The sequence below is a fragment of the Brevibacterium limosum genome, from assembly GCF_011617705.1.
Lineage (GTDB): Bacteria > Actinomycetota > Actinomycetes > Actinomycetales > Brevibacteriaceae > Brevibacterium > Brevibacterium limosum.
Map to the genome: position 1 here is coordinate 1 of NZ_CP050154.1, position 57671 is coordinate 57671.

Sequence of the window (57671 nt, forward strand, 5' to 3'; positions counted from 1 at the left end):
AGTTCACATCTTTCCACTCGTACAGCGGTTCTGTCCACCGCCCTGTCCCCAGCTGTGAGCAATTGTCCCCAGGGTTATCCACAGATGTGTATGGCGTCTTCTATAGGCGGTGCTGTTGTTTAATGCGGTTTGTGAGTTCGGTGACCTGTGTGTAGACAGCCCGTCGTTCGGCCATCTGAGTTCGAATCTTCTTGTTCGCGTGCATCACAGTGGTGTGATCGCGTCCACCGAATGCTTGGCCGATCTTCGGCAGGGAGAGATCGGTGAGCTCCCGGCACAGGTACATGGCGATCTGCCTGGCCGTGGTCAGCGTCCGTGATCGGGAGGTTCCGCACAGGTCGTCGAGGGTGAGGCTGAAGTAGGCGGCGGTCTGGCCCATGATGTCTGCGGCCGAGACAGCGGGGGTGTCGTCGGGAGTGATGAAGTCCTTGAGGACGGTCTCGGCCAAGGAGACGTCGATCTGCTGATCGTTGAGGTTGGCGAAAGCCGTGACGCGGATGAGGGCGCCTTCGAGCTCCCGGATGTTCGAGGACACACGGGAGGCGATGTATTCGAGGACATCGTCGGGGACATCGAGCTGTTCGGCTGCGGCCTTGCGACGCAGAATCGCGAACCGGGTCTCCATGTCCGGCGGCTGGACGTCGGTGAGCAGACCCCATTCGAACCTGGAGCGCAGTCGCTCCTCGAAGCCCTTGAGCATCTTCGGCGGCTGATCGGAGGTGATGACGACCTGTTTGGCCTCGTTGTGCAGGGCGTTGAAGGTATGGAAGAACTCCTCGACGGTCGCATCCTTGCCCTGCAGGAACTGGATGTCGTCGATCATGAGGATGTCGACTTCACGGTAGCGGCGCTGGAATGCCGGACGCAGCGCGTTCGAGGTCTTCGACGAGCCGATCGTATTGATGAAGTCGTTGACGAACTCTTCGCTGGAGACGTACTTCACGCGGATCTCGGGGAACAGCTGCGTCGCGTAGTAGCCGATCGCATGGAGCAGGTGGGTCTTGCCCAGCCCCGAGTCCCCATAGATGAACAGAGGATTGTAGGCCTTGGCCGGGGCCTCGGCGACGGCGAAGGCCGCGGCGTGGGCGAATCGGTTCGAGGCACCGATGACGAAAGTGTCGAAGGTGTACTTCGGGTTGAGCTGAGCGACACCGGGTGCATCGACGGGAGGGCCCATCGGGGCGGCGGTCGCCTCGGCGATCTTCATCTCACGGTCGGTCATCCCCGATTCGGCCGGAGACTGAGGCTGCTGCGGGGCCGACATCGGCGTCACGGGTGCCTGGGGGGCCGACGTCTGGGCATTCGGCATCTGCGCACTCTGAGGCTGCGCGGCCGGCTGCTGACTCTGATGCGGTTGGGCGAACCCGGGCGCTGAATGATCGGCGGGGCTCGGACGCACGGGTTCGGTCGCCTCGGTGGGGGCGGGATCAGGCGATCCCGTCGCCGAGGTGGACGTGACCGGATCGATGGGAACCTGCGGTCCCGGGGTCGGCTCTCCGATGAGATCTTCGAAGCGGATCGGCACGTCGAGTTCGGGATCGACGACGAAGCCGAAGGTCACCTCGAAACCGAGGACCTTGGAGAATTCTCTGGTCAGCGGTCCGAGCAGTCGGGTCTCAATGGTGCGGCGCGTGTGTTCGTCGCGCACGGCGAGAAGGACGAGGGCATTGTCGACGAGGGCCTTGGGCACGGCGAGGGAGAGGAATCCCCTCTGGTGGGCCGTGAGTTCAGGGTCCTGATCCAGGGTAGAGACCACCGTGCGCCAGCGGCTGATGAGCTCATTCTTGGAATTCGACACCGTCACATTTCCTCAGCTTTCAAAAAGATTCGTTCTGGCGTGATCCACACCTGTGCATGACTTCCACATAGTTTTCCACAGAATGTGGACTCTTGCCGACTCTGCCCAGTGAATCTCCACACTGGTGGATAAGCTTGTGGAAAACTACATGGGTGTGACTTGTGGACGAGCTCTGGTGACGGGGACGCGGACGGGGATGAATTCCGGACGAGCGTGACGTGAAACATGCGGATCCCGTTTGACCGCTCGGATGCCGCCTCGCTAAGATGGAGTGTCCTGTGTACCGGGCTTCATCCGATTATCCTGATTATCTTTTGGCTCTTATGCACAGGAGTGCTCGGCGGTCGAGACTCGCACCGCCGTTTTTTGTGAGAACGCACCGGCGTTCACCCGCAACCTAGAAATCGGAGACTGAAGTGAGCAAGCGTACATTCCAGCCCAATAACCGTAAGCGCGCCAAGAAGCACGGCTTCCGTCTGCGTATGCGCACCCGCGCGGGCCGCTCGATCCTGGCTGCACGTCGTCGCAAGGGACGTTCCGACATTTCGGCCTGAGCATGCTTGACGCGGCACATCGGATCCGCAGCGGCGAAGACTTCAGACGAATCTTCAGGGCCGGGGTCCGGGTGCGCTCAGAGCATCTCATGGCGCACAGCCTGAGAGACACCGATGATACCCACGCTGCGCGCGTGGGTTTCATCGTATCCAAGGCCGTCGGAAACGCAGTGGTGCGCAACCGCACCAAACGTCGCCTGCGAGAGATCATGCGGGCCCGCCTCGGTGACCTGAGAGCAGGAGACATGTTCGTCATCCGAGCGCTGCCGCATGCCGGGCAGGCCGACTTCGCTGTTCTGTCGGCCGAGGTCGATGAACTGCTGGCCAAGGCAGAGAAGAAGCTGGAACGTCGTGGACGCCGAGCATGATCTGAGACATGTCTCCGAGGTGCCCGGCCGGCCCGTCGGATTCTGGCCCACACTGGGCTGGATCGCCCTGGTCGGACCGAGGATGCCGTTCGTCTGGTTCATCCGGGCCTACCGAATCGTGATCTCACCCCTCTACGGCCAAGTCTGCCGCTACTATCCCAGCTGCTCCATGTACGGTCTCGAGGCATTCGAGATACACGGAGTTCTCAAGGGCGTGGTGTTAACTGGGTGGCGCATACTGCGCTGCAATCCGTGGTCGCACGGCGGTGTCGACCATGTGCCGGGCTCAGCGCGGGAGGCCAGGTCCAAGACCATCCACCGCGGTCAGGCACACAGCTGAACAGAACGAACTCGCGGCCCGCTTGCGGGCGCGAACAAGGGGACTGCCTCGGGGCACACGTCGTGTCGCGCAGACCTGTGAACAATGGCAAAATGAACTTCGCGCAAGAATCGGTGTAACGAGGAGAACTGAATGGACTGGATGGACAAGCTGCTCTATCCGCTGCAGTGGGTAGTTGCTTGGATCCTCGCGATCTTCCACGAGATCTTCACCGCGATCGGCCTGCCTGCCGACAGCGGTTGGACCTGGGTGCTCTCGATCGCCGGACTGACCGTGGTCATCCGCGCACTCCTCATCCCTCTCTTCGTCTACCAGATCAAGTCGCAGCGCAAGATGCAGCTGCTGCAGCCGGAGATCCAGCGCCTGCAGGCGAAGTACAAGGGCAAGAAGGACCAGTACTCGCGCCAGGCGATGGCCGAAGAGCAGATGTCGCTGTTCCGCGACAACAAGACCAGCCCCTGGGCCTCGTGTCTGCCGTTGCTCGTGCAGATGCCGATCTTCTTCTCGCTCTTCCGCGTCATCCACAATATGCCGAAGGTCGCCGATGGCTCTGTCGGCGCGATCGGCGGTTTCACGCAGCAGCTTGCTATCCAGGCCGAAAGCTCCTCGATCTTCGGCATCAGCCTTTCGGCGGTCTTCACCGATGATGGTTTCGGCGTCAAGCTGCTGACCGGCGTCCTCATCGTCGTCATGGCCGCCACCATGTTCATCACGCAGAAGCAGATGATGGCGAAGAACATGTCGGAGTCGGCGATGGCCAACCCGATGATGCAGTCGCAGAAGATGCTGCTCTACGTGATGCCGCTCGTCTTCGGCATCGGCGGCATCTACTTCCCGCTCGGCGTCCTCATTTACTGGCTGGTCTCGAACACCTGGACGATGGCCCAGCAGCACATGGTCATCCGCAATATGCCCGCTCCCGGCTCGAAGGCCGAGAAGGAGATGCTTGAGCGCAAGGCTCGCAAGGGCAAGACCGTGAAGCAGGATGAGCTCAAGGGATCGACCGTCACCGAGGAGGCCCCGAAGAAGAGCGGCCAGCGGCAGCAGCCTGTGAGCAAGAACCGTAAGAAGAACAAGAAGCGCTGAGGACAGACATGACCGAAGAGAAGATCGACGAGACCTCCGAACAGACTTCGGAGGAGACCTCGACGAAGCCGAGCCGTGCCGAACTCCTCGAAGAAGAGGGCGAGATCGCCGCAGACTACCTCGAAGAGCTGCTGGATCTGGCCGATATCGACGGCGACATCGACATCGACGTCGCCGATGGCCGTGCCCAGCTGTCCATCGTCTGCGAAGACGACGAGGACTCGAACCTGGCCACTCTGGTCGGCCGTGAGGGACGCACCCTCGGGGCGCTGCAGGAACTCAGCCGTCTGGCTGTGCAGACGCAGACCGGTCAGCGTTCCTGGCTGATGCTCGATATCGACGGCTTCCGAAACAGCCGTCGCGAAGAGCTCATCAGAACGGCCAAGCGTGCCATCGACGAAGTCAAGGACGGCGGCGACGAGTTCGCCTTCAAGCCGATGAACAGCTTCGAGCGCAAGATCATCCACGACCAGGCGGCCCGCGCCGGTCTGGTGTCGGAGTCCGACGGTGAGGGCGACGGTCGTCATGTCGTCATCCGGCTCGCCGATGACTGACCAGCCCGAGACCGATGCCGAGCTCTCGAACGAGTCGACGACGGCGGAGATCGAAACGCCTCCGACCGGCACCGAAGAGTACTTCGGTGCGGCGTATCCTGCCGCACAGCGGTATGCCGAGCACCTGGCCACGACCGGAATCGAGTGGGGCCTCATCGGTCCACGCGAAGTCGATCGTCTGTGGACCCGGCATATCCTCAACTGCGCCGTCGTCGCCGAGCACATCGATGAGAACGATGTCGTCGGGGATGTCGGCAGCGGGGCCGGCCTGCCGGGCATCCCGATCGCACTGATGCGCCCCGAGGCGAAGGTCGTGCTCATCGAGCCGATGGAGCGCCGCGTCGAATGGCTGAGCATGGTGGTCGACGATCTGGGACTGAGCAATGTGCGCATCGTCCGGGCACGCGTCGAGGAACTCGTCGACGAGGAGATGTTCACGGTCGTCACCGCACGGGCGGTCAAAGCGATGACGACTCTCATCGAATGGACCCGCGAGGTCATCAGCCCCGGAGGCCGGATCCTCGCGGTCAAGGGAGCCTCGGTCGAAGGTGAGCTGATCAAGGCGAAGAAGCTGATCAAGCGATACCGACTGTCACAGCCGAAGGTCCATGTCGTCGATGGCGGCGGCCTCCTCGAAGTCCCGAGTCGTGTCGTCGAGATCGTCAAGAAATAGTACGAAGTAGAGTGGGTCTAGGCTGGACCAGAGCCTTGTGAAACCGATGGATGATGGAGTGCGCCCTATGCCGATCATGGATGAGTCGTCTCCCATTGGTGCCGCGATTGCACGGGACAACCGGCGTGCGGATCGACTGTCGCAGACAACCTTTCCACGGCCGGACTCGACCCGTATCTTCACGATCGCGAACCAGAAGGGTGGCGTCGGAAAGACCACGACGGCGGTGAACATCGCAGCGGCCCTGGCCAACCAGGGGCTCAATGTCCTGCTCGTTGACATCGATCCGCAGGGCAATGCGAGCACCGCCCTGGGCATCGACCACTATTCCGAGGTCACGAGCATCTACGACGTCCTCATCGACGATGTGCCGATGCGGGAGGCAGTGGCTCAGTGTCCTGACTTCGAAACGCTGAAGTGTGTGCCGGCCACCATCGATCTGGCCGGTGCGGAGATCGAGCTCGTATCGCTCGTTGCGCGGGAACAGCGACTCCAGCGTGCCTTGGGCATCTACCTCAGAGAAGAGGAGGCAGCCGGAGACCGCGTCGACTACATCATCATCGACTGTCCGCCGAGCCTGGGCCTGCTGACCGTCAACGCGTTTGTGGCCGCTCGCGAAGTCCTCATCCCGATCCAGTGCGAATACTATGCTCTCGAGGGCCTCAGTCAGCTGCTGAAGAACATTCAGCTCATTCAGAAGCATCTCAATCCCGAACTGGCGATTTCGACGATTCTGCTGACGATGTATGACGGACGCACGAATCTCAGCGCTCAGGTCGCAGAGGATGTGCGCACTCATTTCCCGGAACAGGTGCTGGGCACGGCGATTCCTCGATCGGTGAGGATCTCCGAAGCCCCGAGCTACGGGCAGACCGTGATCTCATATGACCCACACTCAAGCGGCGCCCTGTCGTATCGGGAAGCAGCTGAAGAAATTGCGAATCGAGGAGTAAGTCGTGGTTGAACGAAAGAAGAGAGGCCTGGGCCGCGGGCTCGGAGCATTGATCCCCGACGCGAACTCCAATGATCGTCCGGTTGATGTCTTCTTCTCCGGTGGCAACACGGAAGAGGGCAAGAGTGAGGGCGAGGCGAAGACCTCGCGTACCGCCCGTACCGACCCGGCTGCATCGATGCAGTCATCTCGGCGCCGGAAGCCGAAGGCGGCAGGTACGACGAAGTCGACGACTACGGCATCCGAGACGGCTGCAGAGACGAAGACCACCGGTTCGAAGACTGCTGCGAAGACGACCCCATCGAGGTCGGCAACATCGAAGGCAGGAACTTCCAACGCAAAGCAGTCCAAGGCGGCCGAGTCGAACTCGACATCCTCCGAGTCGGCAGCTTCCAAGTCCTCGGCTGCCCAGACGTCTGCATCAGACTCCTCGCGGCCGAAGACGACCGCGTCCAAGTCCACGACCACTAAGCCGGCGGCATCCAAGACGACGACTTCCAAGACGTCGACGTCGTCAAAGTCGTCTCCGGCGAAGTCGGGAGCATCGAAGACGAAGGCCGGCTCTTCCACCGCCTCGTCCACTGCTGAGCAGGCAGAGAAGGCCTCTGCAGCGCCGAAGACCCCTACCCGGAAGGCCCCCTCGGCTCCAGCTTCAGACTCGGCTGTAAGCGGATCCGATGACAAGACCACTGCTTCTGCCTCATCTGCAGAATCCAAGGGTGCTCAAGCCGCCGCCGATGAGTCGGCTGAGGTCACTGCAGGTCAAGATACAGATACGCAGGCGGCGGAGTCAGCATCGACCGCTTCGTCGACGAGATCGGCGGACGAAGATGTTCGTGAAACTCATCCGGGTGTGTACACCTCCTCCGATCGTCACGAGGACCACGACAAGGCGGAAGAACTCCGGGCCAAGGAAGAGGATAGCACTACTGATGTAGTGACTTCAGCCTCAGGGGCCGGGGACGACGATGTCCAGACGGCGGCAACGTCGGATGCTGCAAGTCAGACCTCCGCCGTTGCCGATTCCGAGGAAGAAGGCGGGTCGTCCACCGCAACTGACGACGCAAGCGACAATCACAAGTCGCAGAGCTCCGGCGATGGCGAACTCGAGGACTACGACGGTGTCGAGTCGATCCCAGACACAGAATTCGGGGAGATCGACGTCGAGCTGATCGACGCGAACCCCAGGCAGCCTCGTACTGTATTCGACGAAGATCTGCTCGCCGAATTGGTCCACAGTATCCGTGAGATCGGAGTCCTTCAGCCTGTCGTAGTCAGGCAGAAACCGAGTGACCGCTCGCGCTTCGAACTCATTATGGGTGAACGTCGTCTCCGTGCGACGAAGGATGCCGGGCTATCCACGATTCCGGCGATCATTCGGTATGTCGAAGATACCGATCTTCTGCGGGATGCACTGTTGGAAAATCTCCACCGTGCGGAGCTCAATCCTCTTGAAGAGGCAGCGGCATATGGGCAGCTGCTCGAGGATTTCGGGTGCACGCAGGAAGAACTGTCAGAGCGTATCGGCCGTTCTCGTCCCCAGATCTCCAACACCTTGCGGCTGCTTCGCCTTCCCCCTCTGGTTCAGCGCCGGGTGGCAGCCGGCGTCATCTCGGCCGGCCACGCTCGGGCCATTCTGGGATTGCGGGATCCTGAACATATGGAAGTGCTTGCACAGCGAATCGTGGCAGAAGGACTGTCTGTACGCGCTTCCGAAGAGGCCGTCGTCCTCCTCAATCGTGGGGATTCGATCAACGTTTCACGTGCAACAACGAAGGTGGCCCCGGAGTTCCTGGCTGTGGCGGAGCGATTGGGCGACCGGCTCGATACTAAAGTGAATATCTCCGTCGGTAAGAAGAAAGGTAAGCTCAGCGTGGAGTTCGCCAACCACGAGGATCTTGACCGCATCCTCAGCTTGCTGGGGATCTCGAATCAGGATGCACTCTGAGCAGCCAGCAATAGAACACGAAGGGCCCTGCGATTCATAGCGCGGGGCCCAGCTTCATTCAGGGCGGCTGGAATCAGCCGTGTTCGGGGCAAGGACTGGAAATAGGTCCGTAGGCATGTCAGCACCCCACATGTCACCGGTAGAGACTCCTTTGGTTTCGGCCGTTCAGTCGGCGTTTCACGTGAAACGCGCTCGTGGGCTTCGGCCAGTCCTCTCGAAAGAAGGCAGCGACTGGTTCCCACCGCGAATGGGTCTAAGACGACCCCTCCGTGTGAGTGGCGGGTACAAATTGCTGAACATAGCCCTTTCCCTTCTTTGAATTGAGGATTCCGTTCAATTAGGTCCTTGGTGAGACTTACAGATTGGTAGTCATTAGTGCCAATAGTACGCAGAGGTGAAGCGGACTGCCCTCGCGCGGAAAAGTGACTATCGTAATTGCGTTTCACGTGAAACCAACGTGACTCTTCGCCCGACAGGTTCCACCGGGTTGCCGCTCTTCAGTACGGGTTCCTTGGCGTACTCGTGATTAGATGGTGTTTCACGTGAAACCTTACGGGGAAGTACAAATGTGCTTAGACCTCTGGCCTTGCATTCGACGGTTCAATCACGGATACGGGCCTTGCCCCTAGTATGGTTTAAACAATCCACTGTTGTTGGATTGGTACTTTGGACCAACGTGAACTCGTACAAACCCAGGGATCCTATTTCAAGCCGGTGTTCGGAATCAGAGACTTCTGGATGGCCAGTGTCTTGAGTGCTACGCAGACGACAGCGTTCCCGGATGCTTGTGGCCTCCTCGTACTGGGGTAAGGGTTGGCACCGAGACGATTGCATCAACCGGAATGACCGGCACACCGACGGTTGCGGACGCCTTAGCGCTGCAGACCCTCGTATACCGGCTAAGTTCATTAGGACGGTAGAGGCCCCGTTTCACGTGAAACAATAGGGAATTGGCCGTGAGATTCTAGCTCGCTGCTTTGAGCTCTGAACTCTGCGACGGTGGCAGAGTCGACCCGACCGGCACTGGGCGATTCTCCTTTGGGCCTCATAGGCGAACAGACCATTGCTGACCTCGGTCGATGTTCTGGGGGTGTGTCTGAGCCACTCTTTACAACTTCCATAACTGGCAGATGGTGATTGAGGTCCACGCCCTTCAGAAACACCCAGACTTCAGAAACACCCAGGCTATTGTTTGTTTCACGTGAAACGCGTCCAATCGTACGTTGTTCAAGAGATAAACCCCTGGGCGGCCCCGCGGAAGCTGGTCTATTCGGCTTAACGCCCGCTATCCTCGGCCCACCCTGTTCGATGATCTATGAGGTTCTTTCGGATGACCCCAGTTGTGCCTAGATAAGTTCCTGTCACGGAACTCGGCCGACCAGGGGCTCTGCCCAGTTGTGGGGCGGTCATTTGGTCCGGATCGGTCGGGTCCCCGTGAACGTTAATGTCTGGAGGCGGCTGACACTCTGCTGGTCCTCGGCTGTGCTGTACAGAACTCGTAGCCGCACCAATTCCCGTATCGATATCTATTGGGGCATCTCTATCTGAGGGGAACTATCGACGTCGGTTATGTTAGCGGGATCTGATACTTGAACCTGAGTACGCTCGCCTAGCGTGACCATCCGGAGCTGCAGGTACGGACATGTGAACTGGCGTTTCACGTGAAACGACGGTGTCATCGCTGTGCAGAGCGCTTGTCTGCCTTTGGATCCTTGGCCGCCGGTGAAGGTCGAACACCGTGTGAAGAGTACTCAGAAGACCGCTTCTAGCGTGCAATCTGTTTTCATTTGACGCCGGGTCTGTTCCACGTGAAACGTACCGCTGACGGATCAGAATTCGTCGATTCTATGCCACGGTCGGAGCAGCTTCTGGTTCGCAGACTGTGTAGTACCGATCTGCTGTGGTGTGCGCTCGTGGATCACTATGAAGGATTATGCATTCGCGAGCATTCCTCGACTGAAGGTAGCGAATCGGCGTCTCTTAGCGCGTCCTACTAGGCATGAAGGAGCACCATCAGCCGGTCGCTGTGGCGGGATTGTAGAATTCTACCCTGAAGCCGTCCTCTAGTTTGACGTGAAACGCCATTTTGCGGTCGCAGACGACTTCAGGATGGTCGTATGCGAGAGAGCACCATTTCTCGCCGTTACTCACGGTTTGAGAAGCGCCATTTAGGCGGGAGAACAGTGCTCGGTCATTCCGGGGGTTCTTAGAGTTCGTCAATTGGGCCGTTAATTGCCTAGAGCTCGGTAGGCCGGTACAAAACGCTATCAGGATAACGTTTCACGTGAAACGCCAATGTTTACCGCCGCGGGGGCTGAGTATTCTACCGATCTAGGGACTCGAAACCCCAGCCACTCGGGGTTTCACGTGAAACAGTGTGCCTGCGGGCAAAATACTGCACGTGCATTCAGGCCGACAAGTAGAAGCTATTGTTCGTGGATGCTGGATCGAAATATGTTGCTTATAAGAAGTCAACTCCATAAGAGCCGAGCCTCGTTGGAAGATGACAGTGGGCGGATAACGTTTCACATGAAACTTCAGGACTCGTTACATGCTATCGGTCGCAATGCATCTTCCATCTTCTAGTCGGTTTGGATCTGCGCGCCTCTGTTTCACCCGCTCTACGACGAGGGAAAGGAATGACCACCGAGCTCAATAGTCGTAGCTGTGGATTCGGCGAGCGTCCTTCAGGCTGTCCTAGTCGATATTCAGAGGGAATCGGGTCGTTGCCAAAGCGAATCAAGACAACAATGCCGTGCTCCACTGGGGAAGCACGGCATTGAGGCGCTATTTCTGACTAGTGGGGAAATCAGCTCAGAGCTTTGATGGCATCGAGACTGAGCGTGCCGGTCTGCGGATCTTTGTCTTCCAGGATGTAGACACGCTGCAAGGCGGCCGCGATGCCATCGGCAATTGCATCACGGACATGCGGATCTTGCAGGCTTTCAAGATCCTCTGGATTCGTCAGGTATCCGCTGACGACATGGACCTTAGGAGTCTTGAGACGTTTGAGCGACGACCACGTGCGAGCGTGTGTGCGACAGTCCAGCATTCCAGTGCGAGCGACGACTTCACCTTGAATGAGCTCCGCGAGCTTCTGTCCTGTCGGCGAGTTCAGGTCTGACTGACGTTCATGCCCGAAGAAGAAGGTTGCAATGCCGTTGGCGTCTTTGGACTTGCTCACGTCAGCGGTCACCGTTATGACAGCTGATGCTCCTAGCGAATCCGCCCGATTGACCTCAACCGCGTCGCCTTCCAAGAGCAGCGCTCCCGCACCGATCGCTTCCAACCGGCCTACAAGGCGGCTTGATATATCGAGAGTGATCTGACGTTCGAGAGCTGACTGCTCATCAGTCATCGGCAGCGTCTGGAAATCTACAACTGTAGTTGCTGCCTCGATGACAAACGTCCGACCGACCAACGAGGTTCCCGATGCCGCCACCCGTGCTCGCTCTTGGAGCGCAAAGAGATTGCCGGTGTCCTGATTGCGGTCGATCGCGTCGAGCCCGCGGAGAGTCTGAGGTCCTGTCACGCCATCGACCTTCGTACCCAGACTCATCTGCAGTTCCTTGACAGCTGCCTCGGTGCGAGCAGCATACTCGGAATCGATGCGTCCAGGATAGAAGCCCAGACCCGCGAGCTTGGTCTGGAGGTTGACAACATCGTCGCCTGTAAGGACTCTGACGGGGTCGAATCGGAGCACTCGGTCGCCCAGTTGATACCGGGCCTGTTCGAGTTCTGAAAACGTCTCGGGGCCGAGCACACCGTCGCACAGGATTCCACGGTCTTGTTGGAACTGCCTGACACCCAGCTCGAAGGCGCGATCGAAGTCCGCGGTCTCGGTATCGCCGACATTGAGTCCCAGCCGGGCCATCTGAGCCTTGATATTGGGCAGCATCTCAGAAATGTCGCCACGCGAATAGCGCGGTAGGTTCGTGTTCGTCAATGCGGTGCCAATCTTCGGTGATGCGGTTCGAGGGTCAGTGTCCAATGGCGCTCAGATATGCCTAAGGCGCCCGTTGATAGTACAACAGGCGCCTTGGAACTCGATCAGATGAAGTCGGAGAGCTCATCCTCGAGAGCAGGCTTCGGACGCGCGCCGATGATGGTCTTTGCGACCTCGCCGTCCTTGAAGACGTAGAGCGCGGGAATCGAGGTGATTCCGTAGGTGCTCGCGGTCTCGAGGTTCTCGTCGGTGTTGACCTTGACCACGTTGAGCTTGTCTCCGTGCTCTTCTGCGATCTGGTCAACGATCGGGCTGACCATCCGGCAGGGGCCGCACCAAGGAGCCCAGAAATCGACGAGCACGGGCTTGTCGGACTTCAAGACGTTCTCTTCGAATGTTGCGTCAGTGACTTCTGTCGACATGAGTAACCTTCCTTCACAACGAATGTCTCTAGCAGAACAGTGGAGCTGGGTCTTTCATTCCCTGACCGGTCCGCGGCTCCCGTGCGATGCGGGAGAACGGAGCCGGACACAGCAGGGTGGTGATCAGGAAGCGACGGTTGCTTCCGCCACGGTTGCTTCCACCAGGGCGGGCTTGGAAGCAGCCTCGAGATCACCGAGGTAATGTTCGGCGTCGAGTGCCGCCGAACATCCCGAACCGGCTGCAGTGATCGCCTGCCGGTATACGGAGTCGATGACATCGCCGGCAGCGAAAACGCCTTCGACAGACGTCTTCGAGGTGCGACCATCGACGCTGAGATATCCATCGGTGCGCATCTCGAGCTGATCGGCGAAGAGGCTGGTTCGTGGGTCGGAACCGATGGCCACGAACATTCCGGTCACGGGCAGCTCTGAGGTCTCCCCGGTGACGGTGTTGCGGATGGTCAGGCCGGTGAGCGAGTCCTCACCATGGACTTCGGCGACTTCGGAGTCGAGGAGGAACTCGAGCTTCTCATCGGCGTTCGCACGATCCTGCAGGGCCTGCGAAGCACGCAGCTCCTGCCGACGGTGAACCAAGGTGACGTTGGACGCGAAACGGGTGAGGAAGGTCGCTTCCTCGAGGGCGGAGTCGCCTCCGCCGATGACAGCGATGTGCTGGTCGCGGAAGAAGAATCCGTCACAGGTGGCACACCAGCTGACTCCGTGACCGGAGAGCTTCTTCTCATTGGGCAGTCCCAGCTCGCGGTAGGCCGAACCGGTTGCGAGGATCACAGCCTTGGCCGTGTAGCGCGCGCCCAGAGCGGTCTCGATCTCGTGGGCGCCGGGATTGAGCTTGAGAGTCTCGACATCGTCGTAGATGACCTCGGCACCGAACTTCTCAGCCTGCTCACGCATGCTCTCCATGAGCTCGGGTCCCTGAACGCCGGCGGGGAATCCGGGGAAGTTCTCGACATCGGTGGTGTTCATGAGCTCACCTCCGGCGGTCACCGAACCTGCGATGACGACCGGTGAGAGGTTCGCACGGGCCGCATAGACGGCTGCGGTGTAGCCGGCTGGACCCGATCCGATGATCACCAGTTGAGTATCAGTCATGTGAAAAGTTCCCTGCTTCTATCTGCTCTGCTCCTCGCGCCACGGAGTGCCGCGCGAAATGACGTTCGTATCTATAACGGTACGGTGCCGAGGACTATTCCGCACCTGCATCTGGGCAGGCATCCTGCCCAGGTCGCTGCGGTGAGGCACCAGATGATGCCGGACGAGGGTGTGAAACCTGTCTGTGCGCTCAGGAGAACTTCACGGAGCTGATGGTGGCCTTATAGCCGCCGTCGGTCTGCGGCAGTTCAGTGATCCAGAGGATGAGCTTGTCGGTCTCGACCTTCTCGTCGAACTCCACGGTGACCGCGCCATCGGCATCGAAGACGCCTTCGCCGATCACCTTCGCATCTTCGGGATCGTCGCCGTCGCGGATTTCGAACTTGCCGCCAGAGTTCCCCGACGCCACCTTCACCTCGCTGATGGTGGTCTCATCCTCGAACTCGAAGAGCAGACCGACACCCGATTTGAGATTGCCGAAGCTCGCGGAGTTGTACCGGTCGGTGTTCCATGACCCCTCGGTCTTGGGAATCACGTTCTCGGTTTCACTGTCGTGTTCCTCTCCATCGCCCTCGGGGTCGAGAGATTCGACGGTATCGATCTTCGGCGGATCGGCCTTCGGAGTCTTCTTCTCTTCTTTCGTCGGCTGTTCGCTCGGCGCCGAGGTCTCTGTGACCGGGGTGGACTCCTCGTCCCCAGCGTTGAAGCCGATGATGACGATTCCGAGCACTATGGCGGCAACGACTGCGAGGCCGAGAACCAGCCATAGGAAGGGCTTCCGAGTGGCCGCAGGATCACGCTCGTCGGAACCGGAGCCACCTGAACCGCTGCCTGCGCCGCCCGAAGCAGCGCTGGCCCCACCGGCGCCGGTACCTGAACCAGCATTCCCTGCTCCGGCCGAGGCACCAGACGCTCCGGAGCTCGCGCCCGTTGAGCCGCCGGATCTGTTGGAACCGGTGTCTGCCCCGGCCGAGCCGCCGGATCTGTTCGCACCGGCTTTCGTTCCGGCTCCCGCTGCTGCGGCAGCACCGGCAACGCCCGCTGTCCCAGCGACGCCGGCAGCCCCAGCGACGCCGGCAGCTGTTGATCGGTTCTGCGCAGACGATGCCTGAGCCGCACCGGTCGAATCGCTGTGCTGCTGGCGTGGTTTCCCGGCCTTGCGCTCGGCCGGACGGACAGATGATGAGCCCGCGGTCGCCTCGGCGCTGCGCTCACCAGCGGCGCTCTGATCATCAACGTCGTTGCGATCATCAACGGTGTCCGGTGACAGCCGACGCATCTCCTTCGGAGGTGCGGCAGCGTTGGCTTCCTGCTGACGGGCAGCCGAGCTCGCTTCGAAGGCGGCAAGACGCCTGCGCGCCTCGTCCTCCTTGGCCTTCGCGATCCGACGTTCGCGCTCATACTCACGTCGCTGATGCTCGCGTTGCTGTTCATGGGTTTCGAACATGCCGCCGAGGAACCAGGAACCGTCGTCCTCATCCTCGTCGTTGTCCATGATCACGCGAGTATCGTTCTCATCGCCTTCGTCCTCGGGGACGATCTCGAGTGCCTGAGTATCGGGATCCGAATCGTCTTCCCGGCTCATGATCGGGGTCGTGAGGTTCTCGTCGTATTCGTGCTCTGCGTACTCCGAGTACTCCGAGTACGTCTGCTCCGGCTGCCATTCCTCCCAGTCCTGGGCGGCGCTGTCGAGCTGTTCCTTGGCAATGGGGAAGCTCGAGGCCTCCCGCATCTGCATCCGGTCGGCATATCGGCCCGTGGTATGTCCGACCACTCCGGCAGCCAGTCCCCGCGTCCCCGGGCGCGTGATGCCGATGCGCACGAGTGCTGCCTGCACCTGATCTTCACTGGCACTGGCCGAACCGCCGGGGCCGGGTCCGATGGTCTTCGAACGGGATGCGGGAAGACTGGTGGCTTCGTCAAAGCTGCGGGGCGACTGCTCGAACAGGTGCTCGTTCTCCGCCACAGGAGCACGATTGACGTAGCGCAGCAGTTCGGGATCCCAGGTGTCGATGTAGCCGAGGACCTCGGCGACCGAACCCGGACCGGGATCCGAGCCCGTGATGATTCCGCTGACGAAATCATCGAGTCTGTCCGGGACGTCGGGGTTGAGAGCCTGGGCCCGGGCGATCCGGGCATTCTCCTTCTCCGCAGGCGGAATGCCGTCGAAGGTCTCTGCTCCCGGCCAGAACCCGGTCAGAGCCGTGTAGAAGAGCTGGACGAGAGCCAGGGCGTCTCGGCGTGAAGCCTTCGTCGGCGTGTAGTCCTTCTGCTCGACGAGCCCGGTATCCAGCGCCAATGCCGCATCGATGCCGATGCCTGCGATGACCACCCCACCCTTCGAGGTCAGACCGACCACGCTCGGACGCAGGAACATGTGGAACAGTCCCCGCCTGGCCGAGGTCACGAGCGCTGAACCGACCTCGCCGATGAGGGCGCACGCGGCGTCGACGGGCAGCGGCGAACGCGGCAGGATCTGGTTGAACGGCGTCACCGCGATACGCTTGATGACGATGTAGTCCAGTCCGTTGGAATGTCCGACGTCGAGCGTAGGGGCGATACGCGGGTCACCGAGGATCGATACGCGACGGGCGGCTTCGAGAACGTCGTTGGAACCATCGGCATCAGCGACGAGGATGAGCACGGGTTCGTCGAGGATCGCATCGAGGCCCGTGCAGACGGCACCTACTTCAGGCTTCTCGGGCAGCCACCGACGGTCGACGGTCGATACGACATAACGGCCGGCCACCACCATGCCGGGTTCGATATCGATCAGGGCGACCACCTCCGGTGGGGATTGACAGGGCTCAGGCTGTTTTTCTTAGTTTTCCAGCTACTACGCCAATTATCGAATGCAACTCTCTGACTCTGAGCAAATAACAAGCTCCGATGAAGAACAGCAGCATGACGGTGCCGACGATGGCCGTGGAGGCGAAGGCCTGCCAGCGTCCTGCCAAGGAGAAGTCCGGGAAGAAGTAGAGCAGACCGAACCCTGCCCCACCGGCGACGATCGCTGCGAGGAGGAACTTGAAGTGAGATGTGAGGATCTCACGCAGATCGATGGCGCCGAGGCGCTTCTTCAGGACCGCGAACGAGATGATCATCGCCATCAGGTAGCCGAGGCTCATGATCAGACCGATGATCGCCACCGTCACCGACTTCGGGAAGATCGTCGCCGATACCACCGCCAGGGACTGGAAGACGATCTGCGGCAGCTGGATGAGGAACGGAGTCTTCGCGTCCTCGTAGGCATAGAAGACCCGCTGCGCCAGATAGTTCGCGCTGAAGGGAATGAGACCGAAGACCATCGTGATGATGACCAGACCGATGGCTGTGGCCTGCTCCCGTCCCTCACCGGCGATGATCATCGCAACCGGTGTGGCGAGGACGATGAATGCGATGGTGGCGAAGGAATTGATGAAGCCGACCATCCGCACGCCCATGGAGAAATCGCTGACGACGGCCTCGGTGTCATTGTTCGCCGCATCCTTGGCCAAGGAGGTGAACAGGGCCGTGGCCAGAGAGACTGCGATGAGCGAATGCGGAAGCATGAACACGAGGTAGGCGGTCGTATATGCGGCGTTCGATGCGTTCCCGTCGCCGGGGATCGATGCACCCGAGGCGACACGGGAGATGACGAGGAAGCCGATCTGACCGATGAGCATCGCGGAGAACGTCCAGAAAGCGACCTTGCCGGCCGAGCTGAGTCCGACCCCGCGGAACCCGAAGGTCGGCTTATATTTGAAGCCGATCCGCTTGAGCGGCCAGATGAGGATGAGTGCCTGAGCCACGACTCCGAGGGTTGCCGACCCGGCGATGAGAGCGATCTTGTCCGGAGTCCACGTGTCGAGTCCGTGCGGTGAGGCGTTGTTCGTGCCGAAGATGAGGATGAAGGCGGCGAGCCCGGCGATCGCGACGACGTTGTTGAGCACAGGCGCCCACATGTAGGGACCGAATGATGATTTCGCATTGAGCACTTGGCCCAGCAGCGTGTAGAGGCCGTAGAAGAACAGCTGCGGCAGACACCAGAAGGCGAAGGCGGTGGCCAGCGCCATCTGCTCATCGCTCCACCCCGATGAGTAGAGCCAGACGAGCAGCGGGGCCGCGGCGGTCGCGATGATGCTCACGCCTGCAAGGAGCAGGAATGACAGCGTCAGCAGCCGGTTCGTGAAGTCGGCACCGCCGTCCTCTCGTTTGGAGGCACGCACGATCTGCGGGACGAGCACGGCATTGACCACACCTCCTGCCAGCAGCATGTAGAGGGTGTTGGGCACCTTGTTCGCGATGTCGAAGGCATCGGCCTGGACTGCAGTGACACCGATCGCGGTGGCCAGCATCGAGGCCTTGACGAAGCCGAGCACACGCGAGGTCATGGTGCCTGCGGTCATGATCGCCGAGGACCGGGCCAGGGATGAGAAGCTGGACAAGCGCTACCTCTTTTCGGGGTCGTCGGTCTTGGCGCGGGCCATCGCATCGGCCAGCTGCTGTTCGGGGATCTTCGGGCGTCCGCGTGCGATCGTCTTGACCAAGCCGATCACGAAAACTGCGGCCAGAGCCAATCCGACCACAGCGGTACCGATGTTCTCCCAATCAGCACGGACCCGGACCATGAGCGATTCGTGCTTGGGCAGGGTCACCTCGTCGGCGGTGACCATTTCGATCGTCGTCGGCACATCGGCGTTGGCGAGGCCCTCGACGGGCACGTCCACGCGCATCGTCTCCGCGGCGGGCACCTTCACGGTCTCCGTCTCCTGCGCCCGCAGCTGCGGAGTCGCCGGTCTCATCCGGATCCGCAGAGTCGCCTCGGCGGGGGAATCGTTGACGATCGTGACCGGAATCGTCGTCTTCTCGCCGGTGACGAGGAGGACGGACGATCCCTTGCGCAGGTGCAGGCTGTCCATGAGCTTCTCGCTCTGTGTGCGGGCCTGGTCGGCGCAGATGTTCGCGTTACGGCCCAGAGTCCAGGCCGCCGAGGTGCAGGTGAGCAACTCGCGGTCGAGCCGGATATCGGCGCTGTCCGGGTCGCTGAAGACGCTGTTGAAGTCCTCTTGGTTCGCCCGGGTCTCGGCCAGGGATTCCACGGCCTTCTTCCGGATGTGCGGGGCGTCGGAATCCGTGCGCAGCAGTCCACGCGCCTCGGAGGGTGAGTCGAGGATCTCGTCGGTCCCGGTGGGGGCGATCCACGGTGCCGAGCTCAGCTCCTCGACGGTCTGTTCCCAATTCGCCGAGGCGGCCGCCCGCGGGAGCGGAACGAACAGGCTGCGGGTGCGATAGGGAGCCTCGGATTGGATCACCGCGGACTCTGCGACGAGTTCGGACAGCGGCCCGGCCGGGTTCTCCTCAGCGATCACCTCGGCGCTCATATCCGTGAGCTTCGAATCCGAGATGAGAGTGTCGATCGTCGACTCCCCGTCATCGGTGATCGTCGTGTGCGAATGTGCGTCATCGTGGATGCCGGTGATCGAGGGCTGCTGGCCATCGCTGACGATCGCGGTGGAATTGCCGGACTTCTTCAGCGCACGCAGCCCGTTCTTCGTCGCACTTCCGGCCACCGGCCAAGCGATATCCGTCCGAGCATCAGGGAAGACGTCCTTGACCACCTCGCGCTGCTTCTGAGCGAAGGTGCTCAACCGGTCGATCTTCGTTCCGCGCAGAGCACTGAGGTCGGGATCGCCGTATGGCAGAGCGACGATCGTATGCTTCTGCGCCGCTCCCACGAAGTCCTGATACCAGGAGTCGAGGCGTCTGCGCTGGTCTTCGGCGGCTTCGAGCTCGGCGGCACTGGAATCGGCCTCATCGTTCTCGGGCGCCCCGACCGGCGGTGACTGAGTCTCTTCACCCTTCTCATCGCCGGGCTCTTCGGTCTCCTCCGGCGCGTCGGCGGGGGGCGGTTCGGCGATCGCGGCTTCGAAGGAGGCGATGATTCGCGGGTCGATCGCCAGAGCGAGCTCTTTGTGTCGAAGCAGCTTCGCGATCGTATCCAGCGAGCCGCCTTCGGCGATGGCTGCATCGAGCCAGTCGGAAGGGATGAGCCCGCCTTCGGAATGACCGGGCAGGGTGACGGGAGCGAGCAGACTGATCTTCGTCTGATCGAACTCCGGGTCCGGGTACCACGTGGTGAAGCCGAGAGCAGAGGCCCGCAGACCGGTGTCATCGCCGATCTGGACCGCCAATCCCCGTGGGCCCCAGGAACTCACGGGTGAGGACGTGCTCAGGTCGAGGTCGTCGGCAGGCACACGGAACGTGAACTCCGCGGTGGCCCCGGGATCGATGGTGTCATCGAAGGAGGTGTCGAGGGCGGTTCCCGAGGAGTCGTCGGAATCGTCGTCCTTGTCCTTCTTCGCCTTCTCTCTGGCTTCGGTCCCATCGTGTTCGAGGTCGGCGACGGTGCGGTGCTGGGCCTGTCCCTGCTTCCAGGAACTCAGGCGGGATTCGGAATCGAGTTTGCGGGTCGACATCTGCAGACTCAGGCTCGGCTTCTCGATCGCCTTCTTCGTCGTGTTCGAGATCTTTCCGCGCACGGTCAGTGTGCCTTTGTCATCGATCCAGGGAGTCACCTCGTCGAGGGTGATCGAGACCTCGTCCTTGTCCGCATCGGTGCTGGCGGCGGCGGGGGCGGCCGTCAGCAGCGGGTATGCGAAAACCGGCCCTGCGAGCAGCAGGAGCGTGCTCAGCAGGGCGGTGAGGAATCGCAGTCGGCGGATGGGAATGGGTTTCACTGCTCCAGTCGGGACACCATCGGTCGGGCGGCGGCGACGATTCGGCGCTCATTGGCGAACGAGAGTCGCGAACGCAGGTCATTGAAGGGCACCCACGCCGCATCGATCGCTTCTTGGTCAGGATCATTATCCACGGTCAGAGTCCCCGCCTGTGCACGCAGCAGGAAATGGTGGACGAGTTTGTGGATCCGGATTCCGGTCACGGTGAACCAGTAGTCGACGGTTCCCAGCGGGCAGATGATCTGCCCCGCGATCCCGGTCTCCTCTTCGACCTCACGGCGGGCCGCCTCGGCGGGGGTCTCCGTTCCTTCGAGATGCCCCTTGGGAAGGCACCACTCGATCCGACCGGCGCGATTGATGCGGGCGATGACGGCCACAGCCAGCAACGGATGGGAGAAGTCGACAACGATGCCACCGGCGGAGATCTCCTCCACTGTGGTGCGGCGGGACGTGCGGGGTCCCGGCTTGGGCATCGGTGTGGTCATTCTCCTACCTTAGTAGGCGAAGCTTGGAAGTTTCGTGTCATCGGCTCCCGGTAGGCTTATGGAGACCGGAACTCGCGCCCGGACGCGGGAGGCGAGTTCCCCTGGGCAAGAGCAGAAATCACAGAATCGAAGGAGCTCGGTGGATCCGCAGACCGCGCACAACCGACTGCACGACAAGCTCGATGAGCTCGAGCATATCCTCGGCCCGCTGGGTCAGAGGTTCTCCTCAGCCGGTTTCGAACTCGCCCTCGTCGGCGGTTCCGTCCGTGATGCGCTGCTCGGCCGCCCCATGCCCGACCTCGACTTCACCACCGATGCCCACCCCGACGCCATCCTCGGACTGATCGCCGGCTGGGTCGACACGCACTGGGACATCGGACGCGAATTCGGCACCATCGGGGCCGTGAAGTCCGGCGTGCAGATCGAGATCACGACCTACCGAGCCGAAGCCTATGAAGAGGACTCGCGCAAACCGATGGTGGCCTTCGGCACGGACCTCGACGCCGACCTCGTCCGCCGTGACTTCACGATCGGGGCGATGGCGATCCGTCTGCCCTCGAAGACCTTCGTCGATCCGCATCAGGGTTTCGACGACCTCATCGCCGGACGCATCCGCACCCCAGGTAGGGCCGCGGACTCGTTCTCCGATGATCCGCTGCGGATGATGCGCGCAGCTCGGTTCACTTCCCAGCTCGGACTCGATCCCGTCGCCGAGGTGGAAGAGGCGATGACGGCGATGGCCGATCGGATCGAGATCATCTCCGCCGAACGCGTCCAGGTCGAACTCCTCAAACTCATCACCGGTAGCGATCCCGTCGCCGGAATCGACCTGCTGGTGCGCACCGGCATCGCCGACCATGTTCTGCCCGAGGTGTCCGGACTCCAGCTCGAGACGGACGAGCATCATCGGCACAAGGACGTCTACCAGCATTCTCTGACCGTGCTGCGTCAGGCCGTCGAACTCGAGAGCCGGTACGCCGCGGCTCAGGAGGAAGCCGGAATGGCCGACGACGACCCGCAGCGCCTGCGCGTGCCGGACTTCGTCGTCCGCTTCGCGGCGCTGATGCATGATGTCGGCAAACCCGCCACTCGCCGTTTCCAGCCCGGTGGCGCAGTGACCTTCTACCACCACGATGCGGTGGGTGCGAAGCTCACCGCCAAGCGGATGAAGGCGCTGCGCTTCGACAAGGACACGACGAAGGCGGTCGGCCGCCTCGTCGAACTGCATCTGCGCTTCTACGGCTACGGCGATGCCGGGTGGACGGATTCTGCGGTGCGTCGCTATGTCACGGACGCCGGACGGCTGCTCTCGCGCCTGCACATCCTCACCCGCGCAGATGTGACCACCCGCAACAGACGCAAAGCCGACCGGCTGGCGTTCGCCTATGACGACCTGGAAGCGCGCATCGAGGCCCTGGCGAAGCAGGAGGAACTCGATTCGATCCGTCCGGATCTCGACGGTCGGCAGATCATGGGGATCCTCGATATCGAACCATCGCCGCTGGTGGGCAAGGCGTACAAACATCTGCTCGAGCTGCGGATGGAGCACGGGCCTCTTGGTCCGCAGCGCGCCGAAGCGGAACTGCGCTCCTGGTGGGAGACCCACGGTCAGTGACCGACCCCCACTTACTCACCGAACGATCAGTGCTGATAGCTTCGTAATCGTTTAGATTTGTGTTTGACGTCACAGGCTGTGGCGGAGGCGAGAGGTGAGGAGACCACAATGACAGTGACCGAGGAATTCCGCGCGGCCCGCGACAAGCTGATCGAACTCCGCAGCGACTACGAGGCCGCCCGCGAACAGTTCGGATGGCCGCGGCTCACACACTTCAACTTCGCACTCGACTGGTTCGACGAGATCGCCGAGAACAACGACAAGCCGGCTCTGTGGATCGTCGAACAGGACGGTTCCGAGGGCAAGTGGAGCTTCGCGGAACTCTCCGCCCGTTCGAACCAGGTGGCGAATCATTTCCGCCGGGCCGGGATCAAGCGCGGGGACCATGTCATGGTCATGCTCAACAACCAGGTCGAGCTGTGGGAGACGATGCTCGCCGGGATCAAGCTCGGTGCCGTGCTCATGCCCGCAACCACGCAGCTGGGCCCCATCGACCTCACCGACCGTGCCGAGCGTGGGCACGCCGAGTTCGTCGTCGCCGGCGTCGAGGATGCCGCGAAGTTCGATGACGTCGAAGTCGATGTCGTCCGCATCGTCGTCGGCGGGGAGCCCACCCGCCAGCAGGACTACAGCTACTCCGACGTCGATGATGAGAGCACCGAATTCGACCCGCAGGGCACGTCGCGCGCCGATGATCTGATGCTGCTCTACTTCACTTCGGGCACCACCTCGAAGGCGAAGATGGTCGCCCACACCCATGTCTCCTACCCTGTCGGCCATCTCTCGACGATGTACTGGATGGGGCTGACACCCGGCGACGTCCACCTCAACGTCGCCTCGCCCGGTTGGGCCAAGCACGCTTGGTCGAATATCTTCGCCCCGTGGATCGCCGAAGCCTGTGTCTTCCTCTACAACTACTCGCGCTTCGACGCCAACGCCCTGATGGAGACCATGGATCGAGTGGGAGTGACGAGCTTCTGCGCCCCGCCGACCGTATGGCGCATGCTCATCCAGGCCGACCTGGGCCACCTGAAGAATCCCCCGACGAAGGCCCTCGGCGCCGGTGAACCGCTCAATCCCGAGATCATCGACCGCGTTCACAGCGAATGGGGTGTGCTCATCCGCGATGGCTTCGGCCAGACCGAATCGACCCTCCAGATCGGCAACTCACCTGATCAGGAGCTCAAGTACGGTTCGATGGGCAAGGCGCTGCCCGGATTCGACGTCGTTCTCATCGACCCGGCGACCGGTGAGGAGGGCAACGAGGGCGAGATCTGCCTGCGCCTCGATCCTCGTCCCATCGGCCTGACCACCGGCTACTGGAGCAACGCGGAGAAGACCGCAGAGGCTTTCGAAGGCGGCGTCTACCACACCGGTGACGTGGCCTCTCGCGATGAGGACGGATACATCACCTATGTCGGTCGCGCCGACGATGTGTTCAAGGCCAGCGACTACCGACTCTCCCCCTTCGAGCTCGAAAGCGTGCTGATCGAACACGAGGCCGTCGCCGAGGCGGCCGTTGTGCCCTCGCCGGATCCGGTGCGACTGGCTGTGCCCAAGGCCTATGTCGTCGTGTCGAGCAGGTTCGAGGCCGACGCCGAGACCGCGCGTTCGATCCTCGCCTACTGCCGTGAGCACCTGGCACCGTACAAGCGCATCCGCCGGCTCGAGTTCGCCGAGCTGCCGAAGACGATCTCCGGAAAGATCCGTCGTGTCGAGCTGCGGGCGCGTGAAGACCAGCTGCACCCATTCAGCGGTGAACCCGCCGTCGAGGGCAACGAGTACGCCGATACGGACTTCGAGCTCAAGAGCTGAGGGTGCAGCGGCGCTCGGTCAAGCGGGCCCCCGCTTTTCGACCGTTACCCGGACCGAAGAGCGGGCCCGCGCTTGATCGGGGCGCGGAGTGTCGGTGGGAGCCGTAAAGCGGGTCCGCGCTTGGACGGGGCGCGGACTTGCGTTGCGTGGGGTCGGCAGCTGAATGTGAGCAAACACGCATCCGTCATGGTTGATTCTTCGCCCGTGAATTAAAATGCCTGGTGAGACGCCGAGTTCCAGGTTACTCACAGAACTGTTCGGTAACCCCGTGCCTCTGCAGCGTGTCAGGCTCAGCACTTTTTCACCCTCTACTAAAGAAGGCGTGCGAGACTGATTGGCGTCTTTGACCTTTTTCGGACCTCGTCGCCACGCATCGCGGCAGGCTGACTGACCTGGAGGACCTTGGGTGGCTAAGGGACAACACACAGCCAAAAATATCGGCAGGAGTACGAAGAACCTGCTCAACTACCCCAGAGCGGGTGTGAGCGGATGGACTCGTTTCCTGCCGAGCATCCGCGTGCTCGTCGTCGGCGGGCTCAGCCTCGTCATCGCCCTGTGCGTGGCTTTCGCCGTCGGGTATGCCGCCACCGACATCCCTGAGCCGAACCTCGAGGCGACCGGTCAGACCTCGACGATCTACTACAGCGACGGCAAGACGCCCATCGGTCAGTACAAGGTCGAGGACCGCAAGTCCGTGGAGATCGATGAGATCTCCGAACCCATGCAGAAGGCCGCGATCGCCGCAGAGGACACCTCCTTCTACGAGAACCGCGGCATCTCGATCAAGGGTCTCTCCCGAGCCGTCGTCGGCGTGGCCACGAACAAATACGCGGGCGGCGGTTCGACGATCACCCAGCAGTACGTGAAGAACTTCTACCTCACGAACGAGCACTCGCTTGATCGCAAGGTCAAGGAGATGTTCATCTCGCTCAAGATCGACCAGCAGCAGTCGAAGGACGAGATCCTCGCGAACTACCTCAACACCATCTACCTCGGCCGTCGCTCCTACGGCGTCGAGGTGGCAGCACAGAACTACTTCGACAAGCCGGCCTCGGAACTCAACGTCAGCGAGTCCGCTCTGCTGGCCGCGATGATCCAGCGCCCCGGTGCCGCCGACCCCTCGGACAACCCCGAGGCCTATGAAGACCGCTTCAACTATGTGGTCAAGAACATGGTCGACGAGGGCTTCCTCACCGAAGAGCAGGCCGCAAAGGTCGAGCTGCCGGACGTGAGGAAGCAGAACAAGGAGTCCTCACTGTCGGGTCAGAAGGGCTACATGTGGGACTTCGTCCGCCGTGAGGCGTTGAAGAAGCTCGACATCGACGAAGCACAGCTCGATCGCGGCGGATACAACATCGTCACCACCTTCGACAAGGATCGGATGAAGGCCGCCGAGCAGGCCATCAAGACGCTCCCGCAGGACCAGCCCGAAGGCATGCAGGCCGGACTCGTCTCGATCGACCCGGACGACGGCGGTATCGAAGCCTTCTACGGCGGCAAGAACTATCTCGACCAGGCGTTCAACGCCTCGACACAGAGCCATGTGCAGGCCGGTTCGACGTTCAAGCCCTTCGCGCTCGTCGCAGGGCTCGAGAACGGTGTGCGGCTGACTGACACGTATCCTGGATCCAGCCCGACCTCGATCGACAACAACGGCAAGCCGTGGCTGGTGAACAACTTCGGCGGCTCGAGCTACGGACCGGTGAGCCTGCTCAAGGCGACGCAGTCCTCGATCAACACCGCCTATGCCGCGCTCAATGTGCAGGTGGGTACGGACAAGACGATCGACGCTGCCACTCGAGCGGGAGTCGGTCCTGCTTGCACCGAAAAGGAGGTGAAGGCAGGCAACACCGGCGGCTGCACACTAGACATGGATGCGGCGAATCCGTCCACCGTGCTCGGTACCCCGAGTGTCAAGCCCCTCGATATGGCCTCGGCATATGCGACCTTCGCAGCCAATGGCGTTCACCACGAGACCCACTCGATCAAGAAGGTCACGAAGGGCGCCGAGGACAAGGAAGTGTACAAGGGCGAGACCAAGGGCAAGCGCGTCTTCGACAAGGCTGTTGGTGCCGAGACCTCGTACGCTCTGAGTCAGGTGGTCAACGGCGGTTCGGGCAGCTACGCCCAGAACCTCGGCCGGCCAGCTGCCGGCAAGACCGGTACGACGACGGGCAATACTGCGGCCTGGTTCTCCGGCTACACCCCGAATCTCGCGACCTCGGTCGTGCTCTACCGTGAGGTCGACGGTAAGCAGATGTCGATAGGTGCCTACGGCGGACGTGGCGAAGTCACCGGTGGATCGTTCCCGGTCCAGGTGTGGACCGACTACATGCAGAAGGCTCTCCAGGGTGAGAAGGTCGAACAGTTCCCGGCCCGCGGTGAACTGCCTGATAAGCCCAAGCCGAAGAATACGAATGAGCCGGCCGCTCCGAAGCCCGAACCCAAGGCACCGTCGGGCAGCAACGACGGCAGCGACGGGGGCAATGACGAGGAAGAGCCCAAGGCTCCGATCGAGACGCCGAAGGACGACGAGGACAAGGACAAGGACTCCGAGGGAGACGAGAAGGGCAAGGAAGAAGGCTCGAAGGACGGCTCCGACGAAGATTCGAGGGACTCCGACGGTAAGGACGGCGGGTCCGAAGACGGAGGCGGTGGCGACACCGGCGGCGACGGACCTGGCAACGGCTCTGACAACGGAAACGGCAGCGACTCCGGCGGCGGAGGCGACTCCCCTGGCGGTGGCGACAGCAAGAACGGTGGCGGCGAAATCACCGGTGGTGATGGAGGCGGCAGCACAGATGGTGATGATGGACCTCTTGGTGTCGGTGGCTGACCGGTAACCTCGAGTCATGCCCTCGAAGTCCAGCACCCGGATCGCCGAGCCTCTGCTCGGCGGTCCGGTCGGCATTCACCTCGGTGTTGCCGGTCGCCGGTTCCGCAGTAGCCAGGCCTATGCGCTGGCGGCGGTCCTCGGCGTCACCACCTTCCTCGGCCTGGCTCTGCAGGGCCCATGCCTGAGCTCGGGATACGAACAGCCGGCCGCCTCGGCGAGGATGTGTGCAGGGCCCCTGTCCACGGCCTTCGTCGGTGAGGTCAACCCCGAGGTGCTCGGACGCGCCCACGGCGGGGCGGCGGCACTGGCGCCTCTCGAAGCCCGCCTGGCCGGCCTGTTCCACCTGTTCACGAACGACGTCTCCCTGTTCATGGTCGTCGTGCTCCTGCTCAACACCGCAGGGATCGCGGCCCTCGGTGTGGGACTCCTCGTCCTTGCCCGCCACAGGGGGTGGCTGGTCGCGGTCTTCGCCTCCCCGCTCATCCTCTTCACTCTCGGATCGACTCTCGATCCGCTCGCCTTGGCGTTGGCCGTGTGGGCGACGGCCCTCTTCTTCGGGCCCCCACCGCTGCGCCCGCGCGGCTGGCTGGCCGGAGTGCTGCTGGGCATCGCAGCGTTCATCAACCCGCTCGCCCTCCTCGTCCTCCTGGCCCTGACTCTGGGCGGGCCGAATCCGGCGCGGGGACTGAGGCCGCGGAATCCGCGGATGATGCTCGCCGCGGCCACGATCACCTCGGCGGTGCTGCTCGTCCTCGACCCGACCGCGATCGACCGGATCATCCACTGGTATTCCGATGCCGTCGACGGCGGATCCTTCGCCTCGATCCTGCTCATGGCCGAACTCGGCGACGTCTCCGTCTGGGCGCCGCTGTGGATCATCGCCAGCGGCGGAGTCATCCTCGCCGTCGCCATCAGCCTCTACATGGTCCGACGCACAGGACTCGACCCGGCAGCGGCCGCCTGCCTGCTCATCGGAGGCTGTCTGCTGCTGGCACCGGGATTCATGCCCTGGGACAGCCTGTGGCTGCTGCCCTTCATCGCGCTGTCCATCCGCCGCTGGTGGGTGCTCATCGTCTGGACCCTCGCCGAGGCGGTCTTCGCCATCGCCGTCCAACTCGGCGATGTCTCCGGCTTCGAAGCGGACAAGGGACTCGACTCCACCTTCGTCGCCCTGTTCACCCTGCTGCGGCTCCTCGCGCTCGTCCTCGTCGTGATCATGGCCGGGGAGAATCTCTACCGACGACGGATCCGCGGTGGCACGGTCACGGCAGGGCCGCCTCGGCGAGGGGAAGAACCCGGGGGCACGCCTGCGGACGGTTCCGATGCAGCGGAGGGGGATCATCACGATGGGAAGCGTAAGGAAGAGCACGAATCCGGACATGACAGCCTGCGCACCGGTCGACTAGACTAGTGAGGTCTGTTCCCATTTCGTGACGATCACGGGATCGGGAGCGGGCGTGCATATACCCTCCTGCCATGGACCGACCATGGCCGCAAAGACCAGAGGAGGTGGGTGACATATGCGTAAGTACGAGCTCATGCTCATTCTTGATAACGACCTCGAAGAGCGGACGCTGGCTGACACCGTGAACAACCTGATCAAGGTTGTCCCGGCTGAGAACGGCACCGTCGACAACGTGGATATCTGGGGACGTCGTCGCTTCGCGTACGAGATCCAGAAGAAGTCCGAAGGCTACTACGTCGTGGTTGATTTCCACGCCGAGCCTGCAACGACCAAGGAACTCGATCGTCAGCTCGGACTCAACGAGTCCGTTCTGCGTACGAAGATCCTCCGCCCGGACGCCAAGTAAGGCATCTTAAGCTACCTCGCTTCTAGGAGATTCAATGGCAGGCGAAACAGTCATCACGGTCGTCGGGAACCTCACCAGCGATCCCGAACTGCGCTTCACACCGAACGGTGCGGCAGTCGCAAACTTCACCGTGGCCTCGACGCCGCGTATCTTCGACCGTCAGGCCAACGAGTTCAAGGACGGGGAGACTCTCTTCCTCCGCTGCTCGGTGTGGCGTGAAATGGGAGAGAACGTCGCCGAATCTCTGCAGCGCGGTACACGGGTCGTCGTGCAGGGCCGACTGAAGTCCCGGTCCTTCGAAACCAAGGAAGGCGAGAAGCGCACGGTCATGGAGCTGGATGTCGACGAAGTCGGCCCCAGCCTGCGACGCGCCACCGCCCAGGTGACGAAGAACAACCCCAGCGGCGGAGGAAACTTCGGCGGCGGCGGTGGCGGCTTCGGTGGAGGCGGCCAGGGCGGAGGCGGCCAGCAGGGCGGCTTCGGCAACCAGCAGTCCTCCGGATGGGGAAACAACCCCCAGCAGGGCGGCCAGCAGGGTGGTCAGCGCCAGGGCTACGGCCAGGGCAGCAACGGTCCCGCCAACGACCCGTGGGCATCATCGAACCCGCAGAGCGGCAACGGCGGCTGGGGCAACCCGGGCGCCGACGAACCCCCGTTCTGATCCACGTCTGAAGACATTTCGAGACATTCGTTAACAGGAGATACTCATGGCAAAGCCAGAGATCCGGAAGCCTATCAAGAAGAAGGCTAATCCGCTCAAGAAGGGCGAAGCGGCGAACATCCACTACAAGGACACCGCTACGCTCCGTAAGTTCATTTCCGACCGCGGCAAGATCCGTGCACGTCGCGTCACCGGTGTGACCGTGCAGGAACAGCGCGTCATCGCAAAGGCTGTCAAGAACGCCCGCGAGATGGCACTTCTGCCCTACTCGAGCTCAGCTCGCTGATCGGAGGGAGACAGACATGCCTAACCGCAAAGTGATTCTGAACCAGGAAGTCGACGGCCTCGGTGCCGCCGGCGATGTCGTCGAGGTTCGTGCCGGATACGCACGCAACCTGCTTCTGCCTCGTGGCTGGGCTTCGGCCTGGTCCGCCGGCGCTGAGAAGCACATCGAGTCTCTGCGCAAGGCCCGCCGGGCCAAGCAGATCGCCGATCACGACGAAGCCATCAAGGTCAAGGGCGAACTCGAGTCGACCACGGCTCGCATCGACATGAAGGCCGGCAAGAACGGTCGCCTCTTCGGCGCCGTCACCCCTGCCCTCGTGGCCGAGGCCCTGCAGACCGCGACCGGACGCGACTTCGATCGCCGTCAGATCGCGCTGACCGGTCACGTCAAGACCCCCGGCAGCTACAACGCTGTTGTGCGCATCGGCGACGAGATCACCGCGAAGATCAAGTTCGAGGTCATCGGCAAGGCCTGATCCAGGCCCTGTCCGGATGATCCGGACGTGGTGAGTCGATCTCGGGTCCTGCCCCGATCCTTCGGGATCGCTGATCGACACCACCACACCACCGCCGAGGCGGCACTTGAGTCCAGGTGCCGCCTCGGCGTCTTTCGCGGGTGGGGCTGGGCTGGGCGCGCAACCGATCGTGCCTGGCGTCGAAGGCGCCTGGAGCGGACGGTGGAGGATCCCTACGCGTTTCCGACACGACGTTGTGATGCTCTAAAAACATCTCGTGGCCGACATCTCCTCTCGTTCCATCGGTGGAGTGTGCCGGTACCGGTGAGGGATGCCCAGGAGTCCGGGCGATTCGGACCAGTCAGCTGTCGGCTGGGTAGGTGAGGATGCCGACCGCCGAGCTGGCGGCACTGGGGACTCGTTCGGTGTCGAGGCGGGCTCCTTCGCTCAGCTTTGCCGCATCGACATGCCCTTCGCCGAGGATGTGTGCGACGGGGAGGTCCCGGGCGAGCAGCTGATCGGCGATGATCCTGCGATGGCAGCGCCACCACACGGCTTCTGAGCACATGAGCGCACAACGCGTGCCTTCGCTCCAGCCGATGAGGGTCTCGAGGTCCGTGCGGAACTCCTCGGAGAGGCAGTGGTCGGCGTAGTTGTGGAAGCTTCTGTTCTGCCACCAAGCGTTGACGTCGAACGGCACCGTGCGGCTGACCGGTCGCCGGCCTGTCAGTCCCTCGAGGCGCCGCAGCTCGATCCCCACCTCGGCGAGGTCGGTCTCAAGGGTGTCCGCGTTGAATTGGGGATTCCGGTTCGATCCCGGGAGTTTGCGGACATCGACGACCACCTCGGTGCCGGTGTTCGTGAGGAGTCCGATGAACTCGTTCAGTTCCCGATTCGAATGCCCGACGGTCAGCAGGTGCGGCAGGTTCTTCGTGTCTTCCGATTCCGTGTCGATCCAGGCATGCGGTGCGGTGTCCGTCTTCCGCGTCGACGAACTGATCTGTTCCGTCATTCGTCGTCGACGAGGTGGAGGGCGCTGCCTTTGTGAGCGGCGATGTGATCGGTCTTGTCGCTCTTGATCTCGTACTGCGGTTCATCGGCCGAGGCGCGGCGGTTGTGGCCCTTGTACTCGAAGTCCGAGGTGTGGACTTTGGTGATCGTCCCGGAGACTTCTCCGGCCTCTGAGTTCCACGCCACGTGATCGCCGACGGAGAATTCGGATCCCATGGGTGCCCCTCCTTGCTGCTGATGATCGCTGTCGACTCCATCCAAGCACGAACCGCCGTGGAGGGGAACCCGGTGCAGATCCGGGAGGCCGCTGCACTTTCGGGCCCCGAACAGCCCGGAGGCACGGAAGCGCCGGAGGCTGTCCTAGGAGCGGTCCGAGAGATCGGAGATGAGGGCGTCGACGAAGGACTCACAGGCTGCGATCTGGTCGAGTTCGATGAACTCGTCCGGTGCGTGGGCCTGGGCGATGTCCCCGGGGCCGCAGACGACGGTGGGGATGCCGGCTTCGGAGAACAGTCCCGCCTCGGTGCCGTAGGTGACCTTGTCGTCGGTGGCGATGCCGCCCCAGTTCGCGGCGAGCGAGACGATGTCCGCATCGGCAGGGGTCTCGCAGCCAGGTGCCTCGGCCTCGATCATGAAGTCGACGCCCGCGGTCTCGTTCTCGGCGGCCATGGCCCGGCCCAAGCGTTCGGCCTCGGCGCGGAACCGCGCGATGAGTCCTTCGCGATCGACAGCCCCGAGCGAGCGGAATTCGAACTGCACGGTCGCCTCGGCGGGGATCGTGTTGATGGCGATGCCGCCGTTGAACGTGTTCGCGGTGACCGAGGTGAAGGGCACGACATAGGCGTCGTCGAAGGGACCTTCGGTGCGGAATTCGGCAGCGACGGCGTGGACGAAGGCGACGAACTCGGAGGCGTAGGCGATGGCGTTGACGCCTTCGGGAGTGAGTGACGAGTGGGCGGCGATGCCGTGGAAGTCGACGCGGAAGACGTTCATCGATTTGTGGCCGCGGATGACGCGCATGCTCGAGGGCTCGCCGACGACGCAGCCGCGGGGAGCGAGTCCCGCCTCGGTGATGGCCTCGACGAGGGAGATGGCACCCACGCAGCCGATCTCCTCGTCATAGGAGAAGGCGAGGTGGACCGGTTCGCGCAGCTTCGCGGCCTTGAGCGCTTCGAGGCGGGAGAGGATGACACCGACGAAGGACTTCATGTCCGCGCTGCCCCGGGCGAAGTACTTTCCGTCGCGGATCTCAGGCGTGAACGGGTCCGAGGACCAGTCCTGGCCGTCGACGGGGACGACATCGGTGTGCCCGGAGAGGACGATGCCGCCGGTGGTGGTGCCGTCGGCTGCGGGAATGGTCGCGAGCAGGTTCGCTTTCGTGCCCTCCGGGTTCGGGATCCGACGGGATTCGATGCCGACGGACGCGAGACGGGCTTCGACGTGCTCGATGAGCGGCAGGTTCGTGTCCCGGCTCGTCGTATCGAAGGTGATGAGGTTCGTGATCTCGGTGATGGTGGCGTCGGCGGGTGTCGCTGGCACGACTGCTCCTGACTCTCGGATGCTGTTGGCGTCGATGTGGTCGTCTCGCGTCGGCTGCGGCGACGGGGCCGTGGTGGGCCCCAGAGGGCCGTGATCCCGTGCAGCCCTGCGTGACCGGACACTCCTCACTCTACGGGTCAGGTTCATGCCGCGCGGAACCGGCCCGGTCAGTGGGCGCAGGTGCGGTGCGAAGCGGTGTGGTGGTCGCAGCTTCGGTTCGGCGTCGGCTGCGGACGGAGGCTCTTCAGGCGTGCGCGAGCACGAGAAGAGCTTCATTTCGTGCCTTGAGGCCGTTGTTCGGGATGACTTTCGACATCTCTTCGCGCATGACCGCCCTCTTCACCGGGTCCATTGTCAGCTGAGCCGAGTAGGTGAAGACCATCGAGAGCCAATCGTGCCTCGAAAAGCGGAGGTCTTCGGTGAAAGTGGCCTCGTCCGGGGTGAATCCGGCACCGCGAAGCTGTGTGAGAGCCGGATGTTCGACATGTGCGAAGTTGTCCTCGGCTCCCGCAGTGCCCAGACTCGCAGCTGATCCCTCGGCGTGGAAGCGTGCCGTGATCGCATCGAGCCGGGTCTTCAGTTCACCCCTCGGTTCGATGTCGTTCCAGGCAAGAGCCAGACTGCCACCGGCCTTGAGCACGGAGCGGATTTTCGGCAGAGCAATAATCGGGTCGACCCAATGGAAGGACTGTCCGAAGCAGACGAGGTCGAAGATGCGCCCCTGCGGGTCCCAATCCTCGAACACCGAGACTTCCACTTTGAGGTCCTTGGCTCGCGCGATGGCGGCCATCTCTGAGTCGGGTTCGACCGCGAGGACCTCGGCACCCGCATCCTTCAGCTGGGAAGCGAGGAGACCGGTGCCGGAACCGACGTCGAGGATGCGCGGGGCGCCTGAGCCAGAGCCAGAGCCGGCCCCCGCCTCGGCGGCCTGCATCACGGTCGAGATGAGCGCGGCAGGGTATTTCGGACGGTAGGCGTCGTAGTCCGCGGCCACCTCGCCGAAGGATTCCGCCCGCTCACGATTCTCGAAATACTCCATCCACCGAGCCTATCGCCCACGAAGGATCTCGCGGCACTTCCGCAGGCGACCATCCCCTGTCACACGATGATCGACGCGGGCTCGGGGAACGCCGTGAATTCGACAGGCTCAGGGTCCGCCCTGCCGGCGTCGGGGCAGGAGGTCTTCTCCTACGGGCAGCCGCATAACCAACCGATGCACCGGGGCGTTAAGTCCGGGGCGTTAAGTCGCGACCGGTGCGCCGCGCCGCTAGCGGGTAGGTGTGATGCCAACGATGTTGGATGCCTGATCGCGGTTCCGCTGATCTCGCGCTCGGGCTGCACGCCGAATTCTCAGCTGTGAACCCGGCTGAGGATGCGGGTCGAGGGCGCTGGTTTCGCTAAAGTCGTGGAGCAGGGGGTAACGATGTCGATCGAGAAGACACCATCCGTGCCGCGCTTCGGCGCCGGAAACGGAACCGGCGGGCCGGCAGAGCTCACGCCGGAGGATCAAGAGCGCGCTCGCGGGCTGAAGAAGATGCGCACACTCGCGCTCTCGCTGCTCATCCTCGCCACGCTCATCTTCCTCTCCACCCATATCTTCACCGACAACACGGGCGTCTGGGGATTCGTCTCCCGAGCCTCGGAGGCGGCTATGATCGGCGCGATCGCCGACTGGTTCGCCGTCACCGCGCTCTTCCGTCATCCCCTCGGACTGCCGATCCCGCACACCGCGATCATCCCGCGCAAGAAAGACACCCTCGGTGCGAGTCTGTCGGCCTTCGTCGCCGCGAATTTCCTCCACGCCGAAGCGGTGTCCACGAAGATCCGATCCGCCGAGATCTCCCATCGGGCCGGACAATGGCTGGCCAAGCCCGGCAACCGCGACATCGTCGTCGACCGTGCCGCGGGGGGCCTCGAATATGTGCTCGCGCGCATCGATGACGACTCCATCAAGGCGCTGACCCGGAATGTCATCATCCCCCGGCTCGTGGCCACGAGGAAGACTCCAGTGCTGGCGCAGCTGCTGCGCCAGATCGTGCTCGACGGCGCCCACCACAAACTCGTTGATCTCATCGTCGCCGAGGCCTACTCCTGGCTGCGTGACAATCCGCAGGTCATCGACGAGATCGTCCACAATCGGGCACCGTCCTGGGTGCCCGATTTCGTCAATGACCAGCTCGCGAACCGGCTGCAGCGCGAAGTGCTCGGCTGGGTCGCCGACGTCCGCGACAACGAATACCACAAGGCTCGCCAGGCGCTTGATGCATGGCTCGTCGACCTCTCCGACGACCTCGAATCCGATTCATCGCTGTCCCAGCGGGCCGAGGAGATCATCGACGACCTGCTCAGCCAGGACGGAGTCGTCGACTCCGTGCTCGAGATCTGGACGTCGCTCAAGCAGCTGCTGCGCGAGGCGATCATCGACGAAAGCGGAGAAGTCCGTGCCCGCATCTGGCAGCTCATCGGCGAACTCGCCGAGCGTCTGCAGACCGACTCGGAATTCTCCCGCCGCATCGACGACCGGATCGCCACGACCGCCGGGGACCTGGCAGAGAGCTTCGGACCCGAGATCGCCAGCGTCATCTCCGACACCATCGAACGGTGGGACGCGAAGGAAGCCGCCGAGCGCATCGAACTCTACGTCGGCCGCGACCTCCAGTACATCCGCATCAACGGCACCGTCATCGGCGCCCTCGTCGGACTCGCGATCCACACCGTCATCGTGCTCCTGCCCGGCTGAGTCGCAGTCCGCACGGATGCAACACCGTCCGGGCGGCCATTGATCAGCAGCACTCACGATGGCTCAGACTGATCGCCATCATTGTCCGCATCATACGGTGATAGAATTGATGCTTTAGGAGGTTGCTATGAGGACAACGGTGACAGTTGATGATGAGCTCGTTGCCAAGGCCATCGAGCTCAGCGGAATCACTGAACGTTCAGCTCTGGTCCGTGAAGCACTGAAGACGCTGGTCAGGCTCGAGAGTGCTCGGCGTCTGGCTGCGCTGGGGGGAACCGATCCTGGAAGTTCAGCTGCGCCAAGACGTCGTGACGACGTGGCATGATTCTCGTCGACACCTCGGTCTGGATCGACCACCTGCACAGTCGGGACGAATCGCTTGTTCGCAAGCTGGAAGATGGTGAGGTCGGCAGCCACTCGGCGGTGATCGAAGAGCTTGCCCTCGGCTCGATCCGTTCTCGCACTGAGGTGCTCTCAAGCCTCGAAGATCTCTTCCACTTCCCCGATCTCACTCACGAGGAACTCATGATGCTGATCTCGTCACATTCGCTGTGGGGACGGGGCCTGAGCGCTGTAGACACGCACCTCTTGGGTTCGGTGATTCTCGTCGACGGTGCACTCTTGTGGACGTGTGACAAGCGATTGCGTCGGGCGGCCGAAGAACTCGGACGGGCATACTGATGCACGGTCATTCGGCCTGATGGACGAGTTGGATGAGGTTGCCGACCGTATCGTCGAGGACGGCCGTGGTGATCGGCCCCATCGTCGTGGGCTCCTGAGTGAAGGTGACTCCGAGATCCTTCAACCGCTCGTACTCGGCCTGAACATCATCGACGGCGAACTGATTCATCGGGATCCCATCGGCCACGAGCGCCTCGGTGAATGGAACCACCGCGGGATGAGAATTGGGTTCGAGGACGATCTCGACGCCCTCGGGGTCCTCCGGTGAGACGACCGTCAGCCAGCGTGGGCCTCCCATGTCGATATCGTGCTTGGGCAGGAATCCGAGTTTGTCCGTCTAGAAGTCCAGGGCCTTCTGCTGATCATTGACGAAGATGGAAGTCCAGTTGATCTTCATGGTGGCTCCTTGGGACGAGTGGTGTGTCTGCACGGTCGAACAGATGGTGTCAGGAGACTGTCAAGCCCGGTGCCCGTACTCGGGTTTCCGTCAACGGAGGTTGGGAAATCCCGCACCGGCTGACGGGCTGACTGCATAGTGCCAAGGCCCGTTGGACGAAAACATGGAGACATGATTTCTTCACCGAACTCCGCACAACAGCCTGCACAGCACACTGCTCACCAGAACCCCATCATCACCGCCGGCAACGTCACGAAGCACTTCAATCAGACCTACGCTCTCGCCGGAGTCGACCTCACGATCGGCCTCGGCGAATCGCTGGCCATCATGGGACCGTCCGGTTCCGGTAAGACCACCCTCCTACACTGCCTGGCCGGGATCATCAGCCCCGACGGCGGCCGGATCCGCCTCTCGCCGACCGACCGCAGCGCCGCCGCCGAGATCACCTCACTCAAAGAATCCGGTCGCACCGCTCTGCGACGCGAAGTCTTCGGTTTCGTCTTCCAACAGGGACTGCTCCTGCCCGAGCTCACGGCCGTGGACAATGTCGCGCTCGCCGCCATGCTCGCGGGAATGAACCGCTCGGACGCCACCGCGCACGCCCGGGCCTGGCTCGACCGCCTCGGCCTGAGCGAACATGTGAACAAGCGGATCGGGCAGCTCTCCGGAGGCCAGGCCCAGAGAGTGGCGATCGCCCGTGCTCAGGTCACCCAGCCGGTCGTCACCTTCGCCGACGAACCGACCGGCGCCCTCGACTCGCGCACCTCCTCCGAAGTCCTCACCGAGCTGCTGGGCTCCACTGTCGGCCGTGGCTCCACCCTCGTCGTCGTCACCCATGACGAGAACGTCGCCGCCCGCTGCTCCCGTGTCGTGAGACTCGCCGACGGCCGCATCGTCGCCGACTCGGCGATGCAGGAAGCCGCACAGTGATGAATATCCTTCCCATCCTCCTGTCCCAACAGTCCCTGACCTCGACAACGGCGCGGCTCGTCGGGATCGCCTTCTTCTCCTGCTCGACGATCTTCCTGACCGTCGCCGCCGGCGCCTGGGCATTCACCGACCGCCCCGAGGTCACCGGGTACGCCGAGGTGGCCGGGCTCTACCAGCTCCTCGCGGTCCTCGCCACGGTCTTCCTCGTCGTTCCCGCGACCAGCCTCGGAGTCGCCTCGGCGAAGCTCAGCGCCCGTCGCCAGGACGAACGTCTCTCGACGCTGTCCCTGCTCGGCGCGAAACGCAGCACGATCCGCCTCGTCGCCGTCGCCGAACCCTTCATCCCCGCCTCACTGGGCATCCTCGTCGGAATCGGCGGCTACCTGCTGGTCGCCTGGCCGCTCAGCTTCATCACGTTCGTCGGCGAACCGCTGGGCTACCAGGCCCTGCTGATGCCGGTCTGGCTGCTCGCCGCGGTCGTCGCGGGTCTCCTGGCCGTCTGCCTGCTCGCCTCGCTCATCGGCCTGCGCAAGATCACGATCTCCCCGCTGGGCGTGCGCACCCGGTCCATGGCACGGAAGTTCCCCTTGGCCCGCGTCATCGCGACCATCCTGCTCGTCCTCCTCGTGGCCATCGCCACCTACGTCTCCACTCAGATGCAGCTGTCGACGACGGCCACCATCATCTACAGCATCGCCACGATCGGCATCGCGCTCCTGCTCATCAGCGTCCTCGGCGTCCTGTGCATCCGCATCCACGCCGGCATCTCGGCGCGGATCGCCCGCGGTCCCGCCTCGGTGATGGCGGCCGGAATGATCGCCGACGCCCCCGGACAGTACTGGCGTCGGGTCGCCGGACTGGCGATGATCACCTTCATCGCCGTCGTCGGCGGGGCGGGAACGTCGATGATGCGCGGCGGCCAGGAGGACTTCACCGCCGAGGATCGGGCCGTCATGGGCCCGTACCAACACCTCGGCGACGACATCTTCATTGGGCTCATCCTCACCCTGGTCATCGCATTCGTCCTCGTCATCATCTCGGCCACGATCAACCAGGCCGCTGACATCCTCGACCGCGCCACGACCTACCGCGAGCTCCACGCCGCGGGAATGACCCAGCAGATGATGCACCGGGTGACCGTCAACGCCGTGATGTCGCCGATCCTCCTCGTCACCGTCGTCTCCCTGTTCCTCGGTGGGATCCTCGCCTGGCTCATGGCCTCGGTGAGCGACCTCGGCGATCCGTTCACCATCGGAGTCGTCACCGCCGTCCTCATGGCCGGGGTGGCGATGGTGTGGCTGGGACTGCAGGCCACCCGCCCGCTCGTCCGCCGGGTCACCGAGATCGACCCCGAGAACTGCACCCTCGCCGAGGCGGCCCCCGAGAACCGGGCGAACGCCGTGGCGGCGGTGGCTTGAGAGGAGACACGATGTCCACATCCTTCGCAGCAGTTCCCCTCGTCCTCGGACGGAGATCGCTGACCTCGGCGAGCTCCGTGCTCGTGGCCGCGGCGTTCTTCGCCTGCGCCACGCTGTTCCTCACCGTGGCGGCCGGAGCCTGGATGTTCTTCCAGATTCCGCCGAGCTCCAATCCCGCGGACCAGGGGCTCGACATCATGTACAAGACCCTGGCCGGACTGGCCACGGCGCTGCTGATCATCCCCGCCTCCACGCTGGCCTCGGCCTCGGCGACCCTGTCGGCCCGCAGGCAGGACGAACGGCTATCGACGATGTCGCTGCTCGGGGCCAGGCGCTCACAGATCACCGCGCTCGCCGTGGCCGAACCGCTGATTCCGGCTCTGGCCGGGATCGTCCTCGGCGTTGTGGGCTATCTGGGGCTCGCGCTGCCGGTCAGCCTCATCCACTTCATGGGCCGACCCATCGGGTACCAGAATCTGCTCATGCCGGCCTGGCTGCTCGTCATCGTGGTCGTCCTCCTGGTCCTCGTCTGCGCGGGTTCGGCGCTGCTCGGTCTGCGCAAGGTCGCGGTCTCCCCGCTGGGGGTGCGCACGAAGAGCATGGAGCGGAAGTTCCCCGTGGCCAAGGTCATCGTCACGGTGCTCGTGATCTGCCTGCTGCCGATCGTGTATGCGCTCACGCAGGCCGGCGGGCTGGGCATGGGAGTCGTCCTGGCCGCGATGGTCGGATTCTTCGTCCTCGGCCTCGTCGTCGTCGACCTCGTCGGCGGGCTCCTCGTCCGCTGGTTCGCCCACCTCAGCGGACGTCGGGCGGCCACCGCCGACCGACTCATCGCCGCCCGTCTGGTCTCCGATGAGCCGAAGCGGTTCTGGCGTCGGGTCTCCGGTCTGGCGATGGCGTCCTTCACCGCGGCCGTGTGCGGGTCCGGGGTGGCGCTCATGCAGCTCGGACTCGACGCCGCCGAGGACGACCCGCAGTCGATGAGCGCCTCCGAGGTCCATCTCTTCCATGACCTGTTCACCGGGGTGCTGCTCGTCATGGGTATCGCGATCGTGCTCATCGCCGTCTCGGCGCTGATCAACCAGGTCGCCGACATCCACGACCGAGCCGACACGTTCGCCGACCTCTATGCCGCCGGCGCCGATCCCCAGCTCATGCATCGGGCGCTCGTGCGAGCGGTCATGGCACCGGCGATCTGGGTGTCGCTGCTGGCCGGAGGGCTCGGGCTCATGCTCGTCCTGCCCCTGGCCGGGGCCGCCCTCGTGTTCGAACCTGTCACGTTCCTCACGATCCTCCTCACCATCGTCGTGGGCATCGGAATCATCCGTGCCGGGCTGCAGCTGACGAAGCCGATCCTGCGCTCGGTGGCCACCGCCGGGCGGGCGCGGGACTGAGGATCCCCCACCATCACCGAGGCGGCTCACCCATTCACGGGGGGCCGCCTCGGTGACGTGCTGCGACGGAGTCGGCGGGGTCACTGCGATGTCAGTGCCGCGTCCTACGATGGCAGGTGTCGGGTCGATGGGACCCTCCACGGGTCTCCGGGTACAGTTGGAGCGCACCACATGAGGGTGGGCGATCCGAGGCTGTGAGGAAGAGGAACTTAAGTGAGCAACGACCAGGGCTATGACGGTCTGAGGACCCCGCCGCAGGACGTCGAGGCCGAGCAGAGCGTGCTCGGTGCGATGCTTCTGTCGAAGGACGCCATCGCCGACTGCGTCGAGACGATGAATGGTGACGACTTCTACAAGCCCGCTCACGAGACCATCTACGAGGCGGTCCTCGACCTCTACTCCCGCGGTGAGCCCGCGGACTCGGTGACGGTGGCGAACTATCTGACGAAGACCGGCGACCTCGCCCGCATCGGCGGTGCCGCCTACCTCCACACGCTCATCTCGTCGGTCCCGACCGCTGCCAACGCCGGCTACTACGCCGCGATCGTCAGCGAACAGGCCGTGCTGCGTCGCCTCGTCGAGGCAGGCACCCGCATCGTGCAGATGGGCTACGACGCCGAAGGCGACACCGATGACGTCGTCAACTCCGCGCAGGCGGAGATCTACAAGGTCACCGAACGCCATACGACAGAGGATTACGTCATCCTCTCCGACATCCTCGGCGAGGTGGCCCAGGAGATCGAACGCAACGGCAACACCGACGGTCAGACCGCGGGTGTGCCCACCGGCTTCACCGAGTTCGACAACCTCACCAACGGTCTGCATCCGGGCACGATGATCGTCATCGCCGCCCGTCCCGGTGTCGGCAAGTCCACGCTTGCTCTCGACATCATCCGCTCGGCCGCGATCCACAACGATGCCGCCGCCGTGTTCTTCTCACTCGAGATGGGCAAGAACGAACTCGTCATGCGTCTGCTTTCGGCCGAGTCGGAGATCCCGCTGCAGAACCTCCGCCGCGGCGAGCTCAGCCCGCACGATTGGACGACCCTGGCCGCGACCGAGGCGCGCATCAACAGTGCGCCGCTGTTCGTCGACGATTCGCCGAACATGGCGCTGACCGAGATCCGCGCGAAATGCCGGCGGCTAAAGCAGCAGCACAATCTGCAGATGGTCTGCGTCGACTACCTGCAGCTGATGTCCTCGGGCAAACGGGTCGAATCCCGACAGCAGGAGGTCTCGGAGTTCTCCCGTTCGCTCAAGCTGCTGGCCAAGGAACTCGAGGTGCCGGTCATCGCTTTGTCCCAGCTCAACCGCGGCAGCGAGCAGCGCACGGACAAGCGGCCGATGATCTCCGACCTGCGTGAGTCCGGGTCGATCGAGCAGGACGCGGACATGGTCCTCCTCATCCACCGTGAGGACATGTACGACAAGGAACACGAACGCGCCGGTGAGGCCGACATTATCGTCGCCAAGCACCGTGCCGGTCCGACGATGGACATCCCCGTGGCGTTCCAGGGCGCGAAGTCCCGGTTCGTCAACATGCCGCAGTGATGGGCGGTGCCGGGATGTACGAGGGCGGGAGGGACGGCCGTTGGAGCCAGGGCAGCCGGAACCCGCTGAGTATTCTCATCACCGGTGTCGTCTTCCTCATCGGCATCGGCGTGGTATTCGCCGTCGGGTGCCTGTTCCCGTCCGTGCTGCTGGTGACCATCATCCTCGGATGCTTGGTGTTCGTCGGCGTCACCCTGGCGATACGCCGATTCATGGGGACGGCGTGGGCGTATTGGTACACCGGTCCGTTCGTCGCCATTGCGCTCATCGGCACGGTGATGCTCGCCGAAGATGTGGCGCTGTCCCAGGCGGGCGAACTCACCGAAGTGGTCGTCGTCGACCATGAGGTCGACGTGAAGGTCGAGCACGACTCCGACAACCCTCGCGGACGGAAGGTCTACACGCACACCTACTCTCTCGAACGCACGGATGGGACTCCGGTCGCCGAGCCGATGATCTACCGCGGCAAGGACGGATTCGACGACTTCGACGAAGGCGATGCGGTCTCCGTCCTCATCGACCCGGAGGGGAATGCGCCGACCGAACCGGCCGATGACGTCGACTTACCGGCAGACATCGGTGTCCTCGTCACCGGGCTGGTCACCTCGGGGATCGTGTTCTTCATCTGCGGAGTCGTCGTTCTGCTGCGATGGACGCGCTCGCCCTCACCGCGCAGGGTCCGCTGAGCCGGATCGTCCCCGCGCGGTCGTTCGATGATGTTTCGATCTGAAGAACGGGCGTAGGGTGAATGGCTGTGAGTGAGACTCCAGCCGACCCGCCAGCGACCAAGCCTCCGTCGTCGATAGCCGCGGCGGCCTTCGTCTCGAGCTTCGACCGGTTCGCGGTCAGCCCGCTGCTCGTCCTCATCGCCACCGACCTCGGCGCCTCACTCACCCAGAGCCTCGCCGTCGCCAGCCTCTATTACCTCGCGTACGGTCTCAGCCAACCGGTCTGGGGTGTACTGTCCGACCGGTTCGGCCGCGTTCGTCTCATGCGTCTGACCCTCGTCGCCGCAGCGATCGCCGGACTCGCCTCGGCGCTGGCTCCGGGGCTGATCACACTCATCATCGCGCGTGCCTTCGCCGGGGCCTTCTACGGGGCGATCGTTCCGACCTCGCTGACCTATGTCGGCGACACGGTCGCCGAGAAGCATCGCCAACCGGCTCTGGCCGATCTCATGGCCGCCATCGCCATCGGCACCGCCCTGGCCACGGCGGCCTCGGGGCTCATCGCCGACTGGCTCGACTGGCGGATCGTCTTCGCGGTCCCTGCCGTGCTCGCCGTCGTCTGCTGCTTCGGACTCAACGGACTGCGTGAGATCCGCAGCGACGGCGGAGGCGGGATGCTTCGCACTCTGTGGTCGGCCATCAGCCACCGCTGGGTTCTGCTCGTCGCGGGCCTGGCCTTCGTCGAGGGCGCAGCAGTGCTCGGTGTGCTCACACTCATGGCACCGGCGCTGCAGGCACAGGGCGTCGGCGCCGGACCAGCAGGTCTGGCGACGGCCGCCTATGGTCTCGGGGTCATCGTCACCAGCCGCATGATCAGGTTCCTGTCCGCACGACTGACGATGCCGCGCCTCATGGCTCTCGGCGGGTCGACGACCGTCATCGGCTACGCAGTGGTCGCCGTCCACGTTTCGATTCCGACGATCTTCATTGCCGCCGCGCTGCTCGGAGCCACCTGGTCGTTTCTGCATTCCTCCCTGCAGACGTGGTCGACCTCGGTGCTGCCGGAGGCCAGAGGAACAGTGGTCTCGCTCTTCGCCGGGTGCCTCTTCGGCGGCAGCGCACTGGGTGCCGCCGCAGGTGGTGCTATCGGCGCGGCAGCCCAGTGGACTGTGCTCTTCGCCTCGACCGCCGCGGTCATGCTCGTCCTCACGGTCGTCACCGTTCTCAGCCGACGCGCCTACGAACGCCGGTCCGGCTGAGATCTGGGCGGTCGCGCTCCGGGGCGATCAGGCACCCGGCTGAGCGCTGAGAACAGGACCAGCCGTGACGGTATGCCTACTATGGCAGACATGGACACCATGCCCAACGACCTCCTCGTGTTGTTGGCCGTCTCTCGCACTGCGAAGTTCACGACGGCGGCACACAACCTCGGGCTCACCCATTCGACGGTCTCCCGACGCATCAGCGCCTTGAAGAAGTCCCTGGGCGGACGTGTGCTGGCCCGGTCCGATGACGGGTGGGAGCTGACCGACCTCGGGGAGCGAGCCGTCGCGGTGGCCGAACAGATGGAGACCGCGGTTGCCGAACTCGGGAACACGAGGCAGGGCCCTGACACGGTCACAGGAGTCGTTCGCATGACGGCGACCGACGGATTCAGCGCCTATATCGCCTCCCCGGCGGTGGCGAAGCTGCGGCGCCGACACCCGGGGCTGAGCGTCGAAATCGTCACCGTCACCCGCCAAGCCCTGCAGCAGCGCTCGGGGCTCGACATCGAGGTCGTCGTCGGCGAGCCGCGCGTGCATCGAGCCGAGGCGATGAAGCTCGGTGACTACGAACTCGGCCTCTATGCCTCGAGCGACTATCTGGCCGCCCGAGGAACTCCCGCCTCGGTGGACGAACTGAGCGACCACCGACTCGTCTACTTCGTCGATTCCATGCTCCAGGTCGACGATCTCGACGCGCCGAGGCGACTCTTCCCTTCCATGAAAGATGCCCTCACCTCGACGAACGTCTTCGTTCACGTCGAAGCCACGCGAGCGGGTGCGGGTATCGGCTTCCTGCCGTGTTTCATGGCCGATCGTCACCCGGACCTCGTGCGCCTCTTCCCCGACACGGCGGCCGAACGTCTGCCCTACTGGCTGGTGCTGCGGCCCGATTCGATGCGTCGTCCGGCCATCGCCGCACTTGTGCAGGCGCTCAAGGATCAGATGCTCGCCTACCGCGGCGCCCTGGAGGGCCGGGGCGGAACCAATCGGCATAACTGAGCTGCGCCCGGCGACGGACTCACTGGCGGAAGAAGCGCGTTGCTGTTCCTCTCAGGAGTTGCCCCGCTGGAATTGGGAGATGAGGATATGAGTATGATCCAGCCCCGTACCGATGTCGGCAATGAACTGTCCGGACGTCGCATCGTGCTCACAGCTCAGCGGCGCGCAGAACAGCTCGCATCCGCCCTCGGAAGGCACGGCGCGAAGATCGTGCATGCACCCACCTTGTCCGTCATCCCGCACAGCGACGACCCCGAACTCGTCGCGCGCACCCGTGAGCTCATCGAACTCCGACCCGACACCGTCGTGGTCACGACCGGCATCGGATTCACCGGCTGGGGTGAAGTGGCCGAGACCGCGGGACTGCACGAGGAGTGGCAGGCGATGCTCACAGGAGCCCGGATCGTCGCCCGCGGCCCCAAAGCGCGCGGGGCGATTCAGGCTGCCGGACTGACTGCTGACTGGGTCGCCGAGTCCGAGACCAGCGCAGAGATCGAGGAGGTGCTTCTCGGTGAGGGCGTGGATGGTCTGCGGATCGCCGTGCAGCATCACGGCGCCGGCGCCGACGGGCTCGACGAGGCCTTCGCCGCAGCAGGAGCCGACGTCCGCTCACTCATCATCTACCGCTGGGGTCCGGCCCCCGATGCGGACGCCGTGATCGACGCGGTTCGCGAGGTTGCGCAGCGCGGATGCGACGCCGTGGCCTTCACATCGGCACCCGGTGCCGCAGCGTTCCTTGCGGTGGCTGAAGAACAGGGCCTGCTGCCCGCTGTGATCGAAGCATTCAACGATGCACACGGTGTGGTGGCGGCTGCGGTCGGCGATGTCACCGCGGCTCCGCTGCATGAACAGGGGATCAGAACCGTGATCCCGGAACGATTCAGGCTCGGAGCTCTGGTCCGCACTCTGGTCAGTGAACTCGCCGACTGATTCAGTCCGAGGAGAACGCGATGTCGAGGTCGTTCGCTGCGCGCAGCGTGCTGATCGCCTCTGCCTCAGTGTTGATCGCCTTCTTCACCTGCGACGAGGCGGTGGCGAATGTCGCAACGTCGACCTTGAGTCGCTGTCCGCTCTTCTTCGCTCGCCAGGTCCCTGCGATGCTCCCGTCGACGAGGACGGCACCCGGTTCCCCGACCGTCTTCCACACCTCGGAGTGGTGATCCTTCGACACGATCGTCTCGCGATCACGAATCTGCGTGTACGGATCTCGGGGAGGGAGGAGACGGACACCGCGGGGCATCGTGGCCGCACGGAGGGACTCCACGTCCTCGGCGAGCATCCAGGCCCGTCGGCCCCGATCGACTTCGGTGATCTCCGCGTCGAGCAGGTCCCACCAGGGCTGAGCCTCGGTGGATCGGATGCCCAGCCAGGCTGCGAAATCGGCGCGGGTCGACGGCCCACAGCAGTGGAGGTAGCGCCGCAGCAGTTCGGCACGGTGACGATCCCGGTCAGCGTCGGACACCGGACCCGCGTTCGGACCGACCACGATGCCCTCGGACGCATTCTCCAGCCATTCGTCGAGGAGGACGAACGGTGCGGTGTTGTGCTCGCGTGGGGCGAAGCAGATCACGCGCTGGAGTGTGAGGATCCGCAGGCCGAAATGCACGACGCCCTCGCCGAGGCTCTGCCCCTTGGCATACGGTCCTTCGCTTCTCCAGGTCCTTCGCTGCGCCTTCGTCAGCGAGGACTCAACACGGTCGGCGAGTTCACGGCCGAGCTCGCCGACCGGAAGTCTCCGCCCGCCGAGAACAGCGTGGATCTCTTCTCGGGCCGCGTCGAGGAGGTCGGTGAGATCAATGCCGAGGTCGTCGAGGGATCGCTCGACCCCGAGCACGAAGTGTCGCTTCGATGCTTCCGTCGTCGGCAGCACGCCAGTGGTGAAAGTCGGAAGGTCCGCCGTCGGGAAGAAGAACGGCGCCCCGCGCATGGACCAGCTCTGGACCAAGTTCTTCTCCTCGCCCACCGCCGACTCGAACCGGTCCCGATCGAGATCCTTCACCCGTGCGTGCACCGCAGTGAGGGCCGAACCGGGCGGGCTGTTCTGAATCCCGCAGGCCCCGGCAGCCGTCATCAGCTCGTCACTGCTCAACCGCTCGTCGAGGTGGTGAGCGGCGAGGCGGAAGGCAATGACCTCGTCATCGGAGACCCGGACCGTCATTCGTCCCCGCCCGCTTCGGTCGGCGACGGCGATGACAGGTCCAGCGAGTACACATCGTGGATCGGTGAGGTGTCCCGCAGTGACGGATCTCGTCGCATGCCGAGCTTCTCGGCGACCCGCTGAGACGCTCGGTTCGCCTGGTGGATGATTGCGACGAGGTGCTGAGCGACCCCGAGGTCGCGTGCATGGTCACGGCAGGCCAGGGCCGCCTCGGTGGCAAAGCCCTTCCTCTGAGCCGTGGCCCTCACGTGAAACCCGACCTCAAGATGAGGGGCCCCGTTCACCGTCTGCCAGGAGAGACCGCAGTCGCCGATGAACTCGCCGTCATGGGTCTCCGCAATCCACAGGCCGAAACCGTGCTCCGCGTAGTTGCGCATATTCCAGCTGATCCATGCCGCCGCCTCGTCGCGATTCTTGGGGGCCGGATAGAACTCCATGACCGTGGAATCGCCGAGCAGTGCGGCCATGTCGTCGAGGTCGGCCATCGACATCTCGCGCAGTCTCAGATGAGACGTCCGGGGCGGGTGCATAGACGTCAGGCTACCCCGTGCCCCTAGGGTGGGACGAGAGACGAAGGGACAGTGATGGCACGAATAATGCAGGTCAGCGACAGCGTGATGATCAAAGCAGACCCCGCCGAGCTCTGGGAGGAGATCGCCGATCCGACGCAGATGCCCCGATGGAGTCCGGAGAACACCGGTGCGACCACACCCTCATCCTCCGGTCCTCTGCAGGCAGGCGATGTGTTCGACGGGACGAACCGTCGCGGGCCGGCGACGTGGGTGACCGAATGCGTCGTCACCGACTCTGTTCCCGGCAAGCGGTTCGCCTTCACCGTGCGCCGGATCGGCCGCCGCACTCCGAGCATCGAAGGGGCGAACGCGAGCTGGGCATACGAATTCGAGGACCTCGGAGAGGTGACACGAGTGACGGAGTCGTGGACGGATGATCGCCGTGGTTGGCCAGACTGGCTGGCTTGGGCCTTCGACCACATCGTCACTCGCGGCAGGAGCTTCGCCGACTTCCAGCGTCTGAATATCCGGCGGACGCTGACGGCTCTGAAGGATGATTTCGAACAGCGGTGAGGCACGCGGCACAGGAAGCGTTGATCAGCAAGCGAGGGGCATGAACCTCTCTGCCCGCAGACCGGTGAGGCTCTGAGGTGCCCTGACAGGGTATCCCTCACAGGCGAGAACGCGTCTAGCCTGGAGACCATGGACAACCGAGCCGAAGTACGCGAATTCCTCATGTCGCGGCGGGCGAAGATCACCCCAGACCGTGTGGGCCTTCCCTCGCACGGCACGAGGCGGGTTCCGGGCCTGCGTCGCAGCGAGGTCGCGGCTCTCGCGGGACTGAGCGTCGAGTACTATTCGAAGCTCGAGCGGGGTGCGATCGGCGGGGCCTCGGCAGCTGTCCTCGAAGCCCTCGCCGAGGCGCTGCTGCTCAACGACACCGAGCGGGGCCACCTCGTCGATCTCGCTCGTGCCGCCGACGGCGTCCCGACGTCGGGCCGCAGACGTCGTCCCGCGACCGCCCAACGTCCACCGCACGAGACGCTGTTCTGGATGCTCCATTCGATCAAGGACTCGATTGCCTTCGTCCGCAACGATATGCAGGACATGGTCGCCGTCAACGAACTCGGTCGGAACTTCTACTCGCCGGTGATCGGAGATGGCGGGCGGACTCCGAATCTGGCGCGATTCCAGTTCCTCGATCCCTCCTCGAAGGACTTCTATCCGGACTGGGATCTCTTCGCACAGATGTGCGTGGCGATCATCCGCAGCGCGGCAGGCAGGGATCCGCACAACCGCGGGATCCAAGACCTCGTCGGCGAACTGTCGACCCAGAGTGAGACGTTCAGAGCTCTGTGGGCCCAGCACGACGTTCGCACGCATGGGACGGGGATGAAGCGCTTCAATCATCCGATCGTCGGAGAACTCGTCCTCGCCTTCGAGGAGCTGCGGATCACCGCCGAAGAGGGACTCGCTCTGATCATCTACACCCCGGAACCGGGGTCGGATTCGGAGCAGAGACTCCGGCTGCTCGCTTCCTGGACGGCACCGACATCCGACACCGAACGACTGCCCGAGAACAGGGGAAACCGATCATGACTCACCGTATGCTTCCTAAGACGCCGACTGCGAAGAACCCGCCCGAGCAATTCAGCGGCGATGTGTGGGTCGACCCCATCGCTTCCCCGCAGGAAGACGGTCAGACGACGGTCGTCGCTCGGGTCCGCTTCGCTCCCGGAGCACACACCGCCTGGCACTCACACGCCAAGGGTCAGACTCTGCATGTGACGAGCGGAATCGCACTGTTCGGCACCCGAGACGGGGAGATCATCGAAGCACATCCGGGCCAGACGGTGTACTGCCCCAGCGATGAAGAGCACTGGCACGGGGCGACCCCGGAGAACTTCATGGAGCACATCGCGATCCTCGAGAACGCGGACGACCCGTCGATGACCACCACCTGGCTGGAGCACGTCGCCGACGAGGACTACCACCGCCCGCGGGGCTGACACCGCCCCGACACTGAGGGTGCCGCACGACGGCACCTGAACGAAACGACCCCAAATCCACAACTGAGGAGACAGCCATGCGCGGAGTGATCATGCACGGACCCGGCGACGTCCGGGTCGAGGAGCGCGACAATCCCGAAATCCAGGAACCCACCGATGCGGTCATCCGTATTGTGGCCGCTTGTGTCTGCGGGTCCGATCTGTGGCCCTATCGCGGTGCGGATGCACCGGATCAGCAGCTGATGGGCCACGAATACGTCGGCATCGTCGAGGAGGTCGGCGACGAGGTGCGCACCGTCGCGTCCGGCGACTTCGTCGTCGGATCGTTCGTCATCTCGGACAACACCTGCCCGATCTGCACCGCCGGGTACCAGTCACGGTGCGTCAACGGCATCTTCGTCGACGGTGGGATCGGCACTCAGGCCGAATTCGCCCGCATTCCTCATGCCGACGGCACGCTGGTCCCCACACCGGGACAACCCGCTGAGGACCTCATCCCGTCCCTGCTGGCCGCTTCCGATGTACTGGGCACCGGGTGGTTCGCCGCAGACGCCGCCGAGGTCGGCCCCGGTAAGTCGGCCGCCGTCATCGGCGACGGCGCGGTCGGCCTGATGGGCGTGCTTGCCGCACAGCAGATGGGAGCGGAGACGATCATCGCCATGAGCCGTCATGCCGACAGGCAGAACCTCGCCCGAGAATTCGGTGCCACCCACATCGTCGAAGAGCGCGGCGACGATGGTGTGGAGAAGATCAGAGAACTCACCGACGGACTCGGCGTCGACAGCGCCATCGAGGCGGTCGGCTCACAGGAATCGATGATGCAGGCGATCCGGTCGACACGACCCGGCGGACACGTCGGCTATGTCGGAGTCTCACACGACGTCGAGCTGCCCGGAGGAGAGCTGTTCTTCGGCCTTGTTCATCTGCACGGCGGGCCCGCACCGGTCCGCCGCTTCCTGCCGGATCTCATCGAACTCATCTGGAACAGAACGATCGATCCGGGCAAGGTCTTCGACCGGACCATGAGTCTCGAGGATGCCGCGGACGCCTATGCGGCGATGGACCGTCGCGAAGCCGTCAAGGTTCTGCTGAGACCATGACACCGTCGTCAGACATCCAAGCGGAAAGGGCGACACAGTGGAACTGAACGATCTGCTCACAGCGCTCAACGACGGAGAGACGATCACGGGCGCTTCGCCCCTGCACGAGGTCATGCATCGCAGCAGCCAGGAAGCCCTGCGCATCACGGCCGAGATCAACGGCAGCTATCACGAACCCGATGAGGTTCGAGCCCTGCTGGCCGAACTGACCGGTCGCCCCGTCGACCCGACCGTGACCCTGTTCCCGCCGTTCCACACCGACTTCGGGAAGAACATCACGCTGGGACAGCGGATCTTCATCAACTCCGGGTGCAGCTTCCAGGATCAGGGCGGCATCACGATCGGCGACGACTCCCTCATCGGGCACAATACGGTCCTCGCCACCCTCAACCATGAGATGGAACCGGACCGTCGTGCGGATATGCATCCGGCCCCGATTGACATCGGACGCAACGTCTGGATCGGGTCCAACGTGACGGTTCTGCCGGGCATCACCATCGGTGATGACGCCGTCGTGGCAGCGGCCTCTGTGGTCACCAGGGATGTTCCCGCCCGCGCTGTCGTCGTCGGATCACCGGCGCACGTTGTGCGCACGATCGATGAGTGAGGCACCGGTGTCCGCGCGACCGATCGCAGGTCGAGCAGAGACCACGCGAGATCAGCCGAGGTAGGCCAAAGCTCCGACCACCTGCGCCTTCGTCGCGATCTCGAGGGTCGGCTCGAGTTCGGGGGCGAAGAATGGCGAATGATTGGCCGGAACATCCGTGAGCACCGTTCCCGCCTCCTCGGCCGCCTTGTACTTCTCGGCGTCGAAGGATCCGACGAACCAGTAGGCATAAGGGATGCCGAAAGCATTCGGCAGTTCGCTGAAGTCCTCCGACGCGGTCGCCGGGTCGGCCTCCTGCACCGCCTCGGCGCCGAAGAACTCGGTGAGCGCCTCGGTGACGGTGTCGTTGACGATCTCACTGTTGTCCGTCAGCGGAAACTGGTCGAAGTACTCGAACGTCGGTTCCTTCGGGGTCCCGGCGGCCTCGCATTCGCCGCGGACGATCCGCTCGATCGACGCGATGACCCTCTTCCGCACCGCGGTGTCGTAGGTGCGGACATTGAGCAGCAGCTCGGCCCGGTCAGGGATGATGTTCGACTTCGATCCGGCGTTCGAGGCCCCCACGGTGACGACAGCGAACTCACCCGGCTCGGTTTCCCGGGACACGATCGTCTGCAGGCGCAGCACGATCGAGGCGGCAATCACCACGGGGTCGACGGACAGGTGCGGCATCGACCCGTGAGCGCCCCGGCCGAAGACCGTGACCTTCACCGAATCCCCGGCCGACATCACCGGGCCCGAGGCGGTATAGATCGTGCCGGCCGGCAACGGCATGACGTGCTGGGCCAAGGCCACATCGGGTGTCGGAACCTTCGACGTCAGCCCGTCGTCGATCATCGCCTTCGCTCCTGCCGCGTTCTCCTCTGCCGGTTGGAACAAGGCGATATAGGTGCCTGACCAGGCAACACGATTCTCATTGAGCAGGCGCACCGCGCCGAGGAGGGCGGCCGCATGCATATCGTGACCGCAGGCGTGCATGACACCATCGACCTCGGATGCGAAGTCGAGGCCCGTGTCCTCGGCGACGGGGAGAGCATCGATATCGGCTCGCGCGAGGACGGTGGGCTCGGTGCCGTTGTCGATGACGGCCACCAGCCCGGTGGCAGAGATCCGGATGACCTCGAGGCCGAGGTCGCCCAATTCCAAAGCTATGCGATCGGCGGTCTGGTGCTCGTCGAGGCTGACTTCGGGGTGGCGGTGGAGGTCTTTGTAGACCTCACGCTGCCAGTCCAGCTGGGTGTCGATGGAGTCGAGGAATGCGGGTGTCGTCATCGTGTCTCCTGTGATCAGGTCGCGGGTGGACTCTCCAGGCGCGGACGATTCTCACAGTATCAGCGGGGTCCCCGCGCGGGTGCTCGAGGCCGATTGCGGGTGCGTGACACCCAAGAGGATGCTGTTATGAGCAGAGCAGCCCGAGATCGGACAGATCCTCTCGCAGCGAGGCGGCGCTTGAGAAGACATGGCCGACGAAGCCGAGGCGTTCGGCCGCCTCCACATTGGCGGGCAGATCATCGACGAAGACAGTGCGGTGCGGGTCGAGACCGAAACGGTCGCGGGTCAGCTCGAAGATCGCCGGATCGGGTTTGACCAGTCCGACTCGACCCGAGACGACGATGTCCTCGAGTTCGCTGATCGCAGGGGCGACGACAGGCGCGTGATGAATGGTCTCAGCCGACCAGTTCGACAGTCCGAGCAGGCGGACGCCGGAGTCGCGCAGCTCGGCGACGATCTCGGCCATGCCGTCGATGGGACCCGTCAGGGACTTTGCGAAGTTCTCGTAATAGCCGGTGACGATCTCACCGTGGTAGGGGTCCGCTTCGGCGGCGCGGGCGATGACCTCGGTGATCGGAACCCCGGAGTCGGCTGCGGTATTGAGCGTGGGGAAGTCGGCCGCCTCGGCGAAGGACTGCCACTCCTCGGCACTCATGCGATCAGCCAACGGCCCCGTCTGGTCCCAGCCGATGAGCACATTGCCGAGGTCGAAGACGACGGCCGTCGGGGTCGGACAATCGGCCGAATTCGTGTGCGAGTCGGACTGAGCGGGTGAAACTGATCGGGCCATGGGGCCACCACCTGTGGTCGGCGTCGTTCGGACTGTTCCCAGGCTACCGGGCGATTGCGAAACCGGGTCCCATGCGCGGTCAGCAAGCCATTGTGGATTCGGTCCGGCTGGCTTAGGTTGGTCTCATGATCGGCTACCCGCCACTGCAGATCCGGGTGAAGACGCCCCGACTCGAACTCGTCGGTGCCGACGACGAGATGCTCGCGGCGCTCGCGCCACTCGTGCGAGAGGGCAAGGTCTTCGTCGAACCCGCCCCCTACGACGACCCGATGTCCTTCTACGAATCCGACCCGGACGTGCGGGTGAGCAAATGGCTGCAGAGCGTGTGGCGCGGACGCGGGCGATTCGGACCCGCGAAGTTCCGTTTGGGATTCGCCGTCCTCGTCGACGGTCAAGCGGTGGGCATGCAGGACCTCATCGCGGAGAAGTTCGACACCTGCGGGACGGTCCTCTCGTTCTCCTGGCTGTCGACGGACGTGCGCGGACGCGGCCTCGGCACGGAGATGCGCAGCGCGATGCTCCACCTCGCTTTCGCCGGACTCGACGCCAGGGAGGCCGGCTCCGACGCCTTCATCGACAACATCGGATCCAATCGAGTATCCGAAGCGTTGGGATATGCCCGCAATGGTGTCGAGTGGGACATCCGCCGCGGCGAGCCCGGGCTTCTGCAGCGATGGCGACTGACTCGCGAGGCCTGGGAGGCCGGTCGGCGCGACGACATCGAACTCAGCGGAGTCGAGGACTTCGTTGCCCTGCTAGCCCATCACTGACCCCAATTGCTACCTGACGGCGGCCCAGCAACCTCGCGCAAGGTTGCTGGGCCGCCGTCAGGTAGCAGGGAGAGCGGAGGTTCGTCGAGCTGCGGGAGTGATCAGCTGGATCGTCGTCGTCGACGATCGCGAACGACCGCGAGTGTCGTGGCGGTGATCAGCAGCACAAGGGCGAACAGCCACAGGAACGCGGCAAAGTCATGGAGCAGGCCCACCTGTGCGGTGAGGATGCAGGCTACGGCCAACAGGGTGAAAGCGACAATCCAGCGAGTCAGTCTCGAGTTCTGCATCTTCCCTCCCATTCCGTTGGTCTGAGACTAGGAAACACAGGGCGCCCTGTCAATGCGTGACTCTGGTCATGCAAGCGATGCGTATCCCTTGCAGGAGGTTGCTGGGCTTCACTTTCCGCAGCCCGGCAGCTGCGCGCCTTGCTGCCGGGCCGGGCATGAGAACGGCGACCCTCCACCCAAGCCGCCGAGCCAGCCCGAGAGATCGGACATGGTCGGTTGCGAGGGCGAAAGATCGCCGGTGTGTCTCAGCGGCCTCGAATGGAGACCGACAAAGTCTCTAGAAGAGACCCTCTAAGAGTCTCAGAGGCCGCGGACGCGAGTCGCCTGCAGGCCCTTGGAGCCCATCTCAGAATCGAACTCGACGTTCTGACCCTCGGTGAGCTCGCGGTAGCCGGAGGCTTCGATCGCGGAGAAGTGAGTGAACACGTCAGCCGAACCGTCGTCAGGCTGGATGAATCCGAAACCCTTTTCCGCGTTGAACCATTTCACGGTACCTGTTGCCATAATCTTTGTATCCTTATTTTTTAACTGATGACCGCTGCTGCGATCGTGATGGTCGAACCCATTGCTGGATCCGGCTTTCCCGCTGGCTGGACTGGATCTTCAGACGCAGATCCAACGAAAATCTGTGGGTGAACCGAGGACTCGGAATCGCTGGTGAGGATGAGTTCTCTGATGTGAGGTCTCTGTCTCAGACGAAATCGTGGGGATACTCGGTTTCGATCATGCACTCGAAGGTGCTGGACGGAAGTCGTCAGACGACTGAACTGGGAAAATCATGAGGGGCGCGGAAGGCAGACACGCGCCGACGGGCAAACACATGGTGACGAGCGAATCTACCTGCTCTTCAGACACCATCTGCTCCGCACATTTCTGTGCGAGAACGATTCCAGCTTAACAGAGTGATCGCTCTGCGGGTGATTTCGGCCGAATGATTTCAGTCGAGAGATGGAACACAGCGATGTGCACTCGACCGCGCAGGCATTTAGGATTGTATACATTCCGTTTTGTATGCAATCCGCCGTGACCCCGACGCAGGAGCACCCGAACCGTGGACAACGAAGAATCGTCACCGCCGCCAGGACCCCGCCGACAGCGACGCCTCGCCGCGAAGTACCGGCGCCGGCGCACCTTCGTCGCCGTGGCTGCGGTCCTCATCATCGGTGCCCCCGTGACGATCGCGGTGGCGGTGCACAACCTCGGCGCGAATATCTCGTCCTCTCCGCTGCGCGCCCACGGCGGCGACGTTCCCGAGAAGCTCACCGATGAGACGAACGTCCTCATCATCGGATCCGACACTCGCGATCTCGAATCGGCGAAGGAAGCCTCCGATGACTCGGGCACAGGTGAAGGCGCGAACTCCGGGACCGCCTCGGGGCAGGGATTCGGCAGCGCCGAGGGTGCGCGAAGCGATGCGATGATCCTCGCTCACGTCGCCGCCGACGGCGGCCGCATCGACGCCGTGCAGATTCCACGTGACACGATCATGGACATTCCCGCCTGCGACGACACCGGCCACGGCGCGTCGGCAGCCACGCACGGAATGATCAATTCGGCCCTCAACGCGGGTCCGGCCTGCTCGGTATCAGCGGCGGAGGAACTCACCGGGGTGCGCGTCGACCACTTCATCAACGTCGACTTCGACGGATTCGCCGCGATCGTCGACGCGCTCGACGGAATCACCGTCGACCTCGACGAGCCTCTCACGGACCCGAAGGCGAACCTCGATCTGCCCGCCGGGCACCAGACGATCGGCGGTGACGACGCCCTCGCCTTGGCCCGGACGCGGCACGCCGTGGGAGACGGCAGCGACATCTCCCGCATGGGCAACCAGCAGATGGTCATGGAAGCCATCATCGACCGCGCCAAGAGCGGGCAGGTCCTCACTCGGCCCGACCGCCTCTACGGATTCCTCGACGCTGTGACCTCGACGATCGGCGTCGACGACGAACTCGACTCGATGCGAGCGCTCGCCTCCCTGGCCACGACGGTGGCCTCCGTGCCCGAGGACGACATCACATTCGAGATCATGCCGTGGGCACCCGCACCGGAGGACCCCAACCGGGTGGTCAAATCCGCCGAGGCGGACGACGTGTTCACCTCCATCATCGACGACGAACCGATCACGGACATCGTCGGCTGACCCGGCTCGTCCGCTGACCCGGCTCGCGCCACCCCAGACTGCTGCAGCGCTGGTTGCCCCGGCTGAAGCCGGCAGGGAGCCGTCGATGACCTCCGTCCAGGCGATATTCATCCGCGGCTTCTAGACTGGTCGGCATGTCTACGATCGAAATCACGCAAGACAACTTCGAGTCGACCATCAACGACAACGAGATCATCCTCCTCGACTTCTGGGCCGATTGGTGCGGCCCCTGCAAGCAGTTCGCCCCGGTCTTCGAACAGGCCGCCGAGGCCAACCCCGACATCGTCTTCGGCAAGATCGACACCGAAGCCCAGCAGCAGCTGGCCGGACTCTTCGCGATCTCCTCGATCCCGACCCTCGTCGCCTTCCGCCAGGGCATCGTCGTCTTCGCCCAGCCCGGCGCGCTCGCCGCCCCGCAGCTCGAACAGGTCATCACCGCCGTCAAGGGACTCGACATGGACGAGGTCCGTGCCGAACTGGCCAAACAGGAAGCCGCCGCTGCCGCCGAGACCGACGGCGCTGACGGTGCCGCCCCCGATTCGATCCCTGCCGACCCGGGCGTCGACAAGTGACCGCGACCAGCAGCCACAACGACCACACCCACGCAGACAGCGCCGGCGCAGGCAATTTCGGCGCGCCCGACTCCGTGGCCGCCTGGGAAGAGCGCTACGCCGACTCGGACGACGCCATCTGGTCCGGAAACCCGAACGAATCCCTCGTCGCCGTCGTCTCCGACATGACCCCCGGCCGCGTCCTCGACGTCGGCTGTGGTGAGGGCGCCGACGTCATCTGGCTGGCCGAGAACGGCTGGGACGCCACCGGCATCGATCTGTCGACCACGGCCATCGACCGTGCCCGCCGGACCGCGGAATCCCGCGGAGTCTCCGCCGAATTCGCCGTCGCCGACGTCTCCTCCTGGGATCCGGAAGACCCCGATCGCCGAGGCGGCTTCGACCTCGTCACCGGATTCTTCCTCCACACCCGGCTGCCCGAC

The 57671-nt window shown here is 63.5% G+C and carries 55 protein-coding genes and 1 pseudogene (1 of these 56 running past the window's edge); 36 read left to right on the forward strand and 20 right to left on the reverse strand.

What is annotated here, in order from left to right; genetic code table 11:
- Window positions 1-100: 100 nt before the first annotated feature.
- Window positions 101-1798: a chromosomal replication initiator protein DnaA gene (dnaA, locus tag GUY37_RS00005; RefSeq protein WP_166820685.1), complete on the reverse strand. Its 1698-nt coding sequence runs from the start codon at window positions 1796-1798 to the stop codon at window positions 101-103.
- A 416-nt stretch (window positions 1799-2214) separates the two neighbouring features.
- On the opposite strand from dnaA, the gene rpmH reads away from it, so the two are divergent.
- The 7 genes from rpmH to GUY37_RS00040 all read left to right on the forward strand — a co-directional run bounded on the left by rpmH (window position 2215) and on the right by GUY37_RS00040 (window position 6337).
- Window positions 2215-2352: a 50S ribosomal protein L34 gene (rpmH, locus tag GUY37_RS00010; protein ID WP_039211706.1), complete on the forward strand. Its 138-nt coding sequence runs from the start codon at window positions 2215-2217 to the stop codon at window positions 2350-2352.
- A 2-nt stretch (window positions 2353-2354) separates the two neighbouring features.
- The gene (gene rnpA, locus GUY37_RS00015; protein ID WP_166820688.1) at window positions 2355-2720 is read left to right on the forward strand and encodes a ribonuclease P protein component; all 366 of its coding nucleotides are present in this window, start codon (window positions 2355-2357) and stop codon (window positions 2718-2720) included.
- Window positions 2704-3060 carry a membrane protein insertion efficiency factor YidD gene (gene yidD / locus GUY37_RS00020; protein WP_228278260.1) on the forward strand — a complete coding sequence of 119 codons (357 nt, stop codon included), beginning with the start codon at window positions 2704-2706 and terminating at the stop codon, window positions 3058-3060. The genes rnpA and yidD overlap by 17 nt, the downstream gene beginning before the upstream one ends.
- A 132-nt stretch (window positions 3061-3192) precedes the next feature.
- The gene (gene yidC / locus GUY37_RS00025) at window positions 3193-4146 is read left to right on the forward strand and encodes a membrane protein insertase YidC (protein ID WP_166820694.1); all 954 of its coding nucleotides are present in this window, start codon (window positions 3193-3195) and stop codon (window positions 4144-4146) included.
- Window positions 4147-4154: 8 nt separating this feature from the next.
- Window positions 4155-4700, forward strand: coding sequence for a Jag family protein (locus GUY37_RS00030; protein ID WP_166820697.1), 546 nt, complete (start codon window positions 4155-4157; stop codon window positions 4698-4700).
- Window positions 4693-5373 (forward strand): 16S rRNA (guanine(527)-N(7))-methyltransferase RsmG, encoded by a 681-nt coding sequence (gene rsmG, locus GUY37_RS00035; protein WP_166820699.1) that lies wholly within the window; start codon window positions 4693-4695, stop codon window positions 5371-5373. Before GUY37_RS00030 ends, rsmG begins: the two co-directional genes overlap by 8 nt.
- A gap of 67 nt (window positions 5374-5440) precedes the next feature.
- Entirely contained in the window at window positions 5441-6337 is an 897-nt protein-coding gene (locus GUY37_RS00040) for a ParA family protein (protein ID WP_152346195.1), read from the forward strand.
- Here GUY37_RS00040 and GUY37_RS19055 read toward each other — a convergent pair.
- A complete protein-coding gene (locus GUY37_RS19055) occupies window positions 6269-7042 on the reverse strand; it encodes a hypothetical protein (RefSeq protein WP_228278261.1) in 774 nt (257 codons plus the stop codon). The two genes, GUY37_RS00040 and GUY37_RS19055, sit on opposite strands and share 69 nt — an antisense overlap.
- Before the next feature lie 136 nt (window positions 7043-7178).
- Between GUY37_RS19055 and GUY37_RS19060 the strand changes: the two genes are divergently transcribed.
- Window positions 7179-8273, forward strand: a complete 1095-nt coding sequence (locus GUY37_RS19060) for a ParB/RepB/Spo0J family partition protein (protein ID WP_228278262.1) — start codon at window positions 7179-7181, stop codon at window positions 8271-8273.
- Window positions 8274-11082: 2809 nt separating this feature from the next.
- On the opposite strand, the gene GUY37_RS00050 is transcribed toward GUY37_RS19060, so the two are convergent.
- From GUY37_RS00050 to GUY37_RS00080, 7 genes are all read right to left on the reverse strand, one after another.
- Window positions 11083-12219, reverse strand: a complete 1137-nt coding sequence (locus GUY37_RS00050; RefSeq protein WP_228278263.1) for an N-acetylmuramoyl-L-alanine amidase — start codon at window positions 12217-12219, stop codon at window positions 11083-11085.
- Window positions 12220-12323: 104 nt separating this feature from the next.
- Window positions 12324-12641: a thioredoxin gene (trxA, locus tag GUY37_RS00055; RefSeq protein ID WP_039211718.1), complete on the reverse strand. Its 318-nt coding sequence runs from the start codon at window positions 12639-12641 to the stop codon at window positions 12324-12326.
- Between the two features lie 123 nt (window positions 12642-12764).
- The gene (gene trxB, locus GUY37_RS00060; protein ID WP_166820702.1) at window positions 12765-13751 is read right to left on the reverse strand and encodes a thioredoxin-disulfide reductase; all 987 of its coding nucleotides are present in this window, start codon (window positions 13749-13751) and stop codon (window positions 12765-12767) included.
- Between the two features lie 190 nt (window positions 13752-13941).
- Window positions 13942-16536 carry a protein kinase family protein gene (locus tag GUY37_RS00065; protein WP_166820705.1) on the reverse strand — a complete coding sequence of 865 codons (2595 nt, stop codon included), beginning with the start codon at window positions 16534-16536 and terminating at the stop codon, window positions 13942-13944.
- Between the two features lie 22 nt (window positions 16537-16558).
- A complete protein-coding gene (gene murJ / locus GUY37_RS00070) occupies window positions 16559-18178 on the reverse strand; it encodes a murein biosynthesis integral membrane protein MurJ (RefSeq protein WP_166820708.1) in 1620 nt (539 codons plus the stop codon).
- A gap of 3 nt (window positions 18179-18181) precedes the next feature.
- The gene (locus tag GUY37_RS00075) at window positions 18182-20470 is read right to left on the reverse strand and encodes a DUF6049 family protein (protein WP_228278264.1); all 2289 of its coding nucleotides are present in this window, start codon (window positions 20468-20470) and stop codon (window positions 18182-18184) included.
- Window positions 20467-20955 (reverse strand): NUDIX domain-containing protein, encoded by a 489-nt coding sequence (locus GUY37_RS00080; RefSeq protein ID WP_166820711.1) that lies wholly within the window; start codon window positions 20953-20955, stop codon window positions 20467-20469. The genes GUY37_RS00075 and GUY37_RS00080 overlap by 4 nt, the downstream gene beginning before the upstream one ends.
- Before the next feature lie 139 nt (window positions 20956-21094).
- Here GUY37_RS00080 and GUY37_RS00085 point away from each other — a divergent pair, with 139 nt between their 5' ends.
- The 8 genes from GUY37_RS00085 (at window position 21095) to rplI (ending at window position 30454) form a co-directional block, all read left to right on the forward strand.
- On the forward strand, window positions 21095-22570 hold the full coding sequence (locus GUY37_RS00085) for a CCA tRNA nucleotidyltransferase (protein WP_228278265.1): 1476 nt from the start codon (window positions 21095-21097) through the stop codon (window positions 22568-22570).
- Window positions 22571-22678: 108 nt separating this feature from the next.
- Window positions 22679-24385 (forward strand): AMP-binding protein, encoded by a 1707-nt coding sequence (locus GUY37_RS00090; protein ID WP_166820717.1) that lies wholly within the window; start codon window positions 22679-22681, stop codon window positions 24383-24385.
- Between the two features lie 481 nt (window positions 24386-24866).
- Window positions 24867-27221, forward strand: coding sequence for a transglycosylase domain-containing protein (locus GUY37_RS00095; protein WP_166820720.1), 2355 nt, complete (start codon window positions 24867-24869; stop codon window positions 27219-27221).
- Between the two features lie 16 nt (window positions 27222-27237).
- The gene (locus GUY37_RS00100; protein WP_208094727.1) at window positions 27238-28632 is read left to right on the forward strand and encodes a hypothetical protein; all 1395 of its coding nucleotides are present in this window, start codon (window positions 27238-27240) and stop codon (window positions 28630-28632) included.
- 109 nt (window positions 28633-28741) lie between these two features.
- Window positions 28742-29032, forward strand: a complete 291-nt coding sequence (gene rpsF, locus GUY37_RS00105; protein WP_025779601.1) for a 30S ribosomal protein S6 — start codon at window positions 28742-28744, stop codon at window positions 29030-29032.
- A 34-nt stretch (window positions 29033-29066) separates the two neighbouring features.
- A complete protein-coding gene (locus GUY37_RS00110) occupies window positions 29067-29693 on the forward strand; it encodes a single-stranded DNA-binding protein (protein ID WP_152346201.1) in 627 nt (208 codons plus the stop codon).
- Window positions 29694-29739: 46 nt separating this feature from the next.
- On the forward strand, window positions 29740-29979 hold the full coding sequence (rpsR, locus tag GUY37_RS00115) for a 30S ribosomal protein S18 (protein WP_025779604.1): 240 nt from the start codon (window positions 29740-29742) through the stop codon (window positions 29977-29979).
- A gap of 16 nt (window positions 29980-29995) precedes the next feature.
- Window positions 29996-30454, forward strand: a complete 459-nt coding sequence (gene rplI / locus GUY37_RS00120; RefSeq protein WP_166820725.1) for a 50S ribosomal protein L9 — start codon at window positions 29996-29998, stop codon at window positions 30452-30454.
- A 340-nt stretch (window positions 30455-30794) separates the two neighbouring features.
- Here rplI and GUY37_RS00125 read toward each other — a convergent pair whose 3' ends face one another.
- The 4 genes from GUY37_RS00125 to GUY37_RS00140 all read right to left on the reverse strand — a co-directional run bounded on the left by GUY37_RS00125 (window position 30795) and on the right by GUY37_RS00140 (window position 34022).
- Window positions 30795-31445, reverse strand: coding sequence for a DUF488 domain-containing protein (locus GUY37_RS00125; protein WP_166820728.1), 651 nt, complete (start codon window positions 31443-31445; stop codon window positions 30795-30797).
- Window positions 31442-31660 (reverse strand): hypervirulence associated TUDOR domain-containing protein, encoded by a 219-nt coding sequence (locus GUY37_RS00130; RefSeq protein ID WP_166820731.1) that lies wholly within the window; start codon window positions 31658-31660, stop codon window positions 31442-31444. Before GUY37_RS00130 ends, GUY37_RS00125 begins: the two co-directional genes overlap by 4 nt.
- Window positions 31661-31804: 144 nt before the next feature.
- Complete coding sequence (gene argE / locus GUY37_RS00135) at window positions 31805-32983, reverse strand: acetylornithine deacetylase (protein ID WP_228278266.1); 1179 nt, start codon at window positions 32981-32983, stop codon at window positions 31805-31807.
- Between the two features lie 244 nt (window positions 32984-33227).
- Complete coding sequence (locus tag GUY37_RS00140; protein ID WP_166820734.1) at window positions 33228-34022, reverse strand: class I SAM-dependent methyltransferase; 795 nt, start codon at window positions 34020-34022, stop codon at window positions 33228-33230.
- 384 nt (window positions 34023-34406) lie between these two features.
- Between GUY37_RS00140 and GUY37_RS00145 the strand changes: the two genes are divergently transcribed.
- The 3 genes from GUY37_RS00145 (at window position 34407) to GUY37_RS00155 (ending at window position 36404) form a co-directional block, all read left to right on the forward strand.
- Window positions 34407-35723: a DUF445 domain-containing protein gene (locus GUY37_RS00145; RefSeq protein WP_166820737.1), complete on the forward strand. Its 1317-nt coding sequence runs from the start codon at window positions 34407-34409 to the stop codon at window positions 35721-35723.
- Window positions 35724-35850: 127 nt separating this feature from the next.
- Window positions 35851-36048 carry a type II toxin-antitoxin system VapB family antitoxin gene (locus GUY37_RS00150; protein ID WP_166820739.1) on the forward strand — a complete coding sequence of 66 codons (198 nt, stop codon included), beginning with the start codon at window positions 35851-35853 and terminating at the stop codon, window positions 36046-36048.
- Window positions 36045-36404 (forward strand): type II toxin-antitoxin system VapC family toxin, encoded by a 360-nt coding sequence (locus GUY37_RS00155; protein WP_166820742.1) that lies wholly within the window; start codon window positions 36045-36047, stop codon window positions 36402-36404. Before GUY37_RS00150 ends, GUY37_RS00155 begins: the two co-directional genes overlap by 4 nt.
- 7 nt (window positions 36405-36411) lie before the next feature.
- On the opposite strand, the pseudogene GUY37_RS00160 reads toward GUY37_RS00155, so the two are convergent.
- A pseudogene (locus GUY37_RS00160) lies at window positions 36412-36729 on the reverse strand (VOC family protein); the annotation flags it as partial.
- A gap of 243 nt (window positions 36730-36972) precedes the next feature.
- Between GUY37_RS00160 and GUY37_RS00165 the strand changes: the two are divergent.
- From GUY37_RS00165 to GUY37_RS00200, 8 genes are all read left to right on the forward strand, one after another.
- Window positions 36973-37731 (forward strand): ABC transporter ATP-binding protein, encoded by a 759-nt coding sequence (locus GUY37_RS00165; protein WP_166820744.1) that lies wholly within the window; start codon window positions 36973-36975, stop codon window positions 37729-37731.
- On the forward strand, window positions 37731-39149 hold the full coding sequence (locus GUY37_RS00170; RefSeq protein WP_208094728.1) for an FtsX-like permease family protein: 1419 nt from the start codon (window positions 37731-37733) through the stop codon (window positions 39147-39149). Before GUY37_RS00165 ends, GUY37_RS00170 begins: the two co-directional genes overlap by 1 nt.
- 11 nt (window positions 39150-39160) lie before the next feature.
- Window positions 39161-40543, forward strand: a complete 1383-nt coding sequence (locus GUY37_RS00175; protein ID WP_166820747.1) for an FtsX-like permease family protein — start codon at window positions 39161-39163, stop codon at window positions 40541-40543.
- Window positions 40544-40756: 213 nt separating this feature from the next.
- Window positions 40757-42094, forward strand: coding sequence for a replicative DNA helicase (dnaB, locus tag GUY37_RS00180; RefSeq protein ID WP_152346212.1), 1338 nt, complete (start codon window positions 40757-40759; stop codon window positions 42092-42094).
- Window positions 42091-42780, forward strand: a complete 690-nt coding sequence (locus tag GUY37_RS00185) for a hypothetical protein (RefSeq protein WP_166820750.1) — start codon at window positions 42091-42093, stop codon at window positions 42778-42780. Before dnaB ends, GUY37_RS00185 begins: the two co-directional genes overlap by 4 nt.
- Before the next feature lie 68 nt (window positions 42781-42848).
- Entirely contained in the window at window positions 42849-44021 is a 1173-nt protein-coding gene (locus GUY37_RS00190; protein WP_407645380.1) for an MFS transporter, read from the forward strand.
- A 90-nt stretch (window positions 44022-44111) separates the two neighbouring features.
- A complete protein-coding gene (locus GUY37_RS00195) occupies window positions 44112-45026 on the forward strand; it encodes a LysR family transcriptional regulator (RefSeq protein ID WP_166820756.1) in 915 nt (304 codons plus the stop codon).
- A 93-nt stretch (window positions 45027-45119) separates the two neighbouring features.
- Window positions 45120-45956 (forward strand): uroporphyrinogen-III synthase, encoded by an 837-nt coding sequence (locus GUY37_RS00200; protein WP_166820759.1) that lies wholly within the window; start codon window positions 45120-45122, stop codon window positions 45954-45956.
- Window position 45957: 1 nt separating this feature from the next.
- Here GUY37_RS00200 and GUY37_RS00205 read toward each other — a convergent pair whose 3' ends face one another.
- The gene (locus GUY37_RS00205; RefSeq protein ID WP_166820762.1) at window positions 45958-47184 is read right to left on the reverse strand and encodes a winged helix DNA-binding domain-containing protein; all 1227 of its coding nucleotides are present in this window, start codon (window positions 47182-47184) and stop codon (window positions 45958-45960) included.
- The gene (locus GUY37_RS00210) at window positions 47181-47714 is read right to left on the reverse strand and encodes a GNAT family N-acetyltransferase (protein ID WP_166820765.1); all 534 of its coding nucleotides are present in this window, start codon (window positions 47712-47714) and stop codon (window positions 47181-47183) included. Before GUY37_RS00210 ends, GUY37_RS00205 begins: the two co-directional genes overlap by 4 nt.
- Window positions 47715-47768: 54 nt before the next feature.
- On the opposite strand from GUY37_RS00210, the gene GUY37_RS00215 reads away from it, so the two are divergent.
- The 5 genes from GUY37_RS00215 (at window position 47769) to GUY37_RS00235 (ending at window position 51412) form a co-directional block, all read left to right on the forward strand.
- Window positions 47769-48269: an SRPBCC family protein gene (locus GUY37_RS00215; protein WP_166820768.1), complete on the forward strand. Its 501-nt coding sequence runs from the start codon at window positions 47769-47771 to the stop codon at window positions 48267-48269.
- A 129-nt stretch (window positions 48270-48398) separates the two neighbouring features.
- Window positions 48399-49295, forward strand: a complete 897-nt coding sequence (locus GUY37_RS00220; protein ID WP_166820771.1) for a helix-turn-helix domain-containing protein — start codon at window positions 48399-48401, stop codon at window positions 49293-49295.
- 8 nt (window positions 49296-49303) lie between these two features.
- A complete protein-coding gene (locus GUY37_RS00225) occupies window positions 49304-49705 on the forward strand; it encodes a (R)-mandelonitrile lyase (RefSeq protein ID WP_228278267.1) in 402 nt (133 codons plus the stop codon).
- Between the two features lie 77 nt (window positions 49706-49782).
- Window positions 49783-50805, forward strand: coding sequence for a zinc-dependent alcohol dehydrogenase family protein (locus tag GUY37_RS00230; RefSeq protein ID WP_166820777.1), 1023 nt, complete (start codon window positions 49783-49785; stop codon window positions 50803-50805).
- Window positions 50806-50842: 37 nt separating this feature from the next.
- On the forward strand, window positions 50843-51412 hold the full coding sequence (locus GUY37_RS00235) for a DapH/DapD/GlmU-related protein (protein WP_166820780.1): 570 nt from the start codon (window positions 50843-50845) through the stop codon (window positions 51410-51412).
- Window positions 51413-51463: 51 nt separating this feature from the next.
- Here GUY37_RS00235 and GUY37_RS00240 read toward each other — a convergent pair whose 3' ends face one another.
- Both GUY37_RS00240 and GUY37_RS00245 read right to left on the reverse strand, forming a co-directional pair.
- Entirely contained in the window at window positions 51464-52684 is a 1221-nt protein-coding gene (locus tag GUY37_RS00240; protein ID WP_166820783.1) for an amidohydrolase, read from the reverse strand.
- A 124-nt stretch (window positions 52685-52808) separates the two neighbouring features.
- Entirely contained in the window at window positions 52809-53474 is a 666-nt protein-coding gene (locus GUY37_RS00245; protein ID WP_208094729.1) for an HAD family hydrolase, read from the reverse strand.
- Between the two features lie 125 nt (window positions 53475-53599).
- Between GUY37_RS00245 and GUY37_RS00250 the strand changes: the two genes are divergently transcribed.
- Entirely contained in the window at window positions 53600-54244 is a 645-nt protein-coding gene (locus GUY37_RS00250; protein WP_166820786.1) for a GNAT family N-acetyltransferase, read from the forward strand.
- Window positions 54245-54345: 101 nt separating this feature from the next.
- On the opposite strand, the gene GUY37_RS00255 is transcribed toward GUY37_RS00250, so the two are convergent.
- Both GUY37_RS00255 and GUY37_RS00260 read right to left on the reverse strand, forming a co-directional pair.
- Window positions 54346-54534, reverse strand: coding sequence for a hypothetical protein (locus tag GUY37_RS00255; protein ID WP_166820788.1), 189 nt, complete (start codon window positions 54532-54534; stop codon window positions 54346-54348).
- A gap of 300 nt (window positions 54535-54834) precedes the next feature.
- The gene (locus GUY37_RS00260) at window positions 54835-55038 is read right to left on the reverse strand and encodes a cold-shock protein (RefSeq protein WP_062240453.1); all 204 of its coding nucleotides are present in this window, start codon (window positions 55036-55038) and stop codon (window positions 54835-54837) included.
- A gap of 547 nt (window positions 55039-55585) precedes the next feature.
- Here GUY37_RS00260 and GUY37_RS00265 point away from each other — a divergent pair.
- The 3 genes from GUY37_RS00265 to GUY37_RS00275 form a co-directional block, all read left to right on the forward strand.
- Window positions 55586-56677 (forward strand): LCP family protein, encoded by a 1092-nt coding sequence (locus tag GUY37_RS00265; RefSeq protein ID WP_166820791.1) that lies wholly within the window; start codon window positions 55586-55588, stop codon window positions 56675-56677.
- Window positions 56678-56811: 134 nt separating this feature from the next.
- A complete protein-coding gene (gene trxA, locus GUY37_RS00270) occupies window positions 56812-57249 on the forward strand; it encodes a thioredoxin (RefSeq protein WP_039211761.1) in 438 nt (145 codons plus the stop codon).
- Window positions 57246-57671, forward strand: partial view of a class I SAM-dependent methyltransferase gene (locus tag GUY37_RS00275; protein WP_166820794.1) — the 5' portion only. The gene runs 297 nt beyond the window's last position; the window shows 426 of its 723 coding nt (coding positions 1-426); it begins with the start codon at window positions 57246-57248; its stop codon lies beyond the right edge, outside the window. The genes trxA (GUY37_RS00270) and GUY37_RS00275 overlap by 4 nt, the downstream gene beginning before the upstream one ends.

What these genes read in the sequence shown, in the direction of transcription:
- GUY37_RS00155 (WP_166820742.1), top strand. Translation starts at nt 36,045, where the DNA reads ATGATTCTCGTCGACACCTCGGTCTGGATCGACCACCTGCACAGTCGG.
- rpsF (WP_025779601.1), top strand. Translation starts at nt 28,742, where the DNA reads ATGCGTAAGTACGAGCTCATGCTCATTCTTGATAACGACCTCGAAGAG.
- GUY37_RS00260 (WP_062240453.1), bottom strand. Translation starts at nt 55,038, where the DNA reads ATGGCAACAGGTACCGTGAAATGGTTCAACGCGGAAAAGGGTTTCGGA.
- trxA (WP_039211761.1), top strand. Translation starts at nt 56,812, where the DNA reads ATGTCTACGATCGAAATCACGCAAGACAACTTCGAGTCGACCATCAAC.
- GUY37_RS00110 (WP_152346201.1), top strand. Translation starts at nt 29,067, where the DNA reads ATGGCAGGCGAAACAGTCATCACGGTCGTCGGGAACCTCACCAGCGAT.
- trxB (WP_166820702.1), bottom strand. Translation starts at nt 13,751, where the DNA reads ATGACTGATACTCAACTGGTGATCATCGGATCGGGTCCAGCCGGCTAC.
- rsmG (WP_166820699.1), top strand. Translation starts at nt 4,693, where the DNA reads ATGACTGACCAGCCCGAGACCGATGCCGAGCTCTCGAACGAGTCGACG.
- rnpA (WP_166820688.1), top strand. Translation starts at nt 2,355, where the DNA reads ATGCTTGACGCGGCACATCGGATCCGCAGCGGCGAAGACTTCAGACGA.
- GUY37_RS00125 (WP_166820728.1), bottom strand. Translation starts at nt 31,445, where the DNA reads ATGACGGAACAGATCAGTTCGTCGACGCGGAAGACGGACACCGCACCG.
- GUY37_RS00130 (WP_166820731.1), bottom strand. Translation starts at nt 31,660, where the DNA reads ATGGGATCCGAATTCTCCGTCGGCGATCACGTGGCGTGGAACTCAGAG.
- GUY37_RS00195 (WP_166820756.1), top strand. Translation starts at nt 44,112, where the DNA reads ATGGACACCATGCCCAACGACCTCCTCGTGTTGTTGGCCGTCTCTCGC.
- GUY37_RS00030 (WP_166820697.1), top strand. Translation starts at nt 4,155, where the DNA reads ATGACCGAAGAGAAGATCGACGAGACCTCCGAACAGACTTCGGAGGAG.
- GUY37_RS00175 (WP_166820747.1), top strand. Translation starts at nt 39,161, where the DNA reads ATGTCCACATCCTTCGCAGCAGTTCCCCTCGTCCTCGGACGGAGATCG.
- GUY37_RS00170 (WP_208094728.1), top strand. Translation starts at nt 37,731, where the DNA reads ATGAATATCCTTCCCATCCTCCTGTCCCAACAGTCCCTGACCTCGACA.
- GUY37_RS00215 (WP_166820768.1), top strand. Translation starts at nt 47,769, where the DNA reads ATGGCACGAATAATGCAGGTCAGCGACAGCGTGATGATCAAAGCAGAC.
- GUY37_RS00165 (WP_166820744.1), top strand. Translation starts at nt 36,973, where the DNA reads ATGATTTCTTCACCGAACTCCGCACAACAGCCTGCACAGCACACTGCT.
- GUY37_RS00090 (WP_166820717.1), top strand. Translation starts at nt 22,679, where the DNA reads ATGACAGTGACCGAGGAATTCCGCGCGGCCCGCGACAAGCTGATCGAA.
- trxA (WP_039211718.1), bottom strand. Translation starts at nt 12,641, where the DNA reads ATGTCGACAGAAGTCACTGACGCAACATTCGAAGAGAACGTCTTGAAG.
- GUY37_RS00225 (WP_228278267.1), top strand. Translation starts at nt 49,304, where the DNA reads ATGCTTCCTAAGACGCCGACTGCGAAGAACCCGCCCGAGCAATTCAGC.
- GUY37_RS00230 (WP_166820777.1), top strand. Translation starts at nt 49,783, where the DNA reads ATGCGCGGAGTGATCATGCACGGACCCGGCGACGTCCGGGTCGAGGAG.
- GUY37_RS00040 (WP_152346195.1), top strand. Translation starts at nt 5,441, where the DNA reads ATGCCGATCATGGATGAGTCGTCTCCCATTGGTGCCGCGATTGCACGG.
- GUY37_RS00220 (WP_166820771.1), top strand. Translation starts at nt 48,399, where the DNA reads ATGGACAACCGAGCCGAAGTACGCGAATTCCTCATGTCGCGGCGGGCG.
- rplI (WP_166820725.1), top strand. Translation starts at nt 29,996, where the DNA reads ATGCCTAACCGCAAAGTGATTCTGAACCAGGAAGTCGACGGCCTCGGT.
- GUY37_RS00100 (WP_208094727.1), top strand. Translation starts at nt 27,238, where the DNA reads ATGCCCTCGAAGTCCAGCACCCGGATCGCCGAGCCTCTGCTCGGCGGT.
- GUY37_RS00080 (WP_166820711.1), bottom strand. Translation starts at nt 20,955, where the DNA reads ATGACCACACCGATGCCCAAGCCGGGACCCCGCACGTCCCGCCGCACC.
- yidC (WP_166820694.1), top strand. Translation starts at nt 3,193, where the DNA reads ATGGACTGGATGGACAAGCTGCTCTATCCGCTGCAGTGGGTAGTTGCT.
- GUY37_RS00250 (WP_166820786.1), top strand. Translation starts at nt 53,600, where the DNA reads ATGATCGGCTACCCGCCACTGCAGATCCGGGTGAAGACGCCCCGACTC.
- rpsR (WP_025779604.1), top strand. Translation starts at nt 29,740, where the DNA reads ATGGCAAAGCCAGAGATCCGGAAGCCTATCAAGAAGAAGGCTAATCCG.
- GUY37_RS00150 (WP_166820739.1), top strand. Translation starts at nt 35,851, where the DNA reads ATGAGGACAACGGTGACAGTTGATGATGAGCTCGTTGCCAAGGCCATC.
- GUY37_RS00200 (WP_166820759.1), top strand. Translation starts at nt 45,120, where the DNA reads ATGATCCAGCCCCGTACCGATGTCGGCAATGAACTGTCCGGACGTCGC.
- GUY37_RS00145 (WP_166820737.1), top strand. Translation starts at nt 34,407, where the DNA reads ATGTCGATCGAGAAGACACCATCCGTGCCGCGCTTCGGCGCCGGAAAC.
- GUY37_RS00140 (WP_166820734.1), bottom strand. Translation starts at nt 34,022, where the DNA reads ATGGAGTATTTCGAGAATCGTGAGCGGGCGGAATCCTTCGGCGAGGTG.
- GUY37_RS00210 (WP_166820765.1), bottom strand. Translation starts at nt 47,714, where the DNA reads ATGCACCCGCCCCGGACGTCTCATCTGAGACTGCGCGAGATGTCGATG.
- GUY37_RS00240 (WP_166820783.1), bottom strand. Translation starts at nt 52,684, where the DNA reads ATGACGACACCCGCATTCCTCGACTCCATCGACACCCAGCTGGACTGG.
- GUY37_RS00245 (WP_208094729.1), bottom strand. Translation starts at nt 53,474, where the DNA reads ATGGCCCGATCAGTTTCACCCGCTCAGTCCGACTCGCACACGAATTCG.
- GUY37_RS00255 (WP_166820788.1), bottom strand. Translation starts at nt 54,534, where the DNA reads ATGCAGAACTCGAGACTGACTCGCTGGATTGTCGCTTTCACCCTGTTG.
- GUY37_RS00205 (WP_166820762.1), bottom strand. Translation starts at nt 47,184, where the DNA reads ATGACGGTCCGGGTCTCCGATGACGAGGTCATTGCCTTCCGCCTCGCC.